The sequence below is a fragment of the Agrobacterium sp. NPDC090273 genome (assembly GCF_044772305.1).
In the GTDB taxonomy this organism is placed as follows: domain Bacteria; phylum Pseudomonadota; class Alphaproteobacteria; order Rhizobiales; family Rhizobiaceae; genus Agrobacterium.
On record NZ_JBIVYN010000001.1, the window covers coordinates 453647 to 508364 of the forward strand.

The window sequence follows — 54718 nt, forward strand, 5'->3', positions numbered from 1 at the left end:
TCCGCCGTCGTTCTGGAAGTGGGGAATGGAATGCCCGGCCATGCTTGTCTCCAAATGCGAAATTGTGGGTGAGCCTCACGCCGTCAACGCGGCCAGGCTCATTGTTGCGGATATGTAGCCTCAAACGCGTTGCATCTCCATAAAAATCGTCAGGAAAACATGTTCAACCATGCGATTTCCTGCCATATGGTCCGGCAAAAAGGATGTCTTTGATGAATCTCAACACGCCGCAGTTTTCCGATTTTTCTCACGATGGCCTGCGTCTGGCCTATTTCGATGAGGGTGATCCTGCTGGCGAGCCGGTTTTGCTCATTCATGGTTTTGCCTCCAGCGCCAACGTCAATTGGGTTCATCCCGGATGGCTGAAGACGCTGGGAGAGGCGGGATACCGGGTGATCGCCATCGACAATCGCGGCCATGGCGCAAGCGACAAGCCGCATGACACGGAGGCTTATTATCCCTCCGTCATGGCTGGCGATGCCGTGGCGCTGCTCAATCATCTGGGAATTCCTGAAGCGCATATCATGGGATATTCCATGGGCGCCCGTATCTCCGCCTTTCTGACGCTGGCGCATCCGGAACGGGTGCGGTCTCTGGTATTCGGCGGGCTCGGCATCGGCATGGTCGATGGCGTCGGCGACTGGGACCCTATTGCCGAGGCGCTGCTTGCGCCGTCGCTCGATGTGGTGACGCATGAGCGTGGCCGCATGTTCCGGGCGTTTGCCGATCAGACGAAAAGCGACCGGCTGGCGCTGGCCGCCTGTATTGAGACTTCGCGTGTTCTCGTCAGCCGCGAAGACATGGGCAAAATCGACGTTCCGACATTGATCGGCGTTGGCACCAAGGACGATATTGCCGGTTCGGGTGAAGAGCTTGCTTCGCTGATGCCGCATGCACGCGCCATCGACATTCCCGGCCGCGATCACATGCTTGCCGTCGGCGACAGGGTGTTCAAGGCTGCGGTTCTGGAGTTTTACGCCAGTCTCTAAAGGCCGCGTCCGGCAAGAAACGCTTTTTCATCAATGATGAAGAAAAACTGAGGCTATCCCGCCTTTAAAGTCGTCGTTCGAATCCCATTTCTAACGGACGTCTTTTTTTGTATAAAGAACGACCACGTTCATGAGGAGGCCATTCATGGTCGCACGTACCGAGGCCCGTCAGCAGGATCAACTGGCGATCGTCGACCCGATCTGGGGAAGTCTGCTGCACGAGGCGCGCACCGCTGCTGCGCAAGATCCGCTGCTGTCGGCATTCCTGTATTCGACCATCCTCAATCATCGTTCGCTGGAAGAGTGCGTGATCTACCGGATCTGCGAACTCCTAGACCATCCCGACATGCAGGCCGTTCTTCTGCGCCAGACGTTCCAGGACATGCTGGAAGACTGGCCGGAATGGGGCAGTGTGCTGCGAGTCGATATCCAGGCCGTCTACGACCGCGACCCGGCCTGCACGCGGTTCATGGAGCCGCTTCTGTATTTTAAGGGTTTCCACGCCATCCAGACGCACCGCCTCGCGCACTGGCTGCTGCAGAAGGGCCGCAGGGACTTCGCGTTCTATCTGCAAAGTCGTTCGTCCTCGATCTTCCAGACGGACATCAACCCGGCTGCTCGGATCGGCAAGGGGATCTTCCTCGATCATGCGACCGGGCTTGTCGTAGGGGAAACCGCCGTCATCGGCGACAACGTGTCCATTCTGCATGGTGTGACGCTGGGCGGTACGGGCAAGGAAGGCGCCGACCGCCATCCGAAGATCGGCAATGGCGTGATGATCGGCGCAGGCGCCAAGATTCTCGGCAATATCGAGATCGGCAGCTGCTCGCGCATTGCCGCAGGCTCCGTCGTTCTGAAACATGTGCCGCCCAAGACCACCGTGGCGGGTGTTCCAGCGCGCGTGGTAGGAGAGGCCGGGTGTTCCGAGCCCTCACGCCTGATGGATCAGGTCATCGGCGCCGATATCTGACATGTGATCAAACGTCCGTGTGGAACATGCGGACAGTTTCCCGCTTTCACTTTACTTTCGCCGTTAAGCCATGCCAAAAGCGGCGCACTTGACGCGAACATTCGGGATCGGAACCGGTCTTGGTGTGGCGTGGAATTTTCAGAAGCACGGCGTCCTTGTGGCGCGCCCTGGATGGGTGCGCGGCGCCGTGGGAACCGCACAGGAGAACAGTGGTGAAAGCCGACGAAATCAAAAAGCTCGACGCCTATTTCAAGCGCACCTTCAACCCCGAAATGGTGGTCAAGGCCCGTCCGCGCAAGGACGATTCCGCTGAAGTCTATCTCGGCGACGAGTTCCTGGGCGTTGTCTACATCGACGACGAAGACGGCGACCGTTCCTACAACTTCTCCATGGCGATCCTCGACGTGGATCTCTGATCGTCGCCGCAAGGTGATGTCAGGTCATGTGACTTAAAAAAGAACGCCCGCAACGGTCTTCGTTGCGGGCGTTTCTGTTTGTTTGCGATGATGCGTCACCGCGCGGTGACGTTATCTGTCGAGCGGCTTGCGCAGGCGGCCGGCGGCATCCTGAATATATTGCCAGGCGACACGACCGGAGCGTCCGCCACGCGTCGTTGCCCATTCCAGCGCTTCGTGATGCAGCGTCTGCCTGTCCAGACCCAGATCGAAATGCGCAGCGTAGCTGTCGATCATCGTCAGGTAATCGTCCTGGCCGCATTTGTGGAAGCCGAGCCAGAGGCCGAAACGGTCCGACAGCGACACCTTTTCCTCGACGGCCTCGGACGGGTTGATGGCGGTCGACTGCTCGTTTTCCATCATGTGGCGCGGCAAGAGGTGGCGGCGGTTGGAGGTTGCGTAGAACAGCACATTGTCCGGCCGTCCCTCGATGCCGCCGTCGAGCGCTGCCTTCAGCGACTTGTAGGCGGTGTCGTCGTGGTCGAAGGACAGGTCGTCACAGAAGACGATGACGCGCTGCGACGACGATTTGAGGATGTCGAGGAGGGCGGGCAGGGTATGGATATCCTCGCGGTGAACTTCCACCAGCTTCAGCGATACACCGCTTGCGGCGCGCACATCTTCGTGAACGGCTTTGACCAGCGAGGACTTGCCCATGCCGCGTGCGCCCCAGAGCAGCACGTTGTTGGCGGCAAAACCCTCGGCAAAACGTAGCGTGTTTTCGTGCAGGATGTCGCGCACATGGTCGACACCGCGGATCAGTTTCAGCGCGATGCGGTTGGGGCGTGCAACCGGCTGCAGCCAGGAATTGGCAGGCACCCAGACGAAGCAGTCGGCAGCATTCCAGTCATTTACGGCCGGGGCGGGGCCGGCAAGGCGTTCTACGGCGGTGGCCAGTCTGCGCAGTTCTGCAAGAAGAAGGGACGCGGTTTCTTCCTGAATCATGATGTTTCTCCCGCTTTTGGCATGTTCAAAACGATGTTTTCGGCCCCGCCTAGCATGGCGTTTCGGGCACATAAAGGTTAAGAGGTCCGGAATCGGTACGGCGTGTCCCTTGCATCTGTTGCATTCACGGCGTTCCCCACTATATTCCGGCGACTTGAAAGCTGGGGCGGCATCTTTGGATGGTGCTGTAATCTGAGGAGTTTTATATGTTCATTAGTCAAGCTTTTGCGCAGGATGCAGCAGGCGGTACGTCTGCACTCGGCTCCGGCCTTGAGATGCTTTTCCTGTTTGCACCGCTTATGGTGGTCTGGTACTTTTTCCTGATCCGCCCGCAGCGCGCGCAGATGAAAAAGCGTCAGGAAACCCTGTCTTCTGTTCGTCGTGGTGATCAGGTCGTTCTGGGTGGCGGCATCGTCGGCAAGGTGACTAAAGTTATCGACGACAATGAACTCGAAGTTGAAATCGCCGAAGGCGTGAAGATCCGTGCCGCACGCGCTTACATTGCTGAAGTGCGCGTCAAGGGCGAAGTGGTCAAGACGGAAGCCGCTTCCTGATCCTGCCGGAATAACGAACCTTTGACGGGTTGCGGATTCCGCGACCCCCAACCCTGACCGAGATCGAAATGCTTCATTTTTCCCGTTGGAAAACAGTCTTTATATGGCTGCTTGTTCTGGCAAGCGTCGTCATCGCCTCCGCCAACCTGTTCTCAGACAAACAGTTGGCCAGCATGCCCGCCTGGTACAAGGACAACAAGGTAACGCTCGGTCTCGACCTTCAGGGCGGTTCGCATATCATGCTCAAGATCGAGCGTTCCGACATCGTCAAGGAACGCCTCGAAACCATCGTCGGAGACGTGCGCACGCAGCTCCGCGATGCCAATATCCGCTATTCCGGCCTTGCCGGTAACGGACAGCAGGTCCAGGTTCGCATCAGCGATCCGGCTCAGCTCGAAGCCGCGAAAACCGCGCTTCGCGATCTGACCCTGCCTGTCTCTCACGGAACGCTGGTTGGCGGCACCGTCACGGAAGTGACGATGAGCGATGGCGACAACAACTCTCTGCGTCTCAACCTGACCGACGAAGGTATCGATTACCGCCTGTCGTCGGCTGTGTCGCAGTCGATCGAAGTCGTTCGCCGCCGCGTCGACGAAGTCGGCACCACCGAGCCGCTGATCCAGCGTCAGGGCGGCGACCGCATCATCGTGCAGGTGCCGGGCCTTCAGGACCCGCAGCGCCTCAAGTCGCTTCTGAACCAGACGGCAAAGCTGTCTTTCCGCATGGTCGACACCACCATGCCGGTGCAGGAAGCCATGAATGGCCGTCCGCCGGCAACCTCTGAAGTTCTCTATTCGCAGGACGATCCGCCGGTTCCGTACCTGGTCGAACGCCGCGCTCTCGTTTCGGGTGACAACCTCGTCGACGCGCAGGCAAGCTTCAACCAGCAGAACAACGAACCGGTCGTGACCTTCCGCTTCGACAGCCGCGGCGCGCAGCGCTTTGCCCAGGCAACGCAGCAGAACGTCGGCAAGCCCTTCGCCATCGTGCTCGACAATCAGGTGATTTCCGCACCGGTGATCCGTGAGCCGATCATCGGCGGTTCGGGCCAGATTTCCGGCAACTTCTCCGTTCAGGGTGCAAACGATCTCGCCGTGCTATTGCGCGCCGGTGCACTTCCGGCAACGCTGACGGTGGTTGAAGAACGCACCGTCGGTCCAAGCCTCGGTAACGACTCCATCACCGCAGGTCTGACGGCCAGCGCCATCGGCGCGGTCGGCGTTCTGCTCTTCATGTTCGTTTTCTATGGCTTCTTCGGCCTGCTTGCGAACATCGCGCTCGTCGTCAACATCGTCATGCTGCTGGCGGTGCTCAGTATTATCGGGTCGACACTGACACTACCGGGTATTGCCGGTATCGTTCTGACGATCGGTATGGCGGTTGACTCCAACGTTCTGATCTATGAGCGCATCCGCGAAGAGGTGAAGAGCGGAAAACCGCTGATATCGTCGCTCGAAAACGGCTTCTCACGAGCCTTCGCGACGATTATTGACGCCAACCTGACGACACTGATCGTCGCCAGCGTGCTGTTCTACATGGGTACCGGTCCGGTCAAGGGCTTCGCCGTTACGCTGGCTGTCGGTATCATCACCACCGTCTTCACGGCCTACACGCTGACGGCGTGGATGTTCGGCTTCTGGGTTCGCCGCAGCCGTCCGAAGCATCTGCCCAAGGGCGTTCGCACCGCCATGTTCGATGGCCGCGATATTCCGTTCATGCGGTATCGCCGTCTGGTCTTCATGATCACCGGCGCGGTCATGCTGGTCTGCGTTGGCGGTTTCGTCAGCAAGGGTCTGAACCTCGGTATCGACTTCCAGGGCGGTTCGGTCATCGAAGTCCGTGCCAAGCAGGGTGAAGCCGATCTGGCCGATATCCGCGAACGCCTGAGCCAACTCAACCTCGGCGAAATCCAGGCGCAGAATTTCGGGACGCCGCAGGACGTTCTGATCCGTATTCAGGCGCAGGAAGGCGGCGAGAATGCCGAGCAGTCTGCGATCACCATGGTGCGTGGCGAACTGGAAGACAATTACGACTTCCGCCGCGTTGAAGTGGTTGGCCCTGCCGTTTCCGGTGACCTGACCTTCACGTCCACCATTGGTATCCTGCTCGCGATGGGCGCGATCATGGTCTACATCTGGTTCCGTTTCGAATGGCAGTTCGCCCTCGGTGCGGTTATCTCGATGGTGCATGACGTGGTGTTCACGCTCGGGTTGTTCGTGTTCCTTGGAATAGAATTCAACCTGACGAGTATCGCGGCGATCCTGACCATCATCGGTTACTCGCTGAATGATACGGTCGTCATCTACGACCGAATCCGCGAAAACCTCAGACGCTACAAGAAGATGCCTCTGTCGATGATTATCGACGTGTCGCTCAACCAGACGCTGTCGCGTACGATCCTGACGGGTCTGACGGTTCTGCTGGCGCTCTTGGCACTCTACCTGTTCGGCGGCGAAGTCATTCGTTCCTTCACCTTTGCCATGCTGTTCGGCGTCGGTATCGGTATCTTCTCCTCGCTCTACATCGCGGCTCCGGTGCTGATTGCCTTCAAGCTGCGGCCTGATAGCGCCGATGCGGAAGACGAGAAGGAAGATGCTGCCAAGAACGGCACCATCGGCGGCAAGCCTGCCGTCTGATGGCTGGCGGTATCGAAATACGCCCGGCCCATTTTCCCGGCCGGGCGCCCATCGACGCTTATGGCAACGGCGGATTTCGCTTTGCGGACATGTCGCATCGCGGTTCGCTGCTGTGCCTGCCTTCCGGCATCCACGGCTGGGCGCCGGTGACGTACAGCGATCTGGCGCTTGAGCATTTCGAAAAGGTGCTTGCCGAAGCGCAGGACATTGAAGTGCTGTTGCTCGGCATGGGTGACGGCATGCGGGTGGTTCCGAAGGAACTGCGCGCCGTCTTCAAAGAGGCGGGCATATCGGTTGATCCGATGAGTACGGGGGCTGCCGTGCGGACCTACAATATTCTGCTTTCGGAATCGCGTGCCGTCGCTGCGGCACTGATCGCGGTCGAAGGCTAAAAAGACGGACCTCGCGGGGAACGATGGCGCGCCAAGAAAATCTCGACATCTGCCTTGCGACGTTGCGCGATACCGATCGCGACCGCTATCTTTCCTGCCTGCTTTCTCCTGAGGACAAACGGTCCTCTCTGGCGGCGCTCTATGCCTTTAACGCCGAAATCGCCCGCATTCGCGATCTGGTGCGGGACGCCTTGCCCGGTGAAGTGCGGATGCAGTGGTGGAGCGATCTGCTGGAAGGCAATCCGCATGGCGACAGCCAGTCGCATCCGGTTGCGGCAGCACTCCTCGACACTATCGAGAAACACCGTCTGCCGCGTCAGGTTCTCCTCAACATGATCGAAGCGCGTATCTTCGATCTCTATGACGACGTGTTCGAAGACAGAAACGCGCTCGAGGGTTATGCGGGTGAAACCGCGTCGGCGCTTATCCAGCTTTCCAGCCTCGTCCTGTCGCCCGAGGATTCTGCTGCCAGCGCGGAAGCTGCCGGCCATGCCGGTGTGGCGCAGGCCATGGCGGGGCTGCTGCTGCTCATGCCGCTGCATCGCCGTCGCGGCCAGGTCTATATTCCCGCCGACATGCTGGCGGCTGCCGGTCTCAACCGCGAGAGCTTCCTTGAGGGCGACGACAGGCAGCGCATCGGTATCGCCATTGAACTGTTTGCAGTTCATGGGCTCGATCATCTTGCCAAGGCAAGGGCACACAAAATTTCACCGCAGGTCTTTCCGGCCTTTCTGCCTGTCGCCATGGCAGGCCCGGTGATCTCTGCTGCCAGGAAGGCTGGCGCCGGTCTTCTGGACGGTGGTGTGCAGCTTTCGCAGCTGCGCCGCCAATGGCTTCTGGCAAAGGCATCCTTCCTCAAGCGATTCTGAGGGAAGAATTTTCACACCCAAACTCCACGCAAGCCTCGGCTGGTATGAACCGGGGATCGGGTTCGCGCGTTCAGAGTCGCGAATCACACCAGCCACTTGCCCGAGGGAGCGTCGCGGATGAATTTGGCGATCTGGATCATCGTCTTCGTGTTGCTTGCAGTCTTCGCTTTTTATGCCCTGCGCATGTCGCGGGCGACCGATGACGACAACAGTCATGATGTCGGTCAGGCAATCATGGATTTTGCACGGGCGTTCCCGAACGAGGCGATCCGCAGCCTGCACATGACGGTGGATGGAAAGACCGCCTTCGTGCGCCTGCACGACAACAAGGCAGGCTTCATGCGCAACATGGGCTCACACTATGCCTGCATCCTGATCGATCCCGAGCGCATCCGTGTGGAAAGTCTGGAGAGCGGCGACGGTTTTGTCGTGAGCTTTGAGGACATGCCGAAATATAGCGGTGCATACCGCTTCAAATCGGCAGGAGAGGCCGCTGAGGTTTCCCTGTGGCTGCTTGGCAGCCTCGTTGAAGCGCAGGACCACCACGCGCACGACTTGCCACCCTCGCACGCCTGAGGCCACGCCTTCAAAGTTTTTACTGCGTGTCGAGCGGCTGGGTTGCGCCGGCGTGCTTGCGCTCCCGCCAGATGATGAACAGCCCTGAAGCCACGATGATGAGAATGCCGAGCCATTTCGACGGGGTCGGGAAGTCGGCAAAGAACACGTAGCCGAGCACGGTCGCGGAGATGATTTCGAAATACTGGAACGGCGCCAGCAGAGACAGCGGCGCCAGCCGGAATGCCTGCACGATCAGCAGGTGCATGTAGCCCGATATCGATCCGAGCAGGATCAGCAGAATGAGATGCGATCCATTCTGCGGCAGCGAGATTGCAAAGTCCTTGTCGCCAAGCCTGTCGCCGATCAGCAGTGCCGCGCCCATGAACACGGTGCCGGCAATACCGGCCATGGTCTGCATGGTCAGCGGGCTGTCGGCATCGCCAATGGCGCGGTTCATGAAAAGATAGAGCGTGTAGAGAAACGCGCAGACGACGGGCAGCAGCGATGTCCAGCCGAAGATCGCAAAACTCGGCTGAATGACGATCAGCGCGCCGCCAAAGCCGACGGCAATTGCCGTCCAGCGTTTCCAGCCGACCTTTTCGCCGAGGAAGATGGCCGACATCATGGTCAGCATGAAAGGCTCGACGAAATAGATCGCGAATACATCCGCCAATGGCATGTATTTGACGGCGGCAAAGAAGGTCAGGCTGGCGGCGGCATGCAGGATGCCGCGCAGGAAATTCATCCAGGGACGTTTGGCGGTGAACAGCGCCCTCGGCGACACCACCAGGATGAGGGGCAGGGTGCAGAGCAACTGGAAGAAGAAGCGGTAGAAGGTGACCTGCGCCGGCGACATGCCGCCGCTGACGGCCATATATTTGGCGATCGCATCCATGACCGGCAGCACGATCATGCAGCCCGCCATAATCATCATGCCTCTGACCGTATCGCTGAAGCCGGAATTCATCGTCATCTGTCGTCCTGGGCTTTCAGCCGACATGTTCAAAAAAAGAGGCGCCAACCGGCGCCTCATTTCTCCTTGAACAAGCGTCTTGCTCAGGCAGCGTTCTGGCGCGGTAGGCTCTTCATATCAATGACGAAGCGGTAACGCACATCGCTTTTTATCATACGTTCATAAGCGTCGTTGATCTGATCGATGTCGATCATTTCAATTTCGGCGGTGATGCCCTTGTCGGCGCAGAAATCCAGCATTTCCTGGGTTTCGGGAATGCCGCCGATCATCGAACCGGCGAAGGTCTTGCGGCCGGGTATGAGGCTGAAGGCATGGACGGAGAGGGGCTTTTCCGGCGCGCCGACCTGCACCAGTGCGCCGTCACGCTTCAGAAGGGCGAGATAGGCGTTGATGTCGTGATCGGCGGCAACGGCGTCGATGATCAAATCGAGGCTTGAAGCGGCCTTCTTCATCTGGTCCTGGTCACGGGACACGATGACCTCATGCGCGCCAAGCTTCTTGGCATCCTCTGCCTTTCCGGGCGAGGTGGTAATCATTACCACGGTCGCGCCCATGGCATTGGCAAGCTTGACGGCCATGTGGCCGAGGCCGCCGAGACCGACGACGCCGACGCGCTTGCCGGGACCGGCATTCCAGTGGCGAAGCGGCGAGTAGGTGGTGATACCAGCGCAGAGCAGAGGTGCTGCTGCGGCCGGATCGAGCCCTTCGGGAATATTCAGCACGTAGCGGTCATCGACGACCACATGGGCGGAATAACCGCCAAGGGTGTGCGCGCCGCCGCCCATGGCCTTGTCAGGCGAGTTATAGGTGCCGGTCATGCCGTTTTCGCAATATTGTTCCAGTCCGTCGGCGCAGCTTGCGCATTCGCGGCAGCTATCGACGATGCAGCCGACGCCGACACGGTCGCCTTTCTTGAACCTGGTGACCTCGGAGCCGATGCGGCCAACGCGGCCAACGATCTCATGGCCGGGAACGCAAGGATAAAGCGAACCGGCCCATTCGGCGCGGGCGGTATGAATATCGGAGTGGCAGACGCCGCAGAACTCGATTTCGATTTCGACATCGCGCGGGCCGGGATCGCGACGCTTGATCGTCGCGAGCTTCATGGGCGACGAGCCGTCGTCACAGGCGTAAGCGGACGTTGTGAACATGAAAGTTCCTCCTCTTGATATAGTGATGCTGAAAGACCGGTGGGTGGCAATTGTGCGAAGAGAATCAGTCTCCGGCGCCGGTTTCGGCAACTGCGGGACCAAAAACCTCCTCGAAGGCTTCCCGCAGCAGAACGTCGACGTCGGTGATCATAACCGGCAATCCCAGATCGACAAGGCTTGTCACGCCATATTCGCTGATGCCGCAGGGCACGATTCCCGAGAAATGGCCGAGATCCGGATCGACGTTGATCGACAGGCCGTGGAAACTCACCCACTTGCGCAGGCGGATACCGATTGCGGCAATCTTGTCTTCACGCACACCGCCATTCAGCAGAAGCGGCTTTTCCGGACGCTGTACCCAGACGCCAACCCGGTCTTCGCGTCTTTCACCGCGCACATTCATCTTGTCCAGGGTGCGGATGATGACCTCTTCAAGTGCTGCGACATAAGCGCGGACATCCTGACGGCGGCGCTTCAGGTCCAGCATGACATAAACGACGCGCTGTCCGGGGCCATGATAGGTGTATTCGCCGCCTCGGCCCGTGGCGAAGACCGGGAATCGGTCCGGCTCGATCAGGTCTGCCGCGTCGGCGCTGGTTCCAGCCGTATAAAGTGGCGGATGCTCCAGAAACCAGATGAGTTCGTCTGCTTCGCCTGCAGCAATTGCCGCAACTTCACGATCCATCGTCTCCATGGCCTCCTCGTAGGGCACGAGTCGGTCCGAGATTCGACATCGAACAGGGCGCGAACCGGGGGCTGGAAACATATTTGTTTGAAGATCGGTACGTGTGAGCATGAAAAATGTCCTTTCCACAGCCTTCTCGCAAAATGACGATCAGGCGGCAACCCCTGCATTTGCGGGCTTCTTGGATATAGGAAGGGTGTTGTTGATTTTTAATTTCAAAAAACTGTCACGACGCTCTTGTGCACCCAAAATCCTTTTGCTACATGACCCCCCGTCGGCGCAAGTTGACACCTACCACGATGCGGTCGTGGCGGAATTGGTAGACGCGCAGCGTTGAGGTCGCTGTGGGGCAACCCGTGGAAGTTCGAGTCTTCTCGACCGCACCAAAAGAAAACCCGCTTCGGCGGGTTTTTCTTTTTCTATCAGACGGTTCCCCGCTTGCTCTCAGATTTTGCTTCAATACGTTTGACGGCGTATTTTGGTGCTGGCCGTCATGTCGTGCGCGACCAATTCTCCAGATTGCTGCCGTTTTTTCCCGCTGTTTTCGGGGTCGTCATCGCGCCCTCATATCCGGTCGAGAGGGCGCGCGATCTGTCGTTTCTCAGCGGCGAATGATGGCGTTCGAAGCCGTGCCGTTTTGCTGGTGGTTTCCGTCACCAACGCGGTAAGGATCGCCGTCCATCACCTGGTCCATGCGCCATTGTGTTCCGCGGTAAGGGCTTTCCCAGGTCTGGCATCCGGCCAGCAGCGCGCTCGCGGACATCAGTCCGATAACAAGAGCGGTTTTCAGCATTGTCGTCTCCTTGATGGTTTCCCGCAGGAGATGTAGTAGCCGCGCAGGAGATTTTCGACGTTTGTGAAACAAAAACTTTGTTAGCACATTCACTTATCGGCAGATCATCCCAGCAGATTTCGGTGGATTACTCGTTTTAGGACGAGTTACTTCGCAGTAACCCCCATAAAGAAAGGGGTGGAATGTCATGGGTTGAATGTTAGCTTTTGTCAAAAATGCGTCTGGGGGCGATCTTGTTGGGGGACAACGCGAATTCGGACAATGAGCTCGGCTACTACATGTGGAGTATTGCCGATAACAGGCTCATCATGGACGCAGTCACGGCGGAGTGCCACGGCTTCTCCGCGGAGACCGGCGCGCAGGGGGTAACGATCGAGGAAATCCTCGAACGGATCGATATAGAAATGCGGGACAAGGTTGCCCAGGCGATCATGGACAGCATCACGACCGGAGCGTTTTTCAATCAACGCTACAAGGTCTGGCTGCCGGACGGATCGTTCCGGTTGATCGTGGCCAAGGGCAGGGCGATCTTCGATACCGAAAATTCTCCCTTTCTCGGGCTTGGCGCCGTACGGGACGTTACCGTCAAGCGACCACGGGCGTTGGCCTGATTACGGAACCCGAAAAAAGGCGGCACAAGGCCGCCTTAGTTCATTAAGGGCAATCGATAGACGTATCAGAAGACGGCAAGATATTTCAGAAGCGAAATGATGCCGATAATAATCACGATAATCTGTGCGATCTGCTTTGCGCCGCCGCCGACGGGCAGGCGAGCGATCAGCCACAGAACAAGAACGATTACCAGAAAGGTAATCAGAATGCTGACGAGCGTTGACGTAACCATATGGTTCAGCTCCCTTTTTCAACCACTTAAACGGTCGTTCACCGTTGCGTGAATAACTGCGCACAATTAATTTGGTTCCACGGCATTTGTTGAAAACGAGGGCGTCGCGTGAATCAGTTCAAAGTGAAGAAAAGGCCAACGGGCGCTACGGCCAGGCTCAACCGCCTCGGCCACCCGGTTCTCGAATCGGCGACGGGCGGTGGCCTCACCGTGGTTACGGGCGCCTCGGAACCCGGCTACAATCCTCTGGATCTGATGTATGCCTCGCTGGCCGCCTGCCTGGCCCTGAGCGCCAGAATTGCGGCAAGCCAGATGGGCGTGCTCGACCGGTTCGAAAACGTCTCGGTCAGCGTCTCCGGCGAGAAATCTGAGACGGAGCCGTACCGCATCGTCCGCTTCGACGTCTCCATCGATATTGCAGGTGACTACGACGCCGGGACGCGTCATGCGATCGCTCACAAGGCCGAGGAAATCTGCACCGTCAGCAACACGCTGAAGGGTGAGGTGGATATTGTCCTCGCGGATGGCCGCTAGGAATTATTTGCGGGACTTGTCCCATTTCTTGATGAGGCGGTCGCGCTTCAGCTTCGACAGGCGCTTCAGCCAGAACATGCCGTCAAGCTGGTCGATTTCGTGCTGGATACAGATTGCGTGGAAACCTGTGGCGGTTTCCTCATGCATCTTTCCCGTCACATCCTGATAGCGCAGCGTCACCGTGGCGGGGCGGTCCACCTCGTCCGTGAAGCCGGGCATCGACACGCTGCCTTCGACGTGGCGCATGATCTCGGACGAAAGCCCGGTGATTTCAGGGTTGATATAGGTCAGCACCGTTCCCGGCGTCAGTTCCAGCACGAAAACCCGCTGTCTGACGCCGATATGGGCGGCGGTGATGCCGACGCCGGGGGCGGCCCGCATGGTATCGGTCAGGTCATCGACCAGCGTTGTCACGGTGTCGTCGAAAACCGCAACGGGCGCGCAGATTTCGGACAATCCCGGATGCGGGTAGGAAAGAATCGGCCGGATCGCCAAGACGTGTCTCCGTTCGTTGTCAGGTCGAAATCGACGATTGGGCAAGGTCTCTGCCGTCGTCGGTCAATTCCAACCAGGTTCTTTGCGTTCGACTGTCGCGTTTTACCGTTCTGATGTAGCGGGGAGACGCGGCTGCTATCTCTCTCAGAACAAGCGCATGGGCAAGCCCCAGCCGTTTGGCAATGCTGCGGCTGTCCGTGGCAAGACCAAGATGGATGGCGAGCAGCGTGGCGGCGGCTGTGGCACTGATATCAGGCGAGGCGAGATGCACGAGCCTGTGTACCGCAGCCAGGAATGCGGCTGCGGCGTGATCGTCATCGCTCATGCCGCCTCGGAACCGGCGCGCAGCTTGATGGTCACCAGGACGGATTTCGACGTCGGAGTGAAGCTGCCGTCGCCATAGCTGCTCAGGGGAACGAGCACGTTGAGTTCGGGGTAATAACCGCCGATGCTGCCGCGTGGAATGTTATAGGGCACGAGACGGAAGTTTTCGGCGATGCGCTCACGGCCATCGGTATATTGGCCGATGACATCGACGCGCTGGCGCGAATGGGCGCCCAGCGCCTCCATGTCCTTCGGGTTCATGAAAATGACGTGGCGCTCGCCATAGACGCCGCGATAGCGGTCATCCATGCCGTAGATCGTCGTGTTGTACTGGTCGTGGCTACGGAATGTCTGCAGCACGAACAGATTGTCATTGCCAAGCGCCTGCTGGTGTTCGGTCTTTTCGGGAAGTTCGCCCGTATAGAAGGTCGCTTTTCCGGCCGGAGTGTTCCATTCCCGCTCGGCGGCGGCATTGCGCAGATGGAAGCCGCGGGGCACGCGAACGCGTTCGTTGAAATTGTCAAAGCCCGGAATGACACGCTCGATCATGTCGCGAATGAGGTCGTAATCATCCGCCATCGCCTGCCAGTCGACGCGGGCATTACCGAGCGTGGCTGCGGCGATGCCGGCAACGATTGCCACTTCCGAACGCAGGTCTTCCGATGCGGCTGGATTGATGCCGCCCGAACCGTGCACCATGCTCATGGAATCCTCGACCGTGACGATCTGTGCGCGGCCTTTCGAGTTGCGGTCGATTTCCGTGCGTCCAAGGCAGGGCAGAATGTAGGATGTTTCACCCGGCACCAGGTGCGAGTGGTTGAGCTTGGTGGCGATGTTGACCGTCAGCTTCTGTTTTCTGAAGGCATCGATGATCAACGGGCTGTCCGGGGTGGCCCGCAGGAAGTTGCCGCCGAGCGCGATGAAGGTTTCGGCCGTTCCGTCCAGCATGGCGGCAATGGCTTCCACGGTGTTGTGGCCGCGCTTGCGCGGCATCGGCACGCCCAGTTCCTTTTCCAGCGCGTCGAGGAGGGCAGGCGGCGCCTTCTCGTCAATGCCGACGGTGCGGTCGCCCTGGACGTTGGAATGGCCACGCACGGGGCATAGACCGGCGCCGGGACGACCGACATTGCTGCGCAGCAGCATGAAATTGGCGATTTCGCGAACGGTAATCACCGAATGCTTGTGCTGCGTGATGCCCATGGCCCATGTGGCGATCACCGCGTTGGCCTGCATATAGATGCTGGCGGCTTCCTCGATCTCGGCGCGCGTCAGGCCGGACTGGTCGAGAATGTCGTCCCAGCTCGTCGCATCGACGGCAGCGCGGTAGGCTTCGAATTTGACCGCGTGATCGGCGAGGAAATCATGGTCGATGATGGCGGTTTCACCGGCGGCTTTTGCGGCATCGTCGGCGGCAAAGACCACTTTGCTCATGCCGCGAATGGCGGCCATGTCGCCACCTTGCTTCGGCTGGTAATAATTGGTGGCAATTTTCGTGTTGCCGCCGGTCATCATCTCGATCTTGTCCTGCGGATCTGCGAAACGCTCCAGTCCCTTTTCTCTGATAGGGTTGAGCACGACGATCTTTGCGCCCCTGAGTGCCGCGCGGCGCAGGTCACCCAGCATGCGTGGATGGTTGGTGCCGGGGTTCTGGCCGATCACGAAGATGGCGTCGGCCTGCTCGAAATCCTCCAGCAGCACGGTGCCCTTGCCAACGCCGATGGAGGCTTTCAGGCCCACACCGCTTGCTTCGTGGCACATGTTGGAGCAGTCGGGAAAATTGTTCGTGCCATAAAGGCGAACCATGAGCTGATAGAGGAAGGCTGCCTCGTTCGAGGCGCGGCCGGAGGTATAGAACTCGGCGCGGTCGGGGCTGTCGAGGCTGTTGAGAATACGGCCGATTTCGGCAAAGGCATCGTCCCAGGATACGGGAAGATATTTGTCGGCCTTGCGGTCGTAACGCATCGGATGGGTGAGCCTGCCCTGTTTTTCCAGCTCATAATCCGACCATTGTGCAAGGGTTGAGACGGTGTGCTGCACAAAGAAGTCCGGTGGCACCCGTGCTTCGGTCGCTTCCCAGGCGACGGCCTTGACGCCGTTTTCGCAAAACTCGAAGGATGAACCGTGTTCAGGGTCGCCCCATGCGCAGCCGGGACAGTCGAAACCATCGGGCTGGTTGGCTTTAAGAAGCGTTCGCGCACCGGATATCGGGGCTCCTGACTCCATCAGGCGTTTGCCCACGCTTTTGAGCGCGCCCCAGCCGCCTGCCGCCGAAGATGCCTTGCCGATAAAGTCCGTCTTGCTCATTTCTGTCCGTCTTTCCTGACGTCTGCTTGTGATTGCGTGCGGCTGTGCCGGGCACGTCGATTCCTGGCGATATGCCTGAGATCAAGTGTTCCAGAATCGCCCTGGGAACGTATATGTCAACGCTTATCTTTCCGGTTCGCATGGAACGGCAAGCGACGGTTCGGCGTTCGGTCTGATGTGAAAACCCCTCATGCGTGAGGGCAATTTGCAACATTCTCGTCGTGGCGGCGGTGCTTGCCGGTTTGCAGCTATCCGGTTGTTGACAATAAGTTTTTAAACGCCATTCTCCAGCCAATTCGTGCACTGCGGCATTTCAGAAACAAGGGGACGCAAGATGACAGACCGTGACGACGATCTTCTCGCGCCCGAAGACGACAAGTCCGTGGACGTGCCTTCCGATATCTATGCAGAAGACGGGTCTATCCGCTCTGATTTTCTGGCCATGGTGGGGGCGGCGATTGCCGACCGCGACCTGCTTTTCCTGCGTCGCAACGTCGCCAAGCTACATGAATCCGAACTCGGTGACCTGATCGAATCCATTCAGCCGGAACAGCGCCATGCGCTCGTACGCCTGCTTGGTTCCGACTTCGACATGACGGCGCTGACGGAGGTGGATGAGGGCATCCGTCTCGATATCGTCGACCAGATGTCGAACGAGCAGATTGCCGCCGGTATCGGCGAACTGGATTCGGACGACGCCGTCTACATTCTCGAGGACCTCGACGACGAGGACCGCGAGGATATTCTTTCGCAGCTTCCCTTTACCGAGCGTGTTCGCCTCATGCGGGCGCTCGATTATCCGGAAAGCTCGGCCGGTCGCCGTATGCAGACGGAATTTGTGGCGGTGCCACCGTTCTGGACCGTCGGCCAGACCATCGATTATTTGCGGGAAGAAGAGGAATTGCCGGATTCCTTCTCGCAGATTTTCGTCATCGATCCGACCTTCAAGCTGGTTGGCGCTCTCGACCTCGACCGGGTGCTGCGCGCCAAGCGTCAGGTGAAGGTCGAAACGATCATGCACGAGACGAACCATTCGATTCCGGCCGAGATGGACCAGGAAGAGGCCGCGCAGCTTTTCGAGCAGTACGACCTTCTCTCCGCCGCTGTCGTGGATAACAACGGCAGGCTGGTCGGTGTCCTGACCATCGATGACGTGGTCGACGTTATTCAGGAAGAGGCGGAGGAGGATCTTTTGCGCCTCGGCGGCGTGGGTGACGAAGAACTTTCCGACTCCGTTGCCAGCACATCGCGGTCACGCGTGCCGTGGCTTGCCGTCAATCTGGTGACCGCTTTCCTGTCGGCATCGGTCATCAGCCTGTTCGATGCGACAATCCAGCAGATCGTGGCGCTGGCCATCCTGATGCCTGCGGTGGCCGGCATGGGCGGCAATGCCGGGTCGCAGACCATGACGGTTTCGGTGCGGGCGCTCGCGACCAAGAGCCTCGACATCCACAATGCGGCGCGCATCATCCGCCGTGAGGCGGGTGTCGGCATCCTAAACGGCATGTTGTTCGGTACTGCGATTGGCGTGGTGGCGGGAATATGGTTTCAGGATATCCATATCGGCGGCATCATCGCCACGGCCATGTGTCTCAACATGCTGGCGGCGGCGCTGGCGGGCATTCTCATTCCGCTTGTTCTCGACAAGTTCGGCGCCGATCCCGCGGTATCATCTGCCGTGTTCGTGACGGCGATTACCGATATCGTCGGCTTCTTTGCCTTCCTTGGCATCGCGACATGGTGGTATGGCATTTCGGGGTAGGGTGCAGGGCAAGCAAAAAATTGACTTTTACGTTAAGGTCAAATAATAATTCTCGGGTTATGAATCGGATAGGCCCGTGAACAAGTATTATAGCATAACCGAACTGACACGCGAATTCGGCGTTTCCACTCGCACCTTGAGATTTTACGAGGACGAGGGGCTCATTCATCCTGAGCGCCGTGGTCGGACCCGGCTGTTCCGGTCGGCAGATCGCCATCTCATTCAGGAAATCCTGCGTGGTCGCCGTATCGGTTTCACGATCGCCGAAATCCGTGAGATCATTCACGTCTACAAGGAACCGCCGGGCGAATCGGGTCAGCTTGAGCTTCTGATGAAGAAGGTCGACGAAAAGCGTGCCGACCTTCGCCAGAAGCGCAAGGACATCGAGGAAACTTTGGCGGAGCTCGACAATGTCGAGGAAGCCTGCCTTACGCGCCTGGCCGAAATCGGCGTCGGCACCTGATTTTCTGACGATTTACCTGTTGGCAGGAAGCGCTATTGCGCTTCCACCGTGCACTGCGATGCAACGTCGGTGATCTTCGACTGCTGTTCTGCCGACAGGCTGCCTTCCATCATCTTATCGAACAGATTTTCCGCATGCAGCTTCTCCAGCGTGCAGCCGCAGAAGCGCTGGCATAGGTCCACGCTGTTTTCCTGCTGCATGCAGCTTTTCTCACAGCTCGACTTGTAGAGTTCGACCTGATCGACCGGCGGCGGGGGGGCGATCTGCGAGGCAACGTAGACGATGCCGAGCAGCAGCGGTTGATGCACCAGATAAAACAGCAGGCTGTGGCGACCGGCGAGCGCAATGATGTTGCGCGGCGCGCTTGGCGTGCGGAAACGGTCCAGCCATCCGCGCGGCACCACGAATTTCGAGGTCGCGATACCAACCAGCACAGGGGCAAGCCAGGGCAAAAGCGGCACATAGTCGTTGGAGCGTGGCGGTAGCGTCGCAAAGCCGATCCAGGCCAGCCAGCGACTGTTGAACAGGTCCGACTGGATATAATGCGGCAGGGCAAACGCGACGACGGCAGCCACGAGCGTGAGCAAAGCCGGTACACGCAGGAAGAGGAGACCGATCAGGCTTGTCGCGGCAATGGTGTGCAGGATGCCGAAGAAGATGAAGCTGTCGGGGAAGGCGAAGATGGTCGCAACGGTAATCAGCAGGGCCGAACCGGCCACCATGGCAAAGCGCTTGTTGAACGAGGCCCAGTTTATGCCCTTGCCATGCGCCAGATACAGGCTGAAACCCGCCAGAAACAGGAAGGACGTGGCGATGCCACGGGCATAAAGCTTCCACAGGCCCTCGGTTGCCGTGCCGGGCTCCAGATAGCCGAACAGCTCCAGATCCCAGGTGAAATGGTAGGAGGCCATGGCCAGCAGCGCAATGCCGCGCAGGGTATCGAGCCCGCCTATGCGGCCTTTGGGACGAGGCGGTTGCGCCACACTATCTGTTTCCATGTCGGGAGCTGCTTCACGCTGAGGTTTCGTTGCTTCGGGCTTGGCCTTCGAAGTAAGGCGATTTCAAGGCTTCGATTCATCCATGATCGCCAGTCGTGCCTCCGAAAAGAACTGGCGGCGCAGCAGGGCAACGATGATGATGGTGGTGGTGGCGATGAAAACATAGGAGCTGATGAACCATCCGAGATAACCGATCGACAGGAAGATGGTTCTCAGGCCGTCGTTGAAATTCTTCGCGGCGATGATGTTCATGCGAATGACGTTTTCGGCGGCGCGTTCGGCGGCGGCCTGATCGGCATTGGCGTCGTGCACCATCGGAATGGCGCCGAACAGAATGGTGCAATAGTTGAACAGGCGGTAGGACCAGCCGAACTTGAAGAAGGAATAACCGAAAAGACAGGTGAGGCCGATAACCTTCAATTCGAAGGCGGTGCGGCCGCCGTAATGTACGAAGGGCATGTCGCGAAACACCGATTCGACCTGGTCTGTGGCACCCAGCAGCGCAAAACAGCCACCGATGGCGAAGATCGAGGTGGAGGCGAAAAACGCCGTGCCGTTCTGCAGGCCCGCCATGATCTGCGTATCGATCATTTTCAGGTCGCGTTTCAGGGAGTTGTAAATCCATTCACGGCGACGTTCGGCCATCGCCCGGTTCAGGCTCGTTCTCGAAAACCAGGTCGACTTCGTGGTGAGGTGCGTATAGCTCATCCACAGCAGGATGAAGAGAGCGAATGCCACATAGTCCATGGTGGTCATCGTGGGCGAGAACCTTTGCTGTTTGCGAATCTTGCGAACCGGATGTCGCGCGAAGGTTAGCGCATAGGCGCGCGAACCGGAATCGCTTTTGATGCAATGGCAGGGCGAGTAAACAGCTTAAAATGGCCCTTTCTTGCATCGATGGCATGAGATCGCGTCCGGCGCTAACGTTCCGGTAACCATGTTGCGGCTATCAATGACGCACAGGCAACGAACGCTGCCTGTCGGCGCCGGAAAAGGTTTTGCGTCCCGGTTGCCGACCCAGATCCGATGTTTTCGCGCGCCACGCTCGATTGACAGAAAGCGCGTTCGGACCTAGCCTTTTTCCAGAGAGTCCGGTGTTTCCGTTTTATCGAAAGCTGCGCTTTGATGTCCGCATGGTGCGGGCGGGTTCGGCCCTTTGAAACGGTATCGCAGCAGTCCGGCATGATCGACCGGGAGAACGCCTCTTGATCTACGAATCGTTCTCTTTTCATGACGCGGCGGCTTGCGGCTTGTGGTATCGCCGCAATGACACCGGCTCTCCTTCATATTTCTCTTCTGGTTCGCATGACTGATACTTCACGCTCTGTTCTCGTTCTCGGCGGCGCTCGCTCCGGAAAATCCCGTTTCGCCGAAGATCTGGTCAAGGCGGCAGGCGGCCAGGCGCATTACATCGCCACCGGCCGGGCGTGGGATGACGAGATGCGCGAACGCATTACCCACCATCGGGACCGACGCGGTGAAGAGTGGATCACCCATGAAGCGCCTGTCGATATCGTGTCCGTGCTGCGTGAGATTGACGCGCCTGACAATGTCGTCCTGATCGACTGCCTGACGTTGTGGCTTACCAACCTGATGATGGAAGAGGCCGATATCGAGGCTGCCTTCTCATTGCTTGAAGAGCATATCGGCAAGGCAAGGGCGAGGTTGATCTTCGTGTCCAACGAGGTCGGCCTCGGCATCGTGCCGGAAAACCGCATGGCACGGGAGTTTCGCGATCATGCCGGCCGCCTGCACCAGCGCGTTGCCGCCATCGCAGGCGAGGTCTATTTCATCGCCGCCGGCCTGCCTCTGAAAATGAAGGGCTAGGCCGCTTCCGGCAGCTCTTTTTCCGTTGATCTGAATCAAGGCTGTTTCCCGCGGTCGGTGGCAATGCTCCCCCTGACGCAAAGGCCGGTTTCCGCTTTCGAAAGCTGCTCGCGCCTGGCGTCGATCCGCTTGACGTTGGGGGAAACCAACAATGAACTATACCTTGGAAATTGCGATGGTGGCCCTCGGGGCCTTTTTCGCGCTGCTCGGAGCGGCCTTCGCTCACGACAGTCTTTTTGAAGCCCATATGTGGGTTCTGTTCTTCACGCTGCTTGTCGGCACCGTTCTGTTGCTGCGCCGTGTGTCCTTTGCGCCGGTTCGTCAGGCTGCGAAGACGCAGCGCCAGTCCGAGTATTTTGACGAGGTGGTAAAATACGGCGTGGTCGCGACCGTGTTCTGGGGTGTCGTCGGCTTTCTGGTCGGCGTGGTCGTCGCTCTGCAGCTTGCCTATCCCGATCTCAATGTCGCGCCCTGGTTCAATTTCGGCCGCACGCGGCCTCTGCACACGTCGGCGGTGATCTTCGCTTTCGGGGGAAATGCGCTGATTGCCACGTCCTTCTACGTGGTTCAGAGAACCTGTCGCGCCCGCCTTTTTGGCGGCAACCTCGGCTGGTTCGTGTTCTGGGGTTACAATCTCTTCATCGTCATGGCGGCCACCGGCTATCTGCTCGGGATTACCCAGGGACGCGAATATGCCGAACCGGAATGGTATGTCGACATCTGGCTGACGATTGTCTGGGTCGCCTATCTCATCGCGTTTCTCGGTACGATCCTGATGCGCAAGGAGCCGCATATCTATGTGGCGAACTGGTTCTATCTCGCCTTCATCGTGACGATTGCCATGCTGCACATCGTCAACAATCTAGCGATCCCGGTTTCCTTCCTCGGTGTCAAAAGCTATTCGGCCTTCGCTGGCGTGCAGGATGCGCTGACGCAATGGTGGTACGGCCACAACGCTGTCGGTTTCTTCCTGACCGCAGGCTTCCTGGGCATGATGTATTATTTCGTGCCGAAGCAGGCCGGTCGCCCGGTTTATTCCTATCGCCTGTCGATCATCCACTTCTGGGCGCTGATCTTCATGTATATCTGGGCAGGTCCGCACCACCTGCATTATACGGCGCTGCCCGACTGGGCGCAGACGCTCGGCATGGTGTTTTCGATCATGCTGTGGATGCCGTCATGGGGTGGCATGATCAACGGCCTGATGACGCTTTCGGGCGCATGGGACAAGATCCGCACCGATCCGATCATCCGCATGATGGTGATTGCCATCGCCTTCTACGGCATGTCGACCTTCGAGGGACCGATGATGTCGATCAAGGCCGTCAATTCGCTCAGCCATTATACGGACTGGACGATCGGCCACGTGCATTCCGGCGCGCTCGGCTGGGTCGGCATGATTACCTTCGGCGCAATCTATTACCTGACACCGAAGCTGTGGAACCGCGACCGGCTTTACAGCCTGCGCATGGTCAACTGGCACTTCTGGCTCGCAACGCTCGGCATTGTCATCTACGCCGCCGTGCTGTGGGTTGCCGGTATCCAGCAGGCGCTGATGTGGCGCGAATACGACCAGCAGGGCTTCCTCGTCTATTCCTTCGCGGAATCGGTCGCGGCGCTGTTCCCGTATTACGTCCTGCGTGCGGTCGGCGGGGGGCTCTACCTCTGCGGCGGTCTCGTCATGGCCTACAACGTCTACATGACCGCGCGCGGTTACGAGCGGGAGGAGGCTCCGATTGCCGGAAGCTATCCCGTCGTTGCCCAGCCGGCCGAATAAGGAGGAGCAACAATGTCGCTTCTTGACAAACACCAGCTCATAGAACGCAACGCCACCCTGCTTCTCGTCGGTTCGCTGCTCGTCGTTTCGATTGGCGGTATCGTGGAAATCGCGCCGCTGTTCTACCTTGAAAACACCATCGAGAAGGTGGAGGGCATGCGGCCTTATTCACCGCTCGAACTGGCCGGGCGCAACATCTACATCCGTGAGGGCTGCTACGTCTGCCACAGTCAGATGATCCGCCCGTTCCGCGATGAGGTGGAACGTTATGGCCATTACAGCCTGGCGGCCGAATCCATGTACGACCACCCGTTCCAGTGGGGTTCGAAGCGAACCGGGCCCGATCTTGCCCGTGTCGGCGACCGTTATTCGAACGAATGGCACGTACAGCATCTGGCCGACCCGCGTTCGGTGGTGCCGGAATCGATCATGCCGTCCTACGCCTTCCTCAAGACGACACCTCTCAAGGTGACCGACGTTTCGATGGAGCTGAAGGCAAATCGCGCCGTTGGCGTGCCCTATAGCGACGAGATGATCGACAGTGCGGCCGCCGACCTTGCGGCGCAGGCTGACCCGAATGCCGATACCAGCGGTGTATTGCAGCGCTACCCCAAGGCCAAGATCGGCGATTTCGACGGCGATCCGGCCAGGCTGACCGAGATGGATGCGCTGGTCGCTTATCTGCAGATGCTCGGCACGCTGGTTGATTTCTCGACCTATGACGATGCGGCCGGATACCGGTGAGGAGAGACCATGGAAACCTACACAGCCATGCGTCACTTCGCCGATAGCTGGGGCCTGCTTGCCATGGCGCTGTTTTTCGTCGGCGTCGTGGTCTTCACCCTGCGTCCCGGCGGCAAGAAGGCGGCCAACGATGCCGCCAGCATCCCTCTGAAGGAGGACTAGGATATGGCCGACAAACATATAGACAAGCTGAGCGGCGTCGAAACAACCGGCCATGAATGGGACGGCATTCGTGAACTGAACAACCCGATGCCGAGATGGTGGGTGTGGACCTTCTACGCCACCATTCTCTGGGCCATCGGTTACACCATTGCCTTTCCGGCATGGCCGCTGATCAACGGTGCGACACAAGGCGTGCTCGGCTGGAGCAGCCGCGCTGACATCACCGCCGAAATCGCCACCGCCAAGGATGCGCAGAGCGTCTCACTCGACAGGATCGCCAGCGCCTCGCTCGAAGATATCCAGGCCGACAGCACATTGATGCAGTTCGCGCTTTCGGGCGGTGCCGCCGCCTTCAAGGTCAACTGCATTCAATGTCACGGCTCCGGTGCCGAGGGGAGCCAGGGTTACCCCAACCTCAATGATGACGAATGGCTGTGGGGCGGTAGCGTCGAGGATATCTATACCACCATCAACCACGGCATTCGCTTTGCCGAGGACGCGGATACCCGCATTTCGGAAATGCCGGCGTTCGGCGATATTCTCGAGACATCGGAAATCCGCGAGGTGGCGGCCTACGTCGTCAGCCTGACCGGAACGCCTTCCGATCCGGCGCTGGCGGAGCCCGGCAAGCAGGTCTTCGCCGACAATTGCGCCTCGTGCCATGGAGAGGATGCCAAGGGCAACCGCGAGTTCGGCGCGCCCGATCTTGCCGATGCCATCTGGCTGAAAGCGCATGGCGAGCAGGGCATCGTCTCACAGATCCGTTCGCCCAAGCATGGCGTCATGCCCGCCTGGGGTGGACGTCTGGGTGACACCACGGTCAAGCAGCTCGCCATCTTCGTGCATTCGCTGGGGGGTGGCGAATAAGGGACGCCAAATCGTCGAATCCAGACCATCGCATAAAGAAGGGGCGCTCGAAGCGCCCCTTTTTCGTCTGGTCGATACGGTCAGGCGGCGCGGCCATCGGGATATTCGGCCGGACCTTTCAGTTCGATCTTGTTGCCGAAGGGATCGCGGAAATAGAAGGAATGCCCCATTCCCCGCGCGCCACCGTGGAAGGCTTCCTGTTCGATGGTCACATCGAATTTCGCCAGATGAGCGCGTAGCGTCTCATGGTTCAGCGGTCCGGTCGCAATGCATATGTGATCGACATTGCGGCCACCGGCGACGGGCGGTGCCGCCTTCGTGCCGCCAGGATGGGTCACATCCCAGAGAACGATCAGGGAGTTTCCGCACCAGACCTGTTCCATGCCAAGTGCTGGATAGGTGTAGCCGTTCGTGCATCCCAGAACGTTCCGGTAAAAATCGAGGGCGCGCGCCATGTCGTCAACGATGAAGACGACATGGTCGAGGCCGACGAGCGAAAAGGGCGGTGTTGTCGCAGTCATGTTCAATGCATCTCCCGATCAGGCTTTTGACCATACCGCCAGTTCATAGCCATCCGGGTCGGTGAAGTGAAAACGGCGACCGCCGGGAAACTCGAAAATCGGCAGGCTGATCTTTCCTCCGGCCGATTCGACGCGGTTTTGTGCCGCCTCGATGTCCGATGCGTAGAGAATGACCAGCGGTCCGCCCTTGGCGGTAACTGGTGCTGTCGTCGTAAAACCGCCGGTCAGCCGTCCATCGGAGAATTCGCAATATTGCGGACCGTAGTCCTTGAAGGTCCAGCCGAAGGCGCCGCCATAAAAGGCTTTGCTCGCTTCAATGTCTGACACATTGAATTCGACATAGTCGATCCTTCTGTCGTTTTCGGTTTCGCTCATGTGCTCCTCCTTCAGCTCCGTTCGATGATCGATTTCAGCGTTTCGAGATCGGTTTTCACCAGACCCGCATCGCGTGCAAAATCATCGTCTGTCATGCCGGGAAGTTGCAGCAGGGTAAAGGCAATTTCTGCACCATCGCCATTCGGCGTGACCCGCAAGGCGTTATAGACCTTCAGGCCGTCGGGCATGGTGACGACATGGTCGATGACGCCGAGATCGTTCGTTGCGGCAAAGCGCACATGCACCGATCCGACCGCGCCGCCATCGGCAATCCATTCATCACCGTTGCGGGTCAGGCCGCTGGCAAGTCCAGCCGCCCAGAGCGGCATGTTTTGCGGGTTGGATGCAAAGTCACAAACCTCTTTCCAGGGTCTGTCGATCGAAAGGTGGACGATCTTCGATGGCATGACGGGCATGTGGACCTCCCATTTGGTGGCGCGTGGTCTGGCTGCGCCACTTTGTCCTCACTTGATGCAAGTCAAGGATATTTCCCCAGCCAGATGGGAAAACGCAAGCAGTAGCAACGGACCTTGCATCATGAATATTTACCGCGCCGATCAGCAAAGCGCCGGACCATCCCCTGAACGGCTTGAGGCGGAGGCGGTGAACTCCGCCAGACTGCGCAAGCCGCTCTATGAGGCACGCCGGAAAATCTTTCCAAAACGTGCCGAGGGTCGTTTCCGCCGCTTCAAATGGCTGGTCATGCTGGTCACGCTCGGCATCTATTATCTGACACCGTGGCTCAGATGGGATCGTGGGCCCTTTGCGCCGGATCAGGCGGTGCTGATCGATATTGCCAATCGCCGTTTCTACTTCCTGTTCATCGAGATCTGGCCGCAGGAATTCTTCTTCATTGCCGGGCTTCTGGTGATGGCAGGGCTTGGACTTTTCCTCATCACCTCTGCGGTCGGGCGCGCGTGGTGCGGTTATGCCTGTCCGCAGACGGTGTGGGTCGATCTGTTTCTGGTTGTCGAGCGCGCCATCGAGGGCGACAGAAACGCCCGGATGAAACTCGATGCCGGGCCTTGGACCTTCGACAAGGTGCGCAAGCGGGTTCTCAAGCACGGCATTTGGCTGCTGATCGGTGTTGCGACGGGTGGTGCCTGGATCTTCTATTTCGCCGATGCGCCGACACTCGCCTGGCAGTTCATGACGGGGCAGGCGGCGATGGTCGCTTATATGACCGTCGCGATCCTGACGGCGACGACCTATGTGTTCGGCGGGCTGATGCGGGAGCAGGTCTGCACCTACATGTGTCCCTGGCCGCGCATCCAGGCGGCGATGCTGGATGAGAACTCGCTGGTCGTGACCTATAATGACTGGCGTGGCGAGCCGCGTTCGCGCCATGCGAAAAGGGTGGTTGCGGCCGGCGAACCGGTGGGGGATTGCGTCGATTGCAACGCCTGCGTCGCGGTCTGTCCCATGGGCATCGATATTCGCGACGGGCAGCAGCTCGAATGCATCACCTGCGCGCTGTGCATCGATGCCTGCGACGGCGTGATGGCCAAGACCGGAAAGCCGCAGGGGCTGATCGCCTATGCCACACTTGCCGAATACCAGTCGAACATGGCGCTCGCGACCGGTGGCGGACGTCATGAGATACGCCCCGGCAATGTCCGCAATGCGGATGGCAATTTCGCAGCCGCCGTCCGCCAGTTCGACTGGCGCATCATTTTCCGTCCACGGACGATCATCTACACCGTTGCATGGGCGGCAATCGGTGTCGGGCTGCTGGTGGCGCTTGCAACCCGCGACCGTCTGGCGGTCAACGTGCTGCACGATCGAAATCCGCAATATGTGCTGGAATCGAATGGCTCGATCCGCAACGGCTATACGGTGCGTATTCTCAACATGGTGCCGGAGCCGCGTACCGTCAGCCTGACCATCGACGGCATTGCGAATGCGGTGATGAAGATCAACGGCATGCAGGCCGATCCGTCGCGCAGCTTCGATGTGCTGGTGGAGCCGGATGAGGCAACGACATTGAAGGTGTTCGTTACCTTGCCGGGAGAGGACGTCTCCTCTGCGTCGGAAAATTTCGAATTCATTGTCAGTGATGTGCAGGGCCATGAAACGGCGCGTTACGACGCCGTCTTCAATGGCCCGGGAGTAAAAAAATGACTGTCCAGAAATCGCAAGCGCCGGGTTTTACCTTTACCGGCTGGCACATGCTGGGTGTAATGGTGCTGTTCTTCGGTACGATCATCACCGTCAACATGATCATGGCCTGGAATGCCGTCTCAAGCTGGAGCGGGCTGGTGGTTCAGAACACCTATGTCGCCAGCCAGCAGTTCAACGGCAAGGCGGAAGCCGCCAAGGCGCGAGCGGCGAGCGGTATCGAAGGCAGGCTTTCCGTCGACAGGAACGGCATGCGCTACGAGATATTTCATCCGCAGACCGGACCGGTCGAGACCGACACGGTCACGGCGCATTTCCGCCGTCCGGTGGGGGAGCATCAGAACTTCGATATGGAACTTACTCCGGTTTCGACAGGCGTATTTACCGGTTCTCATGACGTGCTGCCGGGCCAATGGATCGTCGAAGTGATCGCCGTCAAGGATGGCCGGGTGATCGTGCATGAGGGCACCCGCATCGCCATTATCAGGGGACGTCCATGAGCTGCTGTGCACCGGGAACGGAGGGCTCGCTTGCGTTAAATGGCGGCAATCCGCCATCTGCCGAGGAGCTGTTGCTGGCAAGCCGCGATCTGGGTCAGGGCCTTCGCCAGACGGATCTGAGCGTGCCGGGTGTTTATTGCGGCACCTGCATCTCCACCATTGAAGGCGCGTTGCGGGGGCATCCAGCCGTCGAGCGGGCACGCGTCAATCTTTCCTCGCGGCGTGTAGCCATCGTCTGGAGAGACGCAGTTGCGGGGATCAAGACCGATCCCGCCGAGCTTGTCGGCGCTATCCAGTCAACCGGTTATCAGGCGCATCTTTTTTCGGCCAGTCAGGATGCCTCGGATGACCTGCGCAAGCAGCTCATCCGCGCTGTGGCACTCTGCGGTTTTGCCTCTGCCAACATCATGCTTTTGTCCGTATCGGTCTGGTCGGGTGCGGATGCGGCGACCCGCGACATGTTCCACTGGATCTCGGCGATGATTGCCGCACCGGCGCTGATCTATGGCGGTCGCTTCTTTTACATCTCGGCCTGGAATGCGCTGAAACACGGCAGGACCAACATGGATGTGCCGATTGCGCTTGCTATCACGCTCTCCTATGCCGTCTCGCTGTGGGAAACGATCCATCACGGCGCACATGCCTGGTTCGATGCCACCGTGTCACTGCTGTTCTTCCTGCTGATCGGCCGCACGCTGGATCACATCATGCGCGACAGGGCGCGTTCGGCCATTGCCGGTCTGGCAAGGCTTTCGCCGCGTGGGGCAATGCTGGTCAATGCCAGCGGTTCGCGCGATTACCGGCCACTCGATGAGATCAAACCGGGCGACACGATTGCAATCGTGGCGGGAGAGCGGGTGCCTGTCGATGCGACGGTTACAAGCGGCAGCAGCGATCTCGACATGTCCATCGTCAATGGCGAAAGCGCGCCGCGCCGCGTGGAGAGCGGCGACCATCTGCAGGCCGGTACGCTGAACCTCACCGGTTCACTTACGGCGTGCGTCACGGCCTCGGCGAAACAGTCGTTCCTTTCGGAAGTGATTGCACTGATGGAAGCGGCCGAGGGGGGCAGGGCGCGTTATCGCCGCATCGCCGACCGCGCCGCCAGCTATTATTCGCCCGTCGTGCATCTGCTGGCCCTGCTGACATTCCTTGGCTGGGGCATTTTCGGTGGTGACTGGAAACAGGCCATGCTGATTGCCATTGCCGTGCTCATCATCACCTGCCCATGCGCGCTTGGCCTTGCCGTACCCGTGGTGCAGGTGGTGGCCGCAGGACGGCTCTTCCGGCGCGGCGTGATGGTCAAGGACGGGTCTGCGATGGAACGGCTGGCGGACATCGACACGGTGCTGTTCGACAAGACCGGAACGTTGACATCAGGAAGGCCACGTCTCGTGGGTTCCGCCGATATGCCCGACACGACCATGGCGATTGCTGCGGGGCTTGCCGCCCATTCGAACCATCCGTTGTCCAGGGCGCTTTACGATGCACGTCAGGGCTCCATTTCCTCATATGATACGGTCAGCGAAATTCCGGGTTCGGGGGTGGAGGCTGTCACCGCATCCGGCATCTACAGGCTCGGCAATCGCCGTTTTGCATGCCCCTCCGACATCGGGGGCGGCGATGCGGGCACGCTCTCCGAGGTGGTGCTGTCGCAGGATGGAAAATTGCTGGCTGCTTTCGCATTCGAGGATAGTCTGCGACCCGGTGGGGCCGATGTGCTCGGCCGGCTCGGCGCATGGCACATCAGCAGCGAAGTCGTGTCCGGCGACCGCAAGGCTGCGGTGAGGCTGCTGGCAGAGCGGCTTGGCATCGACAGGTGGGGCGCGGAGCTTTCGCCCAGGGACAAGGCGGCGCGCTGCGTGATGCTTGCGGGCGAGGGAAAGCGTGTGCTGATGGTGGGCGATGGCATCAACGATGCGCCGGCGCTTGCTGCGGCACATGTGTCGATGGCACCGGCGACCGCCGCTGACATCGGCCGCCAGGCGGCTGATTTCGTCTTCATGCATGAGAGCCTGGAGGCCGTGCCGTTCGCCATCGATACGGCGCGGCGGGCAGGGCAACTGATCCGCCAGAACTTTGCCCTGGCGATTGGCTACAACGCGATCGCCGTGCCTGTTGCCATTGCCGGTTATGCCACACCGATGATCGCGGCGATTGCCATGTCGACGTCGTCCTTGATCGTTGTCGCCAATGCCCTGCGTCTTGCTGGCGCCGACAGGGCCGGAACCGAAATCGACATGCCGGCCGTGCGTCTGGGGCAGGGAGTGCAGGCGGCATGAACATGCTGATCTACCTGATGCCGGTGGCGTTGTTTCTCGGCGGTCTCGGTCTTTTCGCCTTTCTCTGGTCGCTGAAAGCGGGCCAGTATGACGATATGGATGGGGCGGCGTGGCGCGTGCTCGATGACGGTGACGACAGGCCAAAACCGTCCTGAGAGGATGTCGCCGATCCGCCATAACTCCAGCTTATGGACCTCAAGCAAATATGCAAAGCTGACTTGCGTCATCAAAATTTAATCGTTTAAGCCCGCCTCAGCCTTGCTGTTTGTTCATTACAGTGCCACAACACGACCACTCAAAAAGCAAGATGGAGGCACATCCGTGGAACAGGCAGAAATCGGTTTGATCGGTCTCGGTGTCATGGGCTCGAACCTGGCATTGAACATCGCAGAAAAGGGCAACAAGATTGCCGTTTTCAACCGGACCCCGGAAGCTACGAGAAAATTCTACGCCGAGGCTGGCGAATTGAAGGGTCAGTTGATCCCTTGCGAAACCATTGAAGAATTCGTCGCCGCCATTCGTCCTCCACGCCCGATCATCATCATGATCAAGGCCGGCGATCCGGTCGATCAGCAGATGGAAATCCTCAAGCCGCACCTGGCCAACGGCGACATCATGATCGACGCCGGCAATGCGAACTTCCGCGATACCATCCGCCGTTTCGACAACCTCAAGGATAGCGGCCTGACCTTCATCGGCATGGGTGTTTCCGGTGGTGAAGAAGGTGCCCGTCACGGACCGTCGATCATGGTCGGCGGCACGGAAGACAGCTGGAAGCGCGTCGAGAAGGTTCTGACCTCCATCTCCGCCAAGTACAACGAAGACCCGTGCGTTGCATGGCTCGGCAACGATGGCGCCGGTCACTTCGTCAAGACCATTCACAACGGCATCGAATATGCCGACATGCAGATGATCGCCGAAATCTACGGCATCCTGCGCGACGGCCTGAAGATGAGCGCCGTTGAAATCGCTGACGTGTTCGGCGAGTGGAACAAGGGTCGCCTCAACTCCTACCTGATCGAGATCACCGAAAAGGTTCTGCGCGCCGCAGACCCGATCACCGGCAAGCCGATGGTCGACCTGATCCTCGACAAGGCCGGCCAGAAGGGCACCGGCAAGTGGTCGGTCATCGAAGCACAGAACATGGGCGTTGCTGCCACCGCCATCGAAGCGGCCGTTGCAGCCCGTATCCTGTCTTCGCAGAAGGATGAGCGCGAAGCTGCCGAAAAGATCTTCGGTCTGCCGGGCCTCGTCGATTCCCCGGCTGACAAGAAAGCCTTCATCGCCGATCTGGAAAGCGCGCTTCTGGCCGCCAAGATCGGTGCTTACGCGCAGGGCTTCGCCATCATGTCGGCAGCCTCGAACGAGTTCAACTGGAACCTGCCGATGCCGACGATCGCCCGCATCTGGCGCGCTGGTTGCATCATCCGCTCGCAGTTCCTCGATGAGATCACCTCGGCCTTCACGAAGGACCCGCATGTGGCCAACCTCATCGTGACGCCGGCCTTCTCGACCATGGTGAAGGACACCGATGCGCCGCTGCGTCGCGTCGTTTCCTACGCCGTTCTGTCCGGTCTGCCGGTTCCGGCTCTGGCTTCTGCTCTCGGTTACTTCGACGCTTACCGTCGTGGCCGCGGCAGCGCGAACCTCATCCAGGCACAGCGCGACTTCTTCGGCGCACACGGCTTTGAGCGCACCGACGGTGTGGACAAGCCGCATGGCCCGTGGGGCAGCGGTGCTGACATTTTCTGATTGCAGAAAATGACCAATAAAAAAGGCCCGCGAAAGCGGGCCTTTTCTTTTGATGCCGGTGCTTGCCTTAGCGTGCTGCAGCCAGGCCAACAATCAGGCCGCTGACGGCGTTGATGAGCAGGAACTGGTTGTCGACGCGAACCCAGCGCTGGTCACGGCGCGGTTCGGACAGACGGTAACGGCGGTAGTCGCGGCGGTCGATGTAGTTGCGACGTTCACCAGCGGAGAGGCGCTGACCACGATCCCAGCGATGCTTCTTGACGATGACCTTCTTGGTGGTGACTTCGCGTTCGATGCGAACGCTGCGGTGACGGTCGTCGTGACGGCTCTGTGCCTGTGCCATCGGAGCAGCGAGAACGGTTGCGGCCAGAAGAACGGTGATGAACTTTTTCATGAGTGTTTCCTCTTGTTTCGATGGGAGGAATTTACGAATAAACGAATGAACGGAAACTGAATTTAAAATTACATTTATGTAATGGTTGTTAATGCTTAGCAGCGGAAATTAATCTCTTGTTTGGAGATTTTTGCGGGCATTTCGATGGTCTTCAGGCCGCCCGGCAAAACCGGGCGGCCGTCTTTTTTCGTTATTTGCGTTCTGCGGATTTCGCCCACAGATTGATGTCAGCATCGCGTGCGTAACGATCGATTTCCGCCAGTTCCTCGGCGGTGAAATCGGGATTGTCGAGAGCCTTCACGCAATCCTCGACCTGCTCGACCCGGCTGGCGCCGATCAGCGCCGAGGTGATGCGGCCACCGCGCAGAACCCAGGCAACTGCCATCTGCGCCAGTGTCTGGCCGCGCTTTTCGGCGATACGGTTCAGAGCGCGGATGTTTTCGACGTTCTGATCGTTCAGGAAAGCGGGATTGAGCGACTTGCCCTGCGTCGCGCGGCTGCCATCCGGCACACCACCCAGATATTTCGTCGTCAGCATGCCCTGTGCCAGCGGCGAAAAGACGATGGAGCCCACGCCCAGTTCCTCGAGCGTATCGACCAGGCCGTCTTCCTCGATCCAGCGGTTGATCATCGAATAGCTCGGCTGGTGGATGATGCAGGGCGTGCCGAGATCCTTGAGGATCGCCGCAGCCTCGCGCGTACGCTTGGAGTTGTAGGAGGAAATGCCGACATAGAGCGCCTTGCCGGAGCGGACGATCTGATCCAGCGCGCCGCAGGTTTCTTCGAGCGGCGTGTTCGGGTCGAAACGATGCGAATAGAAGATATCGACATAGTCGAGACCCATGCGCTTCAGGCTCTGATCGCAGGACGAGATGAGGTATTTGCGGCTGCCCCATTCGCCATAAGGACCCGGCCACATGTTGTATCCGGCCTTGGAGGAGATGACGAGCTCATCGCGGTAGCCGGCAAAATCGGTCCTCAGAATTTCACCGAAGGCGATTTCGGCGCTGCCGGGTGGCGGGCCGTAGTTGTTGGCGAGATCGAAGTGGGTGATGCCGAGGTCGAACGCACGGCGGCATATTGCCTGTTTGGTCTGGTGCGGGGTGTCATTGCCGAAATTGTGCCAGAGCCCCAGCGAGATCGCCGGAAGCTTGAGGCCTGAACGGCCGCAATGATTGTACTTCATGGACGCATAACGGTTTTCGGCCGGTTGCCAAGCCATGTCTTTCCTCCACTTGCTGATGAGAGTTGCCGAAGACACCGGCAACCTTTGAACTGGATGAGACAAGCCCGCCGTGAGGCGGGATTGTTCGCCATTGAAATGGTTAGAGTGTTTGTCCGTCACCTTCAATACGGTGTCGACGACCTAGCAGGATTGAAGGTCGAGAATGGTGAAATGCGGCTGCCTGCCGTGTCTGTTTTCGTCTTTCGGCGTGAACAGTACGCGGCGTGTTTCGCCCGCTGCCAGATCGAACAGGTTATCGGAGTAACGACCGGGCAGATCGGCCTCGAGCATGACGAAGAGTGCAAGCCCCTTTGCCGTCACGTCGATTTCGAATTCTCCGTTCGGCAGTGCCTTGGTGATGAATGTGAGGCCGGAAGGCTGCAGTTCCAGCGCCTTGTAGGTGTCACGGGCATGGTGGCCTTCGCCCGTCATGCCATTGGAGGCGATGAAGTTCCATGCCAGCAACGCGCCATCCGGCAGGCTGGCAAGATCGATTTCGGTCAGAACGGCCGCAGCATCCGGCCCGCATGTGCCATTGGCGGATTTCAGCGGGATGCGGTTTCCATCCATCGTCAATGCCAGGATGTTGATGTCGATCTCGACGTCTTCGCCATTGTCGTTGACCATCGAAAAGCTGAGCCTGCTGCCATCCTCCGACGGGATCGCCACCACCGTGACAGGCTGGAAGAAACGGCGGGCGGCGTAGTGCAGGGCCTTCCAGCTGCCGCCGTAATCCAGGCTCGACCACGACGCGACCGGCCATGTGTCGTTGAGCTGCCAGTAGAGCGTTCCCATGCAATGCGGTTTCAGTGAGCGCCAGTAATCGACAGCCGTACGGATTGCCACCGCCTGCTGCACCTGGCTCAGATAAACGAAACTTGCAAAGTCTTTCGGGAAGCGGAAGTAGCGGAACATCGTGCCGGCGATGCGCTCGTTGCCACCGGCGTTCTTCTGGTGAAGTTCGATCACCGGGGAGGAGATGTTCATGTCCTTTTCCTCCGCATAGGTGCGGATGACGGGCATGGAGGTGTAGGACTGGAAGCCGAATTCCGAGCAGAAGCGTGGCTTGATGGAGCGGTAATTGTCGAATGACTTGTTCTCGTGCCAGACCGACCAGTAGTGCATGTCACCCGATCCATCCGCATGCCACGCGTCGCCATAATCGAGATAACCGGAGGCAGGGCTGGAGGGCCACCAGAGCGCTTCGGGCGCCGCCTTCCTGAGGGCGCGCTCGATGGTGCGGTTCAGGCGGTCATAAGCAACCAGATAACGGTCGCGGTTATCGCGGGATTCGTCGAACCACGTCAGCGCGCCGACCAGTTCGTTGTCACCGCACCACAGTACGAGCGAGGGATGGGAGGACAGCCGCTGCACCTGGTAGGTGACCTCGTGTTCCACATTTTCCAGAAAATCCTCGCTGCAGGGATAAAGGTTGCAGGCGAACATGAAGTCCTGCCAGACCATCAGGCCAAGCCGGTCGCAGAGATCGTAGAACCAGTCCTGTTCATAGAAGCCGCCGCCCCAGACACGGATCATGTTCATGTTGGCTTCCGCAGCGGAGCAAAGGAGATCCTCGGTCTTTTCGCGGCTCGTCAGGGAGTGCAGGGCATCGGCCGGAATCCAGTTGGCGCCACGGCAGAAGATCTCGCGCCCGTTGATGCGGAAGGCAAAACGGCTGCCCGCTTCATCCTTGTCCGTCAGAAGCTCGACGGTTCGCAGACCGATCTGGCGCGTCACGGTCTCATCCGGCAAATCGACAGTCAGCGTGTAGAGCGCCTGTTCACCGCTGCCCGCCGGCCACCAGAGCCTGGGGTTCTCGACGAAGAAGACGTGCTGGATCGTCGTCTCGCCAGCGCCGACACCGCAATCGAGGCGCAGTCTTTCATCATCCAGCGACAGGTGCAGGGTAACGCTTGCGGCATGTTCGGCAAAAAGCGTCACGGCCACATGCAGTTCGACGCCACCTTCGACATGGTGCTGCGAGGTGACGACATGTTCGATGCGGGCTGTGTCCAGCCGCTTCAGGGCAATCGTGCCGTAAAGGCCAAGCGGGGCGATGGCGATGTTCCAGTCCCAGCCGAAGTGGCATTGCGGCTTTCTGAGCATGTTGCCGTTGGCAATCGGTGAGTTGCCTTCGTGGTAGGGAATGTAAAAGGGTTGCCGTGCCTGCCGTTCCGCACCGGCGGTAATGTTGGAGTGAAAGCGGATGCGGATGGTGTTTTCACCGGGACGCAGCGCATTCGAAACATCGGGGCGATACCGCCGGAAGCAATTGTCGCTGGTCAGCACCGGCGCGTCGTTAATGTAGACGATGGCGACGGTGTCGAGATAATCGATATCGAGATACCAGCTTGCGTCGACGTCTTCGACCACGAAGGTGCGCTCGATCAGCCAGTCGCGGTGCGCGACCCATTGCACGTCGTTCTCGTTGCGGCCGTGATAGGGGTCGGGGATGATGCCGGCATTTTTCAGCGCCGTATGAACATCGCCGGGGATCGGGATTTCGGTGCGATGATCTCCTTCCGCAGACGACAGGGACCAGTGCCCGGAAAGATCGATAAGCGTGTCGGGCGAGGAAGAAGAAACCATTTTTGGACCCTGTTTTTCGTGCGGGCATTGTCAATGTCGCATGGCATCGTCATGCAAGCTGGCATCTGAATTTCGGGAGACGATATCGTGGAAACGCCGCCCGGCAAAACCGGTTCCGGCACTCTTCGAACAGTCCTCCCAGCGGCAACGTTACCGTAAAATTTCCGCGCCGTCATGCCCTCAGACGACGATCGCCGTTATTGTCGATGTTGATGTTCCAGATCGGGACATGTCATCCACGTGTTTTGATCATGAAAATTATAAATCAATAGGTTGCGTGATATTTCTGAAGTCTTTAATGAGGCAAGAAAGCGCCGGGGTGCTGTATTGACGCCAAGAATTAGAGAATTTTCTTCTTCGTTCGGCTGTCGATTTTTGTCTCCTATATCGTTACAGTAGGTGTCGGGAGGAAAGGCAGCATAGTTGATGACGGAGACTGCCTGGCGCCTTTGCAAGATGGCAAAAGCTATCTATGATCATTACTGATAAAGCATGGCGAAATGACATGAACGATACTGGGAAAACCGACAGTGACAACGTTTCGATAGGTGCGGGTGAGCGCCCAACGTTGAAGACCATCGCGTTTATGACAGGCCTCGGCATCACCACCGTTTCACGCGCATTGAAGGATGCTCCCGACATTGGCGCCGATACCAAGGAACGTGTGCGGCTGATTGCCAGGCAGATCGGTTACCAGCCGAACCGCGCCGGCGTTCGTCTGCGCACCGGCAAGACCAATGTCATTGCACTGGTGCTGAGCGTCGATGAAGAGCTGATGGGTTTTACCAGCCAGATGGTGTTCGGTATCACCGAGGTTCTGGCCGCGACCCAATATCATCTTGTCGTGACACCGCACACGCATGCCAAGGATTCGATGGTGCCGATCCGCTACATTCTCGACACCGGATCGGCCGATGGTGTCATCATTTCCAAGATCCAGCCGGATGATCCGCGCGTTCGCTTCATGACCGAGCGCAACATGCCGTTTGTCACGCATGGACGCAGCGACATGGGCATCGAGCACGCCTATCACGACTTCGACAACGAGGCCTATGCCTACGAGGCTGTGGAGCGGCTGGTGCAGTGCGGGCGCAAGAAGATCGCCATCATCGTGCCGCCTTCGCGGTTTTCCTTTCACGACCACGCCAGAAAAGGTTTCAACCGGGCCATCCGGCATTTCGGCGTGTCGGAGTTTCCGCTGGATTCCGTCACCATTGAAACCCCGCTCGACAAGCTGCGCGATTTTGGCGAACAGTTGATGTCCGGGAAGGACCGGCCAGACGGCATCGTGTCGATCAGCGGCAGCAGCACCATTGCGCTGATGGCCGGGTTCGAGGCGGCCGGTGTGAAGATCGGTGAGGATATCGACGTCGTGTCCAAGCAGTCGGCCGAGTTCCTGAACTGGATCAAGCCGCAGGTTCACACTGTGAACGAGGATATCAAGCTGGCGGGCAGGGAGCTTGCGGCGGCACTTTTGGCACGCATCAATGGCGAGCCGGCGGAGACGCTGCAGAGTGTCAGCAAGCCTGTATGGTCGTCGATGGCGCCCAAGCCCTGAGCGCCATCTGTGCGGTCAGCAGAGACCTGTCAGGACAGGCAGTCCTTCAGCGACCTGGCGATGCCGCGCATCATCTCGAAATAGAGATCGGGGCCGGGTGTCTGGGTTGCTGCTTCGGGGTCCAGCGTTCCAGACCTGGCATCCGTACCTTCCATGACGACTGAGACGAGCTTCGGCTCGAATTGCGGTTCGGCAAACACGCAGGTGGCGCCGAGTTCGCGGATCTTCTGCTGCACCTGTTTGACGCGGTCCGCCCCCGGCATGGTCTCGGGGCTGACGGTGATGGAGCCTGCCGTCTTCACGCCGTAGCGGTGTTCGAAATACTGGTAGGCATCGTGGAAGACGATGAAGGGCTTATTCTTGATCGGCTTTACGGTTTCCGCCAGCTCCGCATCGAGAGCGTCGATATCCGTCAGCAGCTTGCGGGCGTTTTCCTGATAGGTGGCGGCATTGTCCGCGTCGGCCTTGATAAGAGCTGCCTCGATCGAGCGTGCCATCGCCTTCGCATTTGCCGGGTCGAGCCAGAGGTGCATGTCGTATTCGCCATGTGCATGCCCATGCCCATGCCCATGCCCATGATCGTGATCATGGCCATCCTTGTGGTCGTCGGCATGCTCTTCGCCATCGTGCTTGTGCTCATGGGCTTCTTCGGCCTCATGATCGTGTCCTTCATGGTCGCCGTGATCGTGGGCTTCAAAAGGACCGCCTTCGCGGAATGGCAGTTTTTCCAGCCCCTCGGCATCTTCCAGTTCCACGACCGTTGCCTTGCTGGCCAGCGCCTGCAGCGGCTTTTCCAGATAGGCTTCGAGGCCGGGGCCGACCCAGAACACCATGTCGGCTTTTTCCAGCGTACGGGCGTTGGACGGTTTCAGGCTGTAGATGTGCGGGGAGGCCGCGCCATCGACGATCAGTTGCGGTTCGCCCACGCCTTTCATGATGGCGGCGACGAGGGAGTGGACAGGCTTGATCGAGACCACGACATTGGGGGCGGCGGCCATCGCGCTCGACGCCATGGCTGCTATCGAGGCGGATGCCGCCAGCGCGATCAGGATTGGTCTCATGAAAAGTCACTCCACTTGAAGAAGATGGTTATGTTATTACATTTATTGCGTAACGCTATAACGTATGCGATAGCGGTACGCAACATCGCCAATCGGATAATCCCATGCTTCATTCTGCCCCCAAGGGTGGTGATACACTCGTGTCTCTTTCCAATGCCGGTATTCAGCGCGGCGGTCGCTGGCTGGTGCGCGGCGTGGATTTTTCCGTCAGCAAGGGCGAGATCGTCACCCTGATCGGTCCGAACGGATCTGGCAAATCGACCAGCGCCAAAATGGCGATCGGCGTGTTGAAGCCGAGCGAGGGCGCTGTCTCGCGCATCGATGGGTTGCGGGTGGGATATGTGCCGCAGAAGCTTTCCGTCGACTGGACAATGCCGCTGTCCGTGCGGCGTCTGATGACGTTGACCGGGCCGCTCCCGGCCCGGGAAATCGATGCGGCCCTGAATGCCACGGGCATTGCCCATCTTGCCAATGCCGAGGTTCAGCACCTGTCCGGCGGCGAGTTTCAGCGTGCGCTGCTGGCGCGGGCCATTGCGCGCAAGCCGGATCTTCTGGTTCTGGACGAACCTGTGCAGGGGGTCGATTTCTCCGGCGAGATCGCGCTCTATGAACTGATTAAAAATATCAGAAATTCAACGAATTGCGGCGTTTTGTTAATCTCGCATGACCTGCATGTGGTGATGGCGGAAACCGATACGGTGATCTGCCTGAACGGCCATGTCTGCTGCCGTGGTACGCCGCAGGCGGTCAGCCAAAGCGCCGAATATATGCAGCTTTTCGGTGGCACGGCTGCCAAGGCACTGGCCGTTTACAGCCATCATCACGATCATACCCATCTGCCCGACGGCCGCGTCCTGCACGCTGATGGCTCGGTCACCGACCATTGCCATCCCGATGACGGCCACCATCATGACCACGACCATTCAACGCATGCCCATCATCACGATCACCACGACCACGATCACGATCATGATGGCTGCGGCTGCGGACACGATCATTCGGCGGATGCTGTGACCTCCGATACAAAACACGGAGAGCGGCATGTTTGACGATTTCTTCATTCGCGCCATGATCGCCGGTATCGGCGTTGCACTGACCGTCGGGCCGCTTGGCTGTTTCGTCGTGTGGCGGCGCATGGCTTATTTCGGCGATACGATGGCGCACTCGGCGCTGCTGGGCGTGGCGCTGTCGCTTCTCTTCCAGATCAATCTGACGGTCAGCGTGTTTCTGGTCGCCTCGCTGGTATCCGTGCTGCTGCTGTTCCTGCAGCGCCGGCAGGCTCTGTCTGCGGATGCGCTTCTTGGCATTCTCTCGCACTCGGCGCTGGCCATCGGTCTGGTGATCGTCGCCTTCATGACCTGGGTGCGGATCGACCTCATTTCCTTCCTGTTCGGCGATATCCTGGCTGTCACGACAACGGACATTGCGCTGATCTGGGGCGGCGGTCTCGTTGTGATTGGCGTCATGGTCAAGCTGTGGCGGCCGCTTCTGGCATCCACCGTCAATGCCGAACTGGCAGAGGCGGAGGGGTTGAACCCGGAACTTGCGAAGCTTCTGTTCACGCTGCTGATGGCGCTCGTCATTGCCATCGCCATGAAGGTCGTCGGCATCATGCTGATTACGTCGCTGCTGATCATTCCGGCTGCGACGGCCAGACGCTTTTCGTCCACACCTGAGGTCATGGCGGTGATCGCGTCGCTGATCGGGGCCATCGCGGTTTTCGGTGGGCTGATGGGGTCTTTGACCTACGATACGCCGTCCGGACCGTCGATCGTGGTTGCCGCAGTCGTTCTGTTCGTTGTAAGCCTGCTGCCGTTACCGGGGGCTTCCCGTGCGGCCGATGAGGGAGGCAAGTCATGAATGCGCAAAATCTGACCAAGAACCAGTCTCTGGTGATGAACGCGCTGTCGAACTCGCAAGGCCCGCTCAGCGCCTACATGATCCTCGACAAGCTGCGCGATGACGGTTTCCGCGCCCCGTTGCAGGTGTATCGTGCGCTGGAAAAACTCATCGAGTTCGGGCTGGTGCATCGGCTGGAAAGCCTGAATGCCTTCGTTGCCTGCACCCATACCCAGGCGGAGTGCTGCACGCATCACCACGGCACTGTCGCTTTTGCCATCTGCGAGGCGTGCGGGCAGGTGACCGAGTTTCACGATCACGACATCGATCATCGTCTGGAACGCTGGGTCAAGGATCACAAGTTCAAGGCGGAAAAGACCACGATTGAAATTCGTGGCCTCTGCGCTGCCTGTGCATCCTGATTTGCTACCGGTCTGACTGGACCGGTTCTATTCCTGCACGAGTTGCAGGTCGTTCGAAAACCGTTTCCAGTTTTCGATGTATTTCTCGGCCGAACGGCGCAGCGCCGCGACCGCATCGTCGTCCAGTGTGCGGATCACCCGTGCCGGCGACCCGACGATGAGAGAATTGTCGGGAAATTCCTTGCCTTCGGTAATCAGCGCATTGGCGCCGATCAGGCAGTTCCTGCCGATCTTCGCGCCGTTCAGGATGGTTGCGCCCATGCCGACCAGCGAGTTGTCGCCAATGGTGCAGCCGTGAACGATGGCATGGTGGCCGATGGTGCACATCTCACCGATCGTCGCGGCATAGCCGGGATCGCTGTGCACCATCACGCCTTCCTGAATGTTTGTGCCGCGGCCAACGCTGATCGGCTCATTATCGCCGCGCAGCGTCGCGCCAAACCAGATGCCGACATCCTCTTCTAGCGTGACCGACCCGATGACATTTGCATCGGGGGCAACCCAGTAACGGTCAGGGGCAGGGGTTTGGGGCGTTCTGTCTCCCAGACGGTAAAGCGGCATCGGTTCTCCTCCCGGTTTGCGTTACGCGACCTTGACGGATAGCGTGCCGACACCGTCGACGCCGCATTCGATCAGATCGCCGCGTACGATGGGGCCAACGCCTGCGGGTGTGCCGGTCATGATGACATCGCCGGCGGCAAGCGTGAACAGCTTGGACAGTTCGGCAATCACTTCCGGTACTTTCCAGATCATCTGCGAGAGATCGCCGGTCTGCTTGCGCGTGCCGTTGACATCAAGCCAGATGGCGCCGGTGGAGGGATGGCCGATTTTCGACGCGGGCACGACGGGCGAGACCGGTGCGGAAAATTCGAATGCCTTGGCGCCTTCCCAGGAGCGGCCCATCTTCTTCAGGCCGTCCTGCAGGTCGCGGCGCGTCATGTCGATGCCGACGGCATAACCCCAGACGTGATCCAGTGCTTCACTGGCCGGAATATCCGAACCGCCGCTTTTCAGAACGACCACGCATTCGACTTCGTAATGCACGTTGGACGACAGCGACGGGTAGGGGAAATCGCGACCTGCTGGCAGCAGGTTGTCCGGGTTTTTCTGGAAGTAGAAGGGCGGCTCGCGCGACGGATCATGTCCCATTTCAATGGCGTGGTCGGCGTAATTGCGGCCAACACAATAAACGCGCCGTACCGGAAACGTCTCGCTGGTGCCTTCGACGGGGAGAAGAACCGGTTGCGGTGTGGGAATGACAGTTGCGGCCATGAAAAGCTTCCTTGCATCGACTTCAGGTGCCAGTCTTTTCCCGCAATTCCAGGGCAATTACCAGTTCAAAAACCGCGCTTGCAGTCCTCTCGTGCTTCTGGAAACGAAAAAAGGCCGCAGTCCTGCGGCCCCTGCGTTTGGCTGCCTCTCAACCCCTGTCAGGCGCCCGCGTCGGAGAGCGCGGTCACTTCGGCGCGATAGGCTTCAGCGCGCCGCCTGTTTTTCCTGTAAACTGCGAGAATGACGGACATTGCCGCCAGCACGACCAGCATGCCGAGACAAAAGCCCGTCCAGGAGGAAATACCCGTCGAGACGGACACCGTGCCACCCGTGCCGACGAGGGCTGCCTGATTGCCGTTCTTCTCTGCACTGTGGGCTGCCTTCTGGCTTTCTTCGGCAAGCGCCTTTGTGGCTGAGGCTGCCGATCCCGTTGCGGCGAGATACATGGCGACACCCTTCGCCTCGACCTTCGCGACACGGGCCGTCCAGCCATTTTTGTTGATGCTCCAGATTTTCAGGCCGCGCATGAAGCTCAGGCGACGGGCGCAGAGCGCCTGAATTTCCTTGACGCCGGCCGAGGAGGCCTTGCGCAGGGTGACGGGACCGGCCTTGCCGTCGACGGGGGCGCCGATCACGGCCTGCGCCTCGCGGATGGCGCGTGCCGGCCCGGAATTGACGCCGTAATCCCAGGTGGCGAGATCGAAGCCTGGCGGCAGTTCGTCGCCACGCACCGCATCCCAGTACCGTGTCCTGTAGATCGGGGCGACATCCTTGACGGTCAGATTGGCGATATCCAGCGTGGGAAAGGCTGCGGCGGAAATGCCGTGTTTCGTGCCCTTGAACTCACCAAGGCCGACCTTGCCGTCCGTCCAGTTGCCGGGGTCCCTGCGGTCCTTCGAAAGCCCGCCCTCGGCCGCAAGCGTGAAGGCGAGGCATGCCTCGAAATTCTGTTTTGCCATGTCGCGATGTCCTCAATGGATGATGAGGCGGCAAGTTTCCCTCGCCAATGGTTATCCGCATGGCATGGGGGCGCGATCCCGGCGGGGTGAAGCTTCAGAACACATCACCATATTGGGTGACGCCTTCAATGGTGACGCCTTGCGCGACCATGCCTGAACTCAGACGTTTCAACTGCACATTCGGCATGGATTTCAGCCGCTGGGAGAAGGTGTTGACCGGGGGCAGGAAGCTTTCCTTGTAACCCTGTTCCACGGCCCAGTTCCTGAAGTTTTCGAAAAGCTTGCTGGTGCGCAGCCAGCCGCCACGGGGTTCGTGCGTGATGGGCACGACGCGGATGTCAAACCACTCATTGAGCGGGTCGAGCAGCAGCCAGGCATTGAGTGCTTCCTTCGAGCTTTCCGGAATGGTGTAGCCGCCGTTCTTTTTCAGGCGGATTGCACCGGCAACGGCAAAGCCGAGCAGCAGATCAAGCTCTTCTGCCTGAATGCGTTCGGCAATATCGGTGATGACCTCACTGTCAGGGATCGACCGGTTGAACTGCATGACCACAAGCCGTCGCCGCAGACCGCGATCGATGCCGCCGTTGAAGCGGGGCAGGGTGTTGGTGGTGAAGCAGTGCAGGGCGCGTGGCGAAAAACTAACCACATCCTTGTAGAGACTGCGGCCTTCAATCGGGTTTCCGGTCACTGCCGCCTTGAACTCTTCTCCGGCAATTGCCGCAGCGCTCAGCTCGTCTGCGACGTTGGCGGCCTTGCCTGCGAGGTTGATGATGCGCTTTTCATCGTTGAAGAAAGCCGGGGAGATGGAGGATACGGCACCTTCTGGCAAAAGTGCGCGAAACAGCGCGGCAATGGTTGATTTGCCGTTATTGGCGGTTTCGCCGAGCAGGATGAAGGCCTTCGGCTGTTTTACACGCGTCGCAAGACCGAAGGCTGCTGCCCCCAGCATTTCGGAGATCAGGTGGATCTTGTCGGCGGCATCGGCATCATGGCGAAAGGCACCGTAAAGCAGCCTGTGCAGCAACGAACCCTCGGGTGGATGGCTATCGGTGTGCAGATGATATTCGGCATTGATGGTGAAGCGAAAGCGATCCTGCGGATCATGGGCACGGCAATCCACCTTTCCCTTGTCGTCGATGGTGATGGTGCAGTTCTTCACATTCATGCCAACGACAGGGCTTTTGAAGAAGTCGTCGTCCGACACGCGTGTTCCCAGCTCGTTGATGATGCCATCGATCATGCGTTTGCCGAGCTTGAGCGGCGTTTCCTTCACGCCAATGCCGATGGCGTCCAGCGCGTGCATGGCAAGCCTGATCTTCTGGTCGGAAATCGGCCGCCAGGCGGTTGGGCCAAAAGCCCAGAATTTTCCCTCGGCGCGCACGATCTGGCCGCCACAGGCCTTCTTCATCTCGTGGTGAAATTCCCGCGCCAGCCAGACTTCCGATCCATACATCTGGCCTGGAAACATCTCGGGCATGGCCTCGATACCATCTGCACCCAGAGGCACCTTTCTGGACGGTGATTTTTCCTGAGGCTGGGAGGCAAGCGGGGTCATGGGCCGCATGGTGGTGTTGAGGAAGCGGATGAGCTGGTCGCGGCCCCAGCCCGCCTCCACCGCATCGGCGCAGTCCCAACCCTTTTTCGGAAAATCGCCCGTCTGCCAGTTTTCGAAACCGTAGCTTTCGATCTCGGAGGCTGCGTCAATCTCGGTCAGCCCGACATGGCGTGCTTCTGCGCCAAGCCCGGTCAGAGCGGTTGTAATTTCCGTGGCTGTTGCCATGCCCGGCGCATCGAAATCCGGCCAGATGGTGACTTTGCGACCGGCCAGTGGCGACCAGTCGGTGTGTTTGACGCCCTGGGTGCCGCCTGCCCATGAGACGACGGTGAGGCCGGTCGCCCTGTGCAGCCTGTCGCGGCACTTTTCACCTTCGACGACATAGACCTCACGGGCATCGCCGAGTTCATGCAGGCCGTAGAGCGGCCGGGGCTTGGGGAAGGGGAAACGGCACCATGTCTGCCTGCCATCCGGCAACCGCACAAACATGACCATTGGCGTTTCCTTGGCGCCTCCGGGCAGATCATGGCGCAGCACGTAACCCAGCAGGGAGCCATCGGTGCGGCGATAGGGAAATACCATTGCGGGCGCGAAGGTGCCCCATTCGCTGTGCTGGCCCTTTCTCTTGGGGTTATAAAGCCGCACGCGGCGTCCGGCATGCAGCGCTTGCGACGGCGGATCTATCGGGGTGATGCCGTCATAGCGGTCGGGTGCATCGTACTTTTGTCGCCTGGTATTGGCACGGGCGGTATCCGCACCGCCGAGAATACGAACCGCTTCGGGCAGGGCGACGCCTTTGATCTTCTGGACGAAATCGAGGACATCCCCCTTTTCGCCGCAGCCGAAGCAGTGGAAACGCTGCACGCCATCCTGGCCCATGAAAATGGTGAAGGACGGCGTGTTTTCGGCATGGAACGGGCAGCAGGTCTGGAACTCGTGACCGTTGCGCTCCAGCCTGAAACCGTAGCTCTCTGCCGTCGCGGATAAGGAAACATCACGGCGTAACCGTTCGACATCAGAGGACATTACGTTGCTGCTCTTGTTTGATTGTTGTGATTAACGCAACATTGGTGACGCAAAACGAGCGCCGTCTTTGAAATTCTCAGGGGTTTGCGACGGGATTTCCCTCCACGTTCTCCTTGTTGACGGCAAGGTCTGCTGCCCGTTGACCCCGGTCGGCAATCACACCTTGTCCTGCAGGATCAGCCGGTAGCCCTGACGGTAGCCAACGGTCACAATCGAAATTCCGGAGCCTTTCAGCTTGCTACGCAGATGCGACAGAGCCACCTTGAAGGCCGCATACATCTTGACCTGCGTGGGGCCGCCTTCGGGGTCGTCGTGATACATTTCGGTGAAAACGCGCTCCATCTGGACGGGTTTTCCCTTGCCGCTCCAGACGGCCCGCAGGATACGCGATTGCTGCTCGGTTATGCCATAGACCTGCGTGGCAATATCGGCCGACATGGTTTGCACCGGCGCGTCGCAGCACGGGCAGTTGACGCCGTACCGGCTTTCAAACAGCGGTCTTTCAGGCACTGTCGACTTTATTTCCGGTTTCGCCAGGCGCCCGGCAAAACCGATATTGCCGATCCGGTCATTCAGGTGGTCGCCATCGCGCGGGACGAGAATCTGGTCCGTTTCACCGAAATGCCAGTTCCAGACCAGATAGCGACGCATGTAGAAACGCTGCTCACCACGCGCGCCGAGCAGAATGACCCAGATCGGGTCCTGTCTGGTGCTCTTGCGATAATATTCCGACCCTGCATCGGGGCGCCGGCGACGTGAGCCTTCGCGCCACAGCAGGCGGCCGTTGTCATAGAAAAACAGGTCGCGGGCCTGCTCCCGGCTCAACTGGTCGCCGAAAAACGGAAAGTTGCAGTTCGGGATCGTGGTTTCCGGTGCTGAGCGGGCGGCATGCGAGGGGTGTTGTGCTCTGATGGTCATGGCTTGCCTTCCATAATCTGTTGCTGCGGGGACGCCTTCGCTCAGCCAATGGCAGCGTAAGGCGCGATTGCTTGTGAGCGGGGCGCGGAGCGGAAAAGGGCATGTCTCATTTGCCCATCACCATTTTCTCGATCCTGGTCTGATGATGCGACATGCGCCGGAGCCGGCTTGCCAGATGCGCCAGGTCATCCACGGTAGGGCCGTTGATGACGAGAACGGTTTCCTGCGAAAACGCGCCGTTGCGCATCGTGCAGCGACCAATCAGCTCTTCGATCAGTTCCGACTGCTCAAGCATGGAAAGCGGCTTGTCGCGCATGTCAGCCCTCCGGCGCATGTTCAGGTTCATCATCCCTGGGACGGTCAAATCATTCGTTGTGTCCGTCAACAATATGTTGCTATAATCGCAACGTCAACAGTGAGCAACATGCGATCGAAGAAAATTAAGCAAGGATGTCGGGAGTGCGCCGTTTCTTGCCGATCTTAGCGTTATGTCAGCACGGTTCAGCAAGGAGGCGCTTGCATATCGTTGTGAATTTTGCAACAAATATACAACAATACGGATGTGCCAGGGGATTTTTATGGCGGCTATTGATGGTGACTGGTTTCATGCCCGGTTGAAAGATACGGGCAAATCGCTTCGTGCACTGGCCCGACACATGGACTCCGATCCCTCCGCCGTTTCCCGTACATTTTCCGGCCATCGCAGGATGCGGATGGACGAGGCCACGCAGATTGCCGGTTTTCTGGGTGTTTCGCTGGCGGATGTGATGAAACATGCCGGTATCACGACCGAGGCGGATGGGCCGCAGGCGCGCATCGTTCTGGCTGCGACGATCAACGAAAGCGGCACGATCGAGATGTTGCCGGAGCCCAGACCTTTGCCAGCCTCCGTCGTTGAGAAAGCGCAGCTTGCCGTTGGTGGTCATTACAACAGACAGGTCGTCGCGGCGCAGATCCGCGCGTCATCAGGTGCTCTGGCGATCTGGGATGATGCGGTGCTGTTGTTCAGCCAGACTGATATGGTCGATGCGTCCGCAATCGGAGCGCTGTCGATCTGCCGTCTGAGGGATGGCAGGCAGGTTCTGGCAAAGGTGGAGCGGGCCCGCAAAACGGGAGAGGCAAGTCTTGTCTCGCCGGCCGGCAAGTCGGAAGAGGTCGCTCTTCTGGCAGCATCGCCCATCATTGCGGTGATCCCGTAAATCACGTCGTTCGTTTCGCATGAGGGAAGGACGGGCTTTCGCCCTCAGCGCTGAACAGGCGCGTGATGCTGGCGGCACAATGCTGGCGCGGCCCGGAATTCATAGTGTCGCGATGGTCGGTGGGATTGTGCCCGTGGCGGGGAGTGCCATGGCCTGCGAAGGAAAATCCGCAGCGAAACGCAATGCGGCCTGACTGCGTGAGCAGTCAGGACAAAATCTCATGATCCGCGGGTAGTGATGGTCTCAAAGGAAGCCAGCGACGCGGCTGCGTGCACGGAACTGCAGCGGCTTGGACAGGAATTCCTCGGTGCTGCCATAGGGGAACAGGTAGTCTTTCAGTTCGTTGACTTCGTTCTTCTGGTGCACCTGTTCGGGTACGGTTTTGGCTTCAATCAGCGCCATCTGGATCAGATAGGCCAGAAACGGCCTGTCGGATTTGGTGGCAAGCAAAGCGGCATTCAGATGATCTGAAACAATTTTGGTATCACTCATGATCGGCCCCTGATTTTTTGCAATTAGGTACAACTAGACCGCTATCGTGATTCCAGCGTGAATCGACCGTGAGCTGCGTGTGAATTGAAGCACTTAACTTGCGATAGTTTCGATAAGTCGGATGCGTCGCATGGTCGTGACGGGGTAATCGTCGTCAAGGAAGCGCTGTGGCGTGAAGTCGGGCTCGAGCTGGCGCAGTTGCAAAATGGCGTTTTCCATCTCGGGAATCATGCCCATCTGCTTGTAAAGCGCCACGAGATAACGAAGCGGCGCACGGAAAGCCGGGCGCAGCATCAACGCCACCTCGGCATGGCCGATGGCGGTCGGATAATCGCCGAGTGCCGAGGCCGACATGCAGCAGAAAAATTCCACCAGAGCGCGATGTTCACCGCCGCCGGTCAGTGACAGGGCCGTCGTGGCCGAGCGGCGGCTGTCTTCCAGCTTGTCGAGCACCAGTTCGGTGTTGGAGAGGATGGCGATGTTGACGGCGTTGAGCGGATCGAGGCTGACGGCGCGTTCGGCCATTCTGAGTGATCCACGGCTCGAACCGCCACCCAGATATTCGAGGTGAGCGCCGATGCCCAGAATGCTGGCGCTGCCGCCTTCCTGACGCAGTGCTTCCTGCACCAGTTCTGACGAGCTGATGCTGTCCTCCAGAAAGGCGCTGGTGCGGTGCTGGAACTGCGCCATGTTGCGCAGGAATGCGCGCCAAGCCAGATATTGCGGGCGCGGTTCGCGATCATAGGCGTAACGCAGATGCGTGTCGGCATCCTTGAGGCTGGTGCGGTCGAAGCGGAAAATCAGATCGCGGGCATGACCGGCCAGCATGGCGGCCGAGTTGGAAATCGAAAGCTGGTCCTTCCGCTCACGGAACGTCGAAAGAACGGCCTGCACCAGCGTGCCGCACTCCTGAACGAAGGCTTCTTCCGAGGCGAGGAGAATGGGAACGGTGCGTGACCAGTAGAGCTGGCCCGTTTCTGCATGATTGATGGCGAAGGCCACGTGGGTGACAAGGCCCATCGTCACGGCGCGCACAGAAATGGAAAGGCCGGAGACGGGGGCACGGCCACCGGTTTCGAACAGCGTTGTCTGTGGGAAGATCTGGAAATCGTCGCGGTCGAGCAGCGACGTCGTTGCCAGCGTCATCAGCCGCGTGATGACCAGTTCGCTCACCGGCTGATTGTCGGACTGGCACTGGAAAAAGATCGCCGGTTTGGGCGGCGTTGGCGTGTGCACGGCCCTGACAGGTTGTATATTTTGCGGTGTCGTTTCCGCCGCAAAGGACATGCGCAGATTTCTGATCCAGTCCTCGAATTCGCCATCGGCAATATCGAGATCGGCAAAGGCGCTGTGCTCGTCGTTCCAGTCTTCACCGCTGACCGGCCGGTTGTAGGTGACGGTAAACTGCGCGGGGTCGAGCGCGATCTTTTCACGGTCGGTCTTGAGGGCGGCCTCGTAGGGACCGAGCGTGCGGCGGATTTCCACCAGCGTCTGGCGCAGGCTGTCCGATCCCTTCTTGGAATCGCGGTCGCTCCACAACTTGTCCTGCAACCAGACGCGGTTGCGGGAATAGCCCTGCGACATGGCCAGAAGTGCGAAAACGCCGCGCGCCTTCAGCCCTTTCGGGCTGTAGTCGGTGCCAAACTGATCAACGATCTGAAAGCGGCCAAAGACGTTTAAGGACAGCATAAGTCGCGCCTGAAAACAGATGAGATTCCTGTCTATCAGCTTTCTTCAACGAAGGAAAAGCTTACCGGTTGTGTCATGTTCATTTTCTTCCCACCCTTCAGGCCCTGCCAGGTCAGGCGAAATTTCGTCTGTCGGCACAAAAGCGCCGGGTGGCTGGGGTTTGAACGGGTAGGGTGGTACATCGGTGGTGGCTGCCGCCTGGTCCGGAAAGTCGGTTGCAACCCAGTTGCGGAACGCGGCAATGCCCTTTGAAACCTGCAGCACGTAGTCCAGCGCCTGTGTATCAGCCACCGCTGAATTCGTGCCGATATTGCGGAAATAGGCCGTGACAGCCGCATCGTCATAAGGGTCGTAAGGTGCGCCCGGCATCAGTTTTGCCGCTTCGCTCGCCTGCCAGCTTTTTGGCAAAACGGCCGTACCCCAATCCAGCGAGCCCTGATGGCAGGTAATGCAGGCGGACTTGGGGTTGTCGACCGGGCCGTTGGCGCGGCCGAAAAGGCCGAGATGCTGGCGGGGAAGGGCGTAAAATTGCGCCGCAATCAACGGGTTAACCCAGCTTTCGGTCGGTGTTGCACCCTTGGTCATATAGGCGTTGGCAGTCAGGGCTGGGTCGCTGCCCCAGATCAGACCCACCGGCACCAGCCGGTCATAGGGCGTCGCACCGGGTTGCAGAGCGTTGTAGACGAAGGTGCCGAAAAACCAGCCGTTCGGCGAGCGCTTGTCTTTCACCGAAAGGTCGAGTTGCAGAAGACGCATCGTCATGGTGCCGCCGTCCTTCTTGCCGGCAACCTCCCACTCCTTCGAATTTGCCAGATAGGGAACGTCCTGCGGCGTGGCCGTGGTGAACAGCATCTTGGCGGCAACGGCACCTTCCGCGAAGGCAAAACCGCGTGTCTTCGGGAAGGCCGGATCGCCCCAGATCTGGCCAAAACCGTAACAGGCGACATCGTTATAGATGCCGACGGCGAAATTGCGCTCCCAGCCTTTCTGCAGTGCGTGCAGTTCCTTGGGGCGCGACCAGCGCTCGGTCGTCATGCCGCGCAGCGGTTCACGCAACATGAAGAACCACGGCGCATCGCACCATTGCTCTTCCTTGTTGTCCTCGATGCGCCAGTCGATATCCGGGCGGGCATTCACCTTGGTCACATAACCAAGGATCGCCTTCATATAGGTGGCCGGTTCCTTCTGCGGATCGATGCTCAGCCAAGGCAGCTTGGTATTATCTGGCAGGGTCTTGGGGAAGTCGTAATGGACCTGAAATTTCCGATCCGTCTCATGCCCCTTCAGCGGCAGAGAACTGGAACAGTCGAACTTCGCCTTAGCTGCAGCCGCAAAGCTGCTGTCGACGGGGGCGGGACAGTCCGCCAGAGCCGCAGAGATGGACGAGAGAAAAAAGGCTGCAAAAAGAATCGAAAATTTCATCTGGCTCCCCAGCGCGGTGATGAGAATCCGATCTAAGGCCAAGCGCCAAGACTTGTAAATATACAACCTGATACGTGTTTTACGTGTATTTTTTGATTGTGGAGGGTGTAACCAATATCGATGTGGTTCCGAAAGACCGGCATTCTGGCCCGTGACGTGGCGGAGGAAAAGCACGGGCTGAAGCTCCCGGCGGTTTCGCAGCGCAGGGGTTTCCGGCACCGGCACCCTATGGTACTTCGGTTCAGACACTGGAATTGGAACATGGCGCGCACACTCATCCGGCCCGGCGGGCGCAGCGAACGTATACAGATTGCCGTTCATCAGGCTGTGAGAGCCTTGATGGCTGAAAATCCGGAGTGTGAGCTGACGATACCGCTTGTCGCCGAGCGCGCCGAAGTTCCGCCATCGACGATCTATCGCAGATGGGAAAGTCTGCCCAAGCTGCTTGAGGACGTGGCGAGCGAACGTTTCCTGCCGGATAGCGTGCCGCGCGACACCGGGGCTTTCCGCAGCGATCTGGAGCTGTGGCTGGAGCAACTGGTCGACGATATTTCTTCCGGCCCGGGGCATGTTCTCCTGCGGGAGCGGCTGACCAATGTGCGCGTGGCGCAGACGGCGGCCGGTTATGCCTTTCAAAACCTCGTCTGCCTTTGCGATCGATGCGAGGGGCGCGGCGAGGTGGTGCCTGATCCCGATCGCCTGATGGACATGATCGTGGCGCCGATCATCTATCGGATCTTCTTTACCGGCCAGCAGATCTCGAAGGCCTATCAGGTCGAACTGGTCAGCAATGCCCTGTCATCGCAGGCCATGACGCATCCTTTCACCAATCAGCCGTCAATCCGCGATTACGTCCTCTATGAGAACGATCCTCAGTAATTGAGTAGTGCGGTATCGCCGTCGCCGAACGAAGGTTTGACGCCCAGAAGCGCTGCCGATCTGGTGATGATCTCCTTGGCCATGGGCGCTGCGGTATAAGCGGCGAGACGGCCGCCTTTCTCGCCAGTCAGCGGCGCGTCAATCGTGGTCAGAACGACATATTGCGGCTTGTCCATCGGGAAACCGGCCAGAAAGGCGTTGAAGTTCAGGTGGGCGGCATAACGCCCGTTGATGACCTTGTCGGCGGTTCCGGTCTTGCCTCCAACATTGAAGCCCGGCACCTGAGCGCTGCGGCCAGAGCCTTTCACGCCGTTCCAGTGAAACAGGAAACGCATGTCGGCGCTGGTTTTCGGCGAGATCACCTGCGTCGTCTTCGAGGCGATATCCGCCGGTGGGCGAACAAGGAAGGTCGGTGAAATGAGCTTGCCGCCGTTGATCAGCGCCGCTCCGGCAATGGCTGTCTGCATCGGCGTTGTCGCAACGCCATGACCGAAGGATATCGTCGCCTGATTGACCTTTCTCCAGACACGCGGCTGGCTTGGTGTGGCAACCTCGGGCAGTTCCGTGTCCATTTTCGACAGGAGGCCGAGGCGGGTTAGAAATGCGCGGTGATCGTCCATGTCGACCATTGCAGCGATGGCGGCCGTGCCGATGTTCGATGAATATTGAAACACTTCCGGCACGGTCAAAGGCCTGCCCTGGCCGTGGTCATCGTGAATGGTGAAACCGGCAATGCGCAGTGGTTTCGTCGCATCGAGCACGGAATTGAGGGTGATCTTGCCCATATCCAGTCCCATCGCCAGCGTGAAGCTCTTGAAGGTCGATCCCATCTCGTAGGTCGCATTGCTCATGCGGTTCAGCCAGCCATTTTCGTATTCCTTGTCGATTGTGCCATCCGGCAGGGTGCGCGACGGTTCATTCGGGTCGTAGTCGGGAACGGATGCCATCGCCAGCACTTCGCCCGTGTTGACGTCGAGGACGATGGCGCCTGCGGCCTGCGCCTGATAGGCGCTCATCGAACGGGTCACGACTTCATGAACGATGTTCTGGACGCGCAGGTCTATGGAGAGCCTGACCGGCGCCAGCGGGGTGTCTGATGTCATCCCAAGTGCGCGCAGATCTGCCCATCCCTGGCGGTCGATGTAACGCTCCATGCCTGCCAGCCCCTGATTGTCCACGTTGACGTGGCCGAGAATGTGCGCAGCCGTGCGCCCACCAGGGTAAAAGCGGCGCTTTTCCGGGCGAAATCCGATGCCGGGAATGCCGAGAGCCAGAATGTCGGCCTGCTGGCGTGGCGTGAGCTGGCGCTTCAGCCACTGGAAGGCGGTTTTCGATTGCAGCCGTCTATGAATGTCGCTCCAGTCGATATCCGGCAGCACGGAAGCAAGCTTTTCCACGGCTTCGTCGGCATCGACGATGCGGCGCGGTTCGGCGTAGAGCGATACCATGTTCAGGTCGGTCGCCAGCAGTTCGCCGTTGCGGTCGACAATGTCGGGGCGGGAGGCCATGGAGGTGCCCCGGCCGCCAATGGACACCGTGGTCTGTGACCCGGCAAAACCATATTGGGCCAGCCGCGCCCCAATGACGCCATACATGGCGA

57 protein-coding genes and 1 tRNA gene (2 of these 58 cut by a window edge) are annotated in these 54718 nt (G+C 59.2%); 29 read left to right on the forward strand and 29 right to left on the reverse strand.

What is annotated here, in order from left to right:
- Positions 1-42 carry the 5' portion of a zinc-finger domain-containing protein gene (locus tag ACIQT8_RS02170; protein WP_035261222.1) on the reverse strand. The gene continues 204 nt to the left of window position 1, outside the view, so only the first 42 of its 246 coding nucleotides appear in the window; its start codon is at positions 40-42; the stop codon falls past the left edge of the window.
- Positions 43-212: 170 nt separating this feature from the next.
- On the opposite strand from ACIQT8_RS02170, the gene ACIQT8_RS02175 reads away from it, so the two are divergent.
- The 3 genes from ACIQT8_RS02175 to ACIQT8_RS02185 all read left to right on the forward strand — a co-directional run bounded on the left by ACIQT8_RS02175 (position 213) and on the right by ACIQT8_RS02185 (position 2375).
- Entirely contained in the window at positions 213-989 is a 777-nt protein-coding gene (locus ACIQT8_RS02175) for an alpha/beta fold hydrolase (protein WP_400962873.1), read from the forward strand.
- Positions 990-1134: 145 nt separating this feature from the next.
- Positions 1135-1959 carry a serine O-acetyltransferase gene (gene cysE, locus ACIQT8_RS02180; protein WP_262526052.1) on the forward strand — a complete coding sequence of 275 codons (825 nt, stop codon included), beginning with the start codon at positions 1135-1137 and terminating at the stop codon, positions 1957-1959.
- Between the two features lie 212 nt (positions 1960-2171).
- The gene (locus tag ACIQT8_RS02185) at positions 2172-2375 is read left to right on the forward strand and encodes a DUF3126 family protein (RefSeq protein ID WP_138792547.1); all 204 of its coding nucleotides are present in this window, start codon (positions 2172-2174) and stop codon (positions 2373-2375) included.
- A gap of 111 nt (positions 2376-2486) precedes the next feature.
- Here the strand turns inward: ACIQT8_RS02185 and ACIQT8_RS02190 are convergent, their stop codons facing one another.
- Positions 2487-3359, reverse strand: coding sequence for an ATP-binding protein (locus tag ACIQT8_RS02190; protein ID WP_400962877.1), 873 nt, complete (start codon positions 3357-3359; stop codon positions 2487-2489).
- A gap of 206 nt (positions 3360-3565) precedes the next feature.
- On the opposite strand from ACIQT8_RS02190, the gene yajC reads away from it, so the two are divergent.
- The 5 genes from yajC (at position 3566) to ACIQT8_RS02215 (ending at position 8386) form a co-directional block, all read left to right on the forward strand.
- The gene (yajC, locus tag ACIQT8_RS02195; protein ID WP_138792545.1) at positions 3566-3913 is read left to right on the forward strand and encodes a preprotein translocase subunit YajC; all 348 of its coding nucleotides are present in this window, start codon (positions 3566-3568) and stop codon (positions 3911-3913) included.
- Between the two features lie 68 nt (positions 3914-3981).
- Complete coding sequence (gene secDF, locus ACIQT8_RS02200) at positions 3982-6549, forward strand: protein translocase subunit SecDF (protein WP_138792544.1); 2568 nt, start codon at positions 3982-3984, stop codon at positions 6547-6549.
- Complete coding sequence (locus ACIQT8_RS02205; RefSeq protein ID WP_138792543.1) at positions 6549-6941, forward strand: Mth938-like domain-containing protein; 393 nt, start codon at positions 6549-6551, stop codon at positions 6939-6941. The genes secDF and ACIQT8_RS02205 overlap by 1 nt, the downstream gene beginning before the upstream one ends.
- A 23-nt stretch (positions 6942-6964) precedes the next feature.
- Entirely contained in the window at positions 6965-7810 is an 846-nt protein-coding gene (locus tag ACIQT8_RS02210; protein WP_400962880.1) for a phytoene/squalene synthase family protein, read from the forward strand.
- 117 nt (positions 7811-7927) lie between these two features.
- Positions 7928-8386 carry a hypothetical protein gene (locus ACIQT8_RS02215; protein ID WP_138792541.1) on the forward strand — a complete coding sequence of 153 codons (459 nt, stop codon included), beginning with the start codon at positions 7928-7930 and terminating at the stop codon, positions 8384-8386.
- Positions 8387-8405: 19 nt separating this feature from the next.
- Here ACIQT8_RS02215 and ACIQT8_RS02220 read toward each other — a convergent pair whose 3' ends face one another.
- The 3 genes from ACIQT8_RS02220 to lipB form a co-directional block, all read right to left on the reverse strand.
- The gene (locus tag ACIQT8_RS02220; protein ID WP_400962883.1) at positions 8406-9341 is read right to left on the reverse strand and encodes a DMT family transporter; all 936 of its coding nucleotides are present in this window, start codon (positions 9339-9341) and stop codon (positions 8406-8408) included.
- 83 nt (positions 9342-9424) lie between these two features.
- Positions 9425-10492: an NAD(P)-dependent alcohol dehydrogenase gene (locus ACIQT8_RS02225; RefSeq protein WP_400962886.1), complete on the reverse strand. Its 1068-nt coding sequence runs from the start codon at positions 10490-10492 to the stop codon at positions 9425-9427.
- Positions 10493-10556: 64 nt separating this feature from the next.
- Positions 10557-11288, reverse strand: a complete 732-nt coding sequence (gene lipB / locus ACIQT8_RS02230; protein ID WP_262526041.1) for a lipoyl(octanoyl) transferase LipB — start codon at positions 11286-11288, stop codon at positions 10557-10559.
- Positions 11289-11478: 190 nt separating this feature from the next.
- On the opposite strand from lipB, the gene ACIQT8_RS02235 reads away from it, so the two are divergent.
- Positions 11479-11563 (forward strand) — tRNA-Leu (locus ACIQT8_RS02235).
- 215 nt (positions 11564-11778) lie between these two features.
- On the opposite strand, the gene ACIQT8_RS02240 is transcribed toward ACIQT8_RS02235, so the two are convergent.
- Positions 11779-11970 carry a hypothetical protein gene (locus tag ACIQT8_RS02240; RefSeq protein WP_138792538.1) on the reverse strand — a complete coding sequence of 64 codons (192 nt, stop codon included), beginning with the start codon at positions 11968-11970 and terminating at the stop codon, positions 11779-11781.
- Between the two features lie 233 nt (positions 11971-12203).
- On the opposite strand from ACIQT8_RS02240, the gene ACIQT8_RS02245 reads away from it, so the two are divergent.
- Complete coding sequence (locus ACIQT8_RS02245) at positions 12204-12581, forward strand: PAS domain-containing protein (protein ID WP_400962891.1); 378 nt, start codon at positions 12204-12206, stop codon at positions 12579-12581.
- Between the two features lie 65 nt (positions 12582-12646).
- Here ACIQT8_RS02245 and ACIQT8_RS02250 read toward each other — a convergent pair whose 3' ends face one another.
- Entirely contained in the window at positions 12647-12814 is a 168-nt protein-coding gene (locus tag ACIQT8_RS02250; RefSeq protein ID WP_003495928.1) for a Thivi_2564 family membrane protein, read from the reverse strand.
- Between the two features lie 108 nt (positions 12815-12922).
- On the opposite strand from ACIQT8_RS02250, the gene ACIQT8_RS02255 reads away from it, so the two are divergent.
- Positions 12923-13348: an OsmC family protein gene (locus tag ACIQT8_RS02255; protein ID WP_400962894.1), complete on the forward strand. Its 426-nt coding sequence runs from the start codon at positions 12923-12925 to the stop codon at positions 13346-13348.
- Positions 13349-13351: 3 nt separating this feature from the next.
- Here ACIQT8_RS02255 and ACIQT8_RS02260 read toward each other — a convergent pair whose 3' ends face one another.
- Genes ACIQT8_RS02260 through ACIQT8_RS02270 form a run of 3 tightly spaced genes read right to left on the reverse strand, consistent with a single transcriptional unit; the run spans position 13352 to position 16471 of the window.
- On the reverse strand, positions 13352-13843 hold the full coding sequence (locus ACIQT8_RS02260) for a peptide deformylase (RefSeq protein WP_400962897.1): 492 nt from the start codon (positions 13841-13843) through the stop codon (positions 13352-13354).
- Positions 13844-13862: 19 nt separating this feature from the next.
- Positions 13863-14168 (reverse strand): hypothetical protein, encoded by a 306-nt coding sequence (locus tag ACIQT8_RS02265; RefSeq protein ID WP_400962900.1) that lies wholly within the window; start codon positions 14166-14168, stop codon positions 13863-13865.
- Positions 14165-16471 carry an FdhF/YdeP family oxidoreductase gene (locus ACIQT8_RS02270; RefSeq protein WP_400962903.1) on the reverse strand — a complete coding sequence of 769 codons (2307 nt, stop codon included), beginning with the start codon at positions 16469-16471 and terminating at the stop codon, positions 14165-14167. Before ACIQT8_RS02270 ends, ACIQT8_RS02265 begins: the two co-directional genes overlap by 4 nt.
- 334 nt (positions 16472-16805) lie before the next feature.
- Between ACIQT8_RS02270 and mgtE the strand changes: the two genes are divergently transcribed.
- The gene (mgtE, locus tag ACIQT8_RS02275; RefSeq protein ID WP_262526029.1) at positions 16806-18233 is read left to right on the forward strand and encodes a magnesium transporter; all 1428 of its coding nucleotides are present in this window, start codon (positions 16806-16808) and stop codon (positions 18231-18233) included.
- A gap of 76 nt (positions 18234-18309) precedes the next feature.
- Positions 18310-18696, forward strand: coding sequence for a MerR family DNA-binding transcriptional regulator (locus tag ACIQT8_RS02280; RefSeq protein ID WP_138792532.1), 387 nt, complete (start codon positions 18310-18312; stop codon positions 18694-18696).
- A gap of 32 nt (positions 18697-18728) precedes the next feature.
- Here the strand turns inward: ACIQT8_RS02280 and ACIQT8_RS02285 are convergent, their stop codons facing one another.
- On the reverse strand, positions 18729-19694 hold the full coding sequence (locus ACIQT8_RS02285) for a heparan-alpha-glucosaminide N-acetyltransferase (protein ID WP_400962908.1): 966 nt from the start codon (positions 19692-19694) through the stop codon (positions 18729-18731).
- Positions 19695-19757: 63 nt separating this feature from the next.
- Entirely contained in the window at positions 19758-20450 is a 693-nt protein-coding gene (locus ACIQT8_RS02290; RefSeq protein WP_138792530.1) for a DUF599 domain-containing protein, read from the reverse strand.
- Between the two features lie 549 nt (positions 20451-20999).
- On the opposite strand from ACIQT8_RS02290, the gene cobU reads away from it, so the two are divergent.
- The 5 genes from cobU (at position 21000) to ccoP (ending at position 25071) form a co-directional block, all read left to right on the forward strand.
- Positions 21000-21521 carry a bifunctional adenosylcobinamide kinase/adenosylcobinamide-phosphate guanylyltransferase gene (gene cobU / locus ACIQT8_RS02295; protein ID WP_400964348.1) on the forward strand — a complete coding sequence of 174 codons (522 nt, stop codon included), beginning with the start codon at positions 21000-21002 and terminating at the stop codon, positions 21519-21521.
- A 151-nt stretch (positions 21522-21672) separates the two neighbouring features.
- Positions 21673-23298, forward strand: coding sequence for a cytochrome-c oxidase, cbb3-type subunit I (ccoN, locus tag ACIQT8_RS02300; protein WP_400962911.1), 1626 nt, complete (start codon positions 21673-21675; stop codon positions 23296-23298).
- Between the two features lie 12 nt (positions 23299-23310).
- Positions 23311-24042 (forward strand): cytochrome-c oxidase, cbb3-type subunit II, encoded by a 732-nt coding sequence (gene ccoO, locus ACIQT8_RS02305; protein WP_138792528.1) that lies wholly within the window; start codon positions 23311-23313, stop codon positions 24040-24042.
- A gap of 9 nt (positions 24043-24051) precedes the next feature.
- Positions 24052-24204 carry a cbb3-type cytochrome c oxidase subunit 3 gene (locus tag ACIQT8_RS02310; RefSeq protein WP_138792527.1) on the forward strand — a complete coding sequence of 51 codons (153 nt, stop codon included), beginning with the start codon at positions 24052-24054 and terminating at the stop codon, positions 24202-24204.
- Positions 24205-24207: 3 nt separating this feature from the next.
- On the forward strand, positions 24208-25071 hold the full coding sequence (gene ccoP, locus ACIQT8_RS02315) for a cytochrome-c oxidase, cbb3-type subunit III (protein WP_400962915.1): 864 nt from the start codon (positions 24208-24210) through the stop codon (positions 25069-25071).
- Positions 25072-25151: 80 nt separating this feature from the next.
- Here the strand turns inward: ccoP and ACIQT8_RS02320 are convergent, their stop codons facing one another.
- From ACIQT8_RS02320 to ACIQT8_RS02330, 3 genes are read right to left on the reverse strand one after another with little or no spacing between them, the layout of a single operon-like run.
- Positions 25152-25592, reverse strand: a complete 441-nt coding sequence (locus tag ACIQT8_RS02320; RefSeq protein ID WP_262526017.1) for a VOC family protein — start codon at positions 25590-25592, stop codon at positions 25152-25154.
- A gap of 18 nt (positions 25593-25610) precedes the next feature.
- Positions 25611-25967 (reverse strand): VOC family protein, encoded by a 357-nt coding sequence (locus tag ACIQT8_RS02325; RefSeq protein ID WP_400962919.1) that lies wholly within the window; start codon positions 25965-25967, stop codon positions 25611-25613.
- An 11-nt stretch (positions 25968-25978) separates the two neighbouring features.
- Entirely contained in the window at positions 25979-26383 is a 405-nt protein-coding gene (locus ACIQT8_RS02330) for an SRPBCC family protein (protein WP_400962922.1), read from the reverse strand.
- Between the two features lie 121 nt (positions 26384-26504).
- Between ACIQT8_RS02330 and ccoG the strand changes: the two genes are divergently transcribed.
- From ccoG to gndA, 5 genes are all read left to right on the forward strand, one after another.
- Positions 26505-28088 carry a cytochrome c oxidase accessory protein CcoG gene (gene ccoG, locus ACIQT8_RS02335; protein WP_400962925.1) on the forward strand — a complete coding sequence of 528 codons (1584 nt, stop codon included), beginning with the start codon at positions 26505-26507 and terminating at the stop codon, positions 28086-28088.
- On the forward strand, positions 28085-28585 hold the full coding sequence (locus tag ACIQT8_RS02340; RefSeq protein ID WP_400962928.1) for a FixH family protein: 501 nt from the start codon (positions 28085-28087) through the stop codon (positions 28583-28585). Before ccoG ends, ACIQT8_RS02340 begins: the two co-directional genes overlap by 4 nt.
- Positions 28582-30867 (forward strand): cation-translocating P-type ATPase, encoded by a 2286-nt coding sequence (locus ACIQT8_RS02345; protein WP_400962931.1) that lies wholly within the window; start codon positions 28582-28584, stop codon positions 30865-30867. The genes ACIQT8_RS02340 and ACIQT8_RS02345 overlap by 4 nt, the downstream gene beginning before the upstream one ends.
- Positions 30864-31022 carry a cbb3-type cytochrome oxidase assembly protein CcoS gene (gene ccoS, locus ACIQT8_RS02350; protein ID WP_400962934.1) on the forward strand — a complete coding sequence of 53 codons (159 nt, stop codon included), beginning with the start codon at positions 30864-30866 and terminating at the stop codon, positions 31020-31022. The genes ACIQT8_RS02345 and ccoS overlap by 4 nt, the downstream gene beginning before the upstream one ends.
- Positions 31023-31188: 166 nt before the next feature.
- A complete protein-coding gene (gene gndA / locus ACIQT8_RS02355) occupies positions 31189-32619 on the forward strand; it encodes an NADP-dependent phosphogluconate dehydrogenase (RefSeq protein WP_400962937.1) in 1431 nt (476 codons plus the stop codon).
- Between the two features lie 67 nt (positions 32620-32686).
- Here the strand turns inward: gndA and ACIQT8_RS02360 are convergent, their stop codons facing one another.
- From ACIQT8_RS02360 to ACIQT8_RS02370, 3 genes are all read right to left on the reverse strand, one after another.
- Positions 32687-33013, reverse strand: coding sequence for an RcnB family protein (locus ACIQT8_RS02360; protein ID WP_138792517.1), 327 nt, complete (start codon positions 33011-33013; stop codon positions 32687-32689).
- Positions 33014-33203: 190 nt separating this feature from the next.
- A complete protein-coding gene (gene mgrA, locus ACIQT8_RS02365) occupies positions 33204-34235 on the reverse strand; it encodes an L-glyceraldehyde 3-phosphate reductase (RefSeq protein ID WP_400962941.1) in 1032 nt (343 codons plus the stop codon).
- 144 nt (positions 34236-34379) lie between these two features.
- Positions 34380-36827 (reverse strand): glycosyl hydrolase 2 galactose-binding domain-containing protein, encoded by a 2448-nt coding sequence (locus ACIQT8_RS02370; RefSeq protein WP_400962944.1) that lies wholly within the window; start codon positions 36825-36827, stop codon positions 34380-34382.
- A gap of 505 nt (positions 36828-37332) precedes the next feature.
- On the opposite strand from ACIQT8_RS02370, the gene ACIQT8_RS02375 reads away from it, so the two are divergent.
- A complete protein-coding gene (locus tag ACIQT8_RS02375; RefSeq protein ID WP_138792514.1) occupies positions 37333-38385 on the forward strand; it encodes a LacI family transcriptional regulator in 1053 nt (350 codons plus the stop codon).
- Between the two features lie 29 nt (positions 38386-38414).
- On the opposite strand, the gene znuA is transcribed toward ACIQT8_RS02375, so the two are convergent.
- Positions 38415-39446, reverse strand: coding sequence for a zinc ABC transporter substrate-binding protein ZnuA (gene znuA / locus ACIQT8_RS02380; protein ID WP_400962947.1), 1032 nt, complete (start codon positions 39444-39446; stop codon positions 38415-38417).
- A gap of 104 nt (positions 39447-39550) precedes the next feature.
- Here znuA and znuC point away from each other — a divergent pair, with 104 nt between their 5' ends.
- The 3 genes from znuC to zur are packed head-to-tail and all read left to right on the forward strand — an operon-like array spanning position 39551 to position 41707.
- Positions 39551-40495 (forward strand): zinc ABC transporter ATP-binding protein ZnuC, encoded by a 945-nt coding sequence (znuC, locus tag ACIQT8_RS02385; RefSeq protein WP_400962950.1) that lies wholly within the window; start codon positions 39551-39553, stop codon positions 40493-40495.
- Positions 40488-41306 carry a metal ABC transporter permease gene (locus ACIQT8_RS02390; RefSeq protein WP_138792511.1) on the forward strand — a complete coding sequence of 273 codons (819 nt, stop codon included), beginning with the start codon at positions 40488-40490 and terminating at the stop codon, positions 41304-41306. Before znuC ends, ACIQT8_RS02390 begins: the two co-directional genes overlap by 8 nt.
- Positions 41303-41707, forward strand: a complete 405-nt coding sequence (zur, locus tag ACIQT8_RS02395) for a zinc uptake transcriptional repressor Zur (RefSeq protein ID WP_138792510.1) — start codon at positions 41303-41305, stop codon at positions 41705-41707. The genes ACIQT8_RS02390 and zur overlap by 4 nt, the downstream gene beginning before the upstream one ends.
- Positions 41708-41734: 27 nt before the next feature.
- On the opposite strand, the gene ACIQT8_RS02400 is transcribed toward zur, so the two are convergent.
- The 6 genes from ACIQT8_RS02400 to ACIQT8_RS02425 all read right to left on the reverse strand — a co-directional run bounded on the left by ACIQT8_RS02400 (position 41735) and on the right by ACIQT8_RS02425 (position 47753).
- Complete coding sequence (locus ACIQT8_RS02400; RefSeq protein WP_138792509.1) at positions 41735-42268, reverse strand: gamma carbonic anhydrase family protein; 534 nt, start codon at positions 42266-42268, stop codon at positions 41735-41737.
- Between the two features lie 21 nt (positions 42269-42289).
- On the reverse strand, positions 42290-42979 hold the full coding sequence (locus ACIQT8_RS02405) for a fumarylacetoacetate hydrolase family protein (RefSeq protein ID WP_400962954.1): 690 nt from the start codon (positions 42977-42979) through the stop codon (positions 42290-42292).
- Positions 42980-43137: 158 nt separating this feature from the next.
- Entirely contained in the window at positions 43138-43938 is an 801-nt protein-coding gene (locus ACIQT8_RS02410) for a glycoside hydrolase family 108 protein (protein WP_400962957.1), read from the reverse strand.
- A 94-nt stretch (positions 43939-44032) separates the two neighbouring features.
- Positions 44033-46519, reverse strand: a complete 2487-nt coding sequence (locus tag ACIQT8_RS02415; RefSeq protein ID WP_400962960.1) for a CHC2 zinc finger domain-containing protein — start codon at positions 46517-46519, stop codon at positions 44033-44035.
- Positions 46520-46675: 156 nt separating this feature from the next.
- Positions 46676-47437: a helix-turn-helix domain-containing protein gene (locus tag ACIQT8_RS02420; RefSeq protein WP_400962963.1), complete on the reverse strand. Its 762-nt coding sequence runs from the start codon at positions 47435-47437 to the stop codon at positions 46676-46678.
- A 106-nt stretch (positions 47438-47543) separates the two neighbouring features.
- Positions 47544-47753, reverse strand: coding sequence for a hypothetical protein (locus tag ACIQT8_RS02425; protein WP_400962966.1), 210 nt, complete (start codon positions 47751-47753; stop codon positions 47544-47546).
- A gap of 262 nt (positions 47754-48015) precedes the next feature.
- Here ACIQT8_RS02425 and ACIQT8_RS02430 point away from each other — a divergent pair, with 262 nt between their 5' ends.
- The gene (locus tag ACIQT8_RS02430; protein ID WP_400962969.1) at positions 48016-48636 is read left to right on the forward strand and encodes a helix-turn-helix domain-containing protein; all 621 of its coding nucleotides are present in this window, start codon (positions 48016-48018) and stop codon (positions 48634-48636) included.
- A gap of 243 nt (positions 48637-48879) precedes the next feature.
- Here the strand turns inward: ACIQT8_RS02430 and ACIQT8_RS02435 are convergent, their stop codons facing one another.
- The 3 genes from ACIQT8_RS02435 to ACIQT8_RS02445 all read right to left on the reverse strand — a co-directional run bounded on the left by ACIQT8_RS02435 (position 48880) and on the right by ACIQT8_RS02445 (position 52239).
- Positions 48880-49128 carry a hypothetical protein gene (locus ACIQT8_RS02435; protein ID WP_262525994.1) on the reverse strand — a complete coding sequence of 83 codons (249 nt, stop codon included), beginning with the start codon at positions 49126-49128 and terminating at the stop codon, positions 48880-48882.
- Positions 49129-49221: 93 nt separating this feature from the next.
- The gene (locus ACIQT8_RS02440; protein WP_262525992.1) at positions 49222-50817 is read right to left on the reverse strand and encodes a hypothetical protein; all 1596 of its coding nucleotides are present in this window, start codon (positions 50815-50817) and stop codon (positions 49222-49224) included.
- Positions 50818-50862: 45 nt separating this feature from the next.
- Positions 50863-52239: a hypothetical protein gene (locus tag ACIQT8_RS02445; protein ID WP_400962973.1), complete on the reverse strand. Its 1377-nt coding sequence runs from the start codon at positions 52237-52239 to the stop codon at positions 50863-50865.
- 261 nt (positions 52240-52500) lie between these two features.
- Here ACIQT8_RS02445 and ACIQT8_RS02450 point away from each other — a divergent pair, with 261 nt between their 5' ends.
- The gene (locus ACIQT8_RS02450) at positions 52501-53118 is read left to right on the forward strand and encodes a TetR-like C-terminal domain-containing protein (protein ID WP_400962976.1); all 618 of its coding nucleotides are present in this window, start codon (positions 52501-52503) and stop codon (positions 53116-53118) included.
- Here the strand turns inward: ACIQT8_RS02450 and ACIQT8_RS02455 are convergent.
- Positions 53112-54718, reverse strand: partial view of a peptidoglycan D,D-transpeptidase FtsI family protein gene (locus tag ACIQT8_RS02455; protein WP_400962979.1) — the 3' portion only. The gene runs 148 nt beyond the window's last position; the window shows 1607 of its 1755 coding nt (coding positions 149-1755); its start codon lies off the right edge, out of view; the stop codon is at positions 53112-53114. The two genes, ACIQT8_RS02450 and ACIQT8_RS02455, sit on opposite strands and share 7 nt — an antisense overlap.

Excerpts from the sequence above, each read along its gene's own strand:
- ACIQT8_RS02175 (WP_400962873.1), top strand. The coding sequence starts at position 213 with ATGAATCTCAACACGCCGCAGTTTTCCGATTTTTCTCACGATGGCCTG.
- cysE (WP_262526052.1), top strand. The coding sequence starts at position 1,135 with ATGGTCGCACGTACCGAGGCCCGTCAGCAGGATCAACTGGCGATCGTC.
- ACIQT8_RS02190 (WP_400962877.1), bottom strand. The coding sequence starts at position 3,359 with ATGATTCAGGAAGAAACCGCGTCCCTTCTTCTTGCAGAACTGCGCAGA.
- yajC (WP_138792545.1), top strand. The coding sequence starts at position 3,566 with ATGTTCATTAGTCAAGCTTTTGCGCAGGATGCAGCAGGCGGTACGTCT.
- secDF (WP_138792544.1), top strand. The coding sequence starts at position 3,982 with ATGCTTCATTTTTCCCGTTGGAAAACAGTCTTTATATGGCTGCTTGTT.
- ACIQT8_RS02205 (WP_138792543.1), top strand. The coding sequence starts at position 6,549 with ATGGCTGGCGGTATCGAAATACGCCCGGCCCATTTTCCCGGCCGGGCG.
- ACIQT8_RS02210 (WP_400962880.1), top strand. The coding sequence starts at position 6,965 with ATGGCGCGCCAAGAAAATCTCGACATCTGCCTTGCGACGTTGCGCGAT.
- ACIQT8_RS02215 (WP_138792541.1), top strand. The coding sequence starts at position 7,928 with ATGAATTTGGCGATCTGGATCATCGTCTTCGTGTTGCTTGCAGTCTTC.
- ACIQT8_RS02220 (WP_400962883.1), bottom strand. The coding sequence starts at position 9,341 with ATGACGATGAATTCCGGCTTCAGCGATACGGTCAGAGGCATGATGATT.
- ACIQT8_RS02225 (WP_400962886.1), bottom strand. The coding sequence starts at position 10,492 with ATGTTCACAACGTCCGCTTACGCCTGTGACGACGGCTCGTCGCCCATG.
- lipB (WP_262526041.1), bottom strand. The coding sequence starts at position 11,288 with ATGCTCACACGTACCGATCTTCAAACAAATATGTTTCCAGCCCCCGGT.
- ACIQT8_RS02240 (WP_138792538.1), bottom strand. The coding sequence starts at position 11,970 with ATGCTGAAAACCGCTCTTGTTATCGGACTGATGTCCGCGAGCGCGCTG.
- ACIQT8_RS02250 (WP_003495928.1), bottom strand. The coding sequence starts at position 12,814 with ATGGTTACGTCAACGCTCGTCAGCATTCTGATTACCTTTCTGGTAATC.
- ACIQT8_RS02265 (WP_400962900.1), bottom strand. The coding sequence starts at position 14,168 with ATGAGCGATGACGATCACGCCGCAGCCGCATTCCTGGCTGCGGTACAC.
- ACIQT8_RS02270 (WP_400962903.1), bottom strand. The coding sequence starts at position 16,471 with ATGAGCAAGACGGACTTTATCGGCAAGGCATCTTCGGCGGCAGGCGGC.
- mgtE (WP_262526029.1), top strand. The coding sequence starts at position 16,806 with ATGACAGACCGTGACGACGATCTTCTCGCGCCCGAAGACGACAAGTCC.
- ACIQT8_RS02285 (WP_400962908.1), bottom strand. The coding sequence starts at position 19,694 with ATGGAAACAGATAGTGTGGCGCAACCGCCTCGTCCCAAAGGCCGCATA.
- ACIQT8_RS02290 (WP_138792530.1), bottom strand. The coding sequence starts at position 20,450 with ATGACCACCATGGACTATGTGGCATTCGCTCTCTTCATCCTGCTGTGG.
- cobU (WP_400964348.1), top strand. The coding sequence starts at position 21,000 with ATGACTGATACTTCACGCTCTGTTCTCGTTCTCGGCGGCGCTCGCTCC.
- ccoN (WP_400962911.1), top strand. The coding sequence starts at position 21,673 with ATGAACTATACCTTGGAAATTGCGATGGTGGCCCTCGGGGCCTTTTTC.
- ccoO (WP_138792528.1), top strand. The coding sequence starts at position 23,311 with ATGTCGCTTCTTGACAAACACCAGCTCATAGAACGCAACGCCACCCTG.
- ACIQT8_RS02310 (WP_138792527.1), top strand. The coding sequence starts at position 24,052 with ATGGAAACCTACACAGCCATGCGTCACTTCGCCGATAGCTGGGGCCTG.
- ccoP (WP_400962915.1), top strand. The coding sequence starts at position 24,208 with ATGGCCGACAAACATATAGACAAGCTGAGCGGCGTCGAAACAACCGGC.
- ACIQT8_RS02320 (WP_262526017.1), bottom strand. The coding sequence starts at position 25,592 with ATGACTGCGACAACACCGCCCTTTTCGCTCGTCGGCCTCGACCATGTC.
- ACIQT8_RS02325 (WP_400962919.1), bottom strand. The coding sequence starts at position 25,967 with ATGAGCGAAACCGAAAACGACAGAAGGATCGACTATGTCGAATTCAAT.
- ACIQT8_RS02330 (WP_400962922.1), bottom strand. The coding sequence starts at position 26,383 with ATGCCCGTCATGCCATCGAAGATCGTCCACCTTTCGATCGACAGACCC.
- ccoG (WP_400962925.1), top strand. The coding sequence starts at position 26,505 with ATGAATATTTACCGCGCCGATCAGCAAAGCGCCGGACCATCCCCTGAA.
- ACIQT8_RS02340 (WP_400962928.1), top strand. The coding sequence starts at position 28,085 with ATGACTGTCCAGAAATCGCAAGCGCCGGGTTTTACCTTTACCGGCTGG.
- ACIQT8_RS02345 (WP_400962931.1), top strand. The coding sequence starts at position 28,582 with ATGAGCTGCTGTGCACCGGGAACGGAGGGCTCGCTTGCGTTAAATGGC.
- ccoS (WP_400962934.1), top strand. The coding sequence starts at position 30,864 with ATGAACATGCTGATCTACCTGATGCCGGTGGCGTTGTTTCTCGGCGGT.
- ACIQT8_RS02360 (WP_138792517.1), bottom strand. The coding sequence starts at position 33,013 with ATGAAAAAGTTCATCACCGTTCTTCTGGCCGCAACCGTTCTCGCTGCT.
- mgrA (WP_400962941.1), bottom strand. The coding sequence starts at position 34,235 with ATGGCTTGGCAACCGGCCGAAAACCGTTATGCGTCCATGAAGTACAAT.
- ACIQT8_RS02370 (WP_400962944.1), bottom strand. The coding sequence starts at position 36,827 with ATGGTTTCTTCTTCCTCGCCCGACACGCTTATCGATCTTTCCGGGCAC.
- ACIQT8_RS02375 (WP_138792514.1), top strand. The coding sequence starts at position 37,333 with ATGAACGATACTGGGAAAACCGACAGTGACAACGTTTCGATAGGTGCG.
- znuA (WP_400962947.1), bottom strand. The coding sequence starts at position 39,446 with ATGAGACCAATCCTGATCGCGCTGGCGGCATCCGCCTCGATAGCAGCC.
- znuC (WP_400962950.1), top strand. The coding sequence starts at position 39,551 with ATGCTTCATTCTGCCCCCAAGGGTGGTGATACACTCGTGTCTCTTTCC.
- ACIQT8_RS02390 (WP_138792511.1), top strand. The coding sequence starts at position 40,488 with ATGTTTGACGATTTCTTCATTCGCGCCATGATCGCCGGTATCGGCGTT.
- zur (WP_138792510.1), top strand. The coding sequence starts at position 41,303 with ATGAATGCGCAAAATCTGACCAAGAACCAGTCTCTGGTGATGAACGCG.
- ACIQT8_RS02400 (WP_138792509.1), bottom strand. The coding sequence starts at position 42,268 with ATGCCGCTTTACCGTCTGGGAGACAGAACGCCCCAAACCCCTGCCCCT.
- ACIQT8_RS02405 (WP_400962954.1), bottom strand. The coding sequence starts at position 42,979 with ATGGCCGCAACTGTCATTCCCACACCGCAACCGGTTCTTCTCCCCGTC.
- ACIQT8_RS02410 (WP_400962957.1), bottom strand. The coding sequence starts at position 43,938 with ATGGCAAAACAGAATTTCGAGGCATGCCTCGCCTTCACGCTTGCGGCC.
- ACIQT8_RS02415 (WP_400962960.1), bottom strand. The coding sequence starts at position 46,519 with ATGTCCTCTGATGTCGAACGGTTACGCCGTGATGTTTCCTTATCCGCG.
- ACIQT8_RS02420 (WP_400962963.1), bottom strand. The coding sequence starts at position 47,437 with ATGACCATCAGAGCACAACACCCCTCGCATGCCGCCCGCTCAGCACCG.
- ACIQT8_RS02425 (WP_400962966.1), bottom strand. The coding sequence starts at position 47,753 with ATGCGCGACAAGCCGCTTTCCATGCTTGAGCAGTCGGAACTGATCGAA.
- ACIQT8_RS02430 (WP_400962969.1), top strand. The coding sequence starts at position 48,016 with ATGGCGGCTATTGATGGTGACTGGTTTCATGCCCGGTTGAAAGATACG.
- ACIQT8_RS02435 (WP_262525994.1), bottom strand. The coding sequence starts at position 49,128 with ATGAGTGATACCAAAATTGTTTCAGATCATCTGAATGCCGCTTTGCTT.
- ACIQT8_RS02440 (WP_262525992.1), bottom strand. The coding sequence starts at position 50,817 with ATGCTGTCCTTAAACGTCTTTGGCCGCTTTCAGATCGTTGATCAGTTT.
- ACIQT8_RS02445 (WP_400962973.1), bottom strand. The coding sequence starts at position 52,239 with ATGAAATTTTCGATTCTTTTTGCAGCCTTTTTTCTCTCGTCCATCTCT.
- ACIQT8_RS02450 (WP_400962976.1), top strand. The coding sequence starts at position 52,501 with ATGGCGCGCACACTCATCCGGCCCGGCGGGCGCAGCGAACGTATACAG.